Origin of the sequence: Pseudomonas sp. SIMBA_067 (assembly GCF_046534675.1) — a bacterium.
GTDB lineage: Bacteria > Pseudomonadota > Gammaproteobacteria > Pseudomonadales > Pseudomonadaceae > Aquipseudomonas > Aquipseudomonas putida.
In genome coordinates, this window is the sequence record NZ_JAWRYH010000001.1 from 798609 (window position 1) to 856279 (window position 57671).

52 protein-coding genes (1 of these 52 only partly in view) are annotated in these 57671 nt (G+C 59.1%); 15 read left to right on the plus strand and 37 right to left on the minus strand.

Annotated features, from left to right (window positions below; all coding sequences use genetic code 11):
- Positions 1 to 459, plus strand: the 3' end of a protein-coding gene (locus SB765_RS03690) for a BCCT family transporter (protein WP_410930950.1). It extends 1290 nt beyond the left edge of the window; 459 of the gene's 1749 nt are visible here — the last part of the coding sequence; its start codon lies off the left edge, out of view; the stop codon is at positions 457 to 459.
- A gap of 145 nt (positions 460 to 604) precedes the next feature.
- On the opposite strand, the gene SB765_RS03695 is transcribed toward SB765_RS03690, so the two are convergent.
- Positions 605 to 1084, minus strand: a complete 480-nt coding sequence (locus SB765_RS03695) for a VOC family protein (protein ID WP_410910288.1) — start codon at positions 1082 to 1084, stop codon at positions 605 to 607.
- A gap of 257 nt (positions 1085 to 1341) precedes the next feature.
- Between SB765_RS03695 and SB765_RS03700 the strand changes: the two genes are divergently transcribed.
- Positions 1342 to 1992, plus strand: coding sequence for a TIGR04211 family SH3 domain-containing protein (locus SB765_RS03700; RefSeq protein ID WP_341798596.1), 651 nt, complete (start codon positions 1342 to 1344; stop codon positions 1990 to 1992).
- Positions 1993 to 2052: 60 nt separating this feature from the next.
- Here the strand turns inward: SB765_RS03700 and SB765_RS03705 are convergent, their stop codons facing one another.
- Together SB765_RS03705 and SB765_RS03710 are read right to left on the minus strand one after the other, a co-directional pair.
- On the minus strand, positions 2053 to 2325 hold the full coding sequence (locus tag SB765_RS03705) for a hypothetical protein (protein ID WP_016499280.1): 273 nt from the start codon (positions 2323 to 2325) through the stop codon (positions 2053 to 2055).
- Positions 2326 to 2501: 176 nt separating this feature from the next.
- The gene (locus tag SB765_RS03710) at positions 2502 to 3383 is read right to left on the minus strand and encodes a LysR family transcriptional regulator (protein WP_410930951.1); all 882 of its coding nucleotides are present in this window, start codon (positions 3381 to 3383) and stop codon (positions 2502 to 2504) included.
- A 114-nt stretch (positions 3384 to 3497) separates the two neighbouring features.
- On the opposite strand from SB765_RS03710, the gene argC reads away from it, so the two are divergent.
- Positions 3498 to 4439 carry an N-acetyl-gamma-glutamyl-phosphate reductase gene (argC, locus tag SB765_RS03715; RefSeq protein ID WP_410910287.1) on the plus strand — a complete coding sequence of 314 codons (942 nt, stop codon included), beginning with the start codon at positions 3498 to 3500 and terminating at the stop codon, positions 4437 to 4439.
- A gap of 79 nt (positions 4440 to 4518) precedes the next feature.
- Positions 4519 to 5205, plus strand: a complete 687-nt coding sequence (locus tag SB765_RS03720; RefSeq protein ID WP_258652205.1) for a GNAT family N-acetyltransferase — start codon at positions 4519 to 4521, stop codon at positions 5203 to 5205.
- A gap of 111 nt (positions 5206 to 5316) precedes the next feature.
- Here SB765_RS03720 and SB765_RS03725 read toward each other — a convergent pair whose 3' ends face one another.
- The 5 genes from SB765_RS03725 to SB765_RS03745 all read right to left on the minus strand — a co-directional run bounded on the left by SB765_RS03725 (position 5317) and on the right by SB765_RS03745 (position 9806).
- The gene (locus SB765_RS03725) at positions 5317 to 6072 is read right to left on the minus strand and encodes an ABC transporter permease (RefSeq protein ID WP_341798592.1); all 756 of its coding nucleotides are present in this window, start codon (positions 6070 to 6072) and stop codon (positions 5317 to 5319) included.
- Positions 6072 to 7277, minus strand: a complete 1206-nt coding sequence (locus SB765_RS03730; protein WP_341798591.1) for an ABC transporter substrate-binding protein — start codon at positions 7275 to 7277, stop codon at positions 6072 to 6074. Before SB765_RS03730 ends, SB765_RS03725 begins: the two co-directional genes overlap by 1 nt.
- Positions 7264 to 8085, minus strand: coding sequence for an ABC transporter ATP-binding protein (locus tag SB765_RS03735; RefSeq protein WP_410930952.1), 822 nt, complete (start codon positions 8083 to 8085; stop codon positions 7264 to 7266). Before SB765_RS03735 ends, SB765_RS03730 begins: the two co-directional genes overlap by 14 nt.
- On the minus strand, positions 8082 to 9146 hold the full coding sequence (locus tag SB765_RS03740) for an acyl-CoA dehydrogenase family protein (protein WP_341798589.1): 1065 nt from the start codon (positions 9144 to 9146) through the stop codon (positions 8082 to 8084). The genes SB765_RS03735 and SB765_RS03740 overlap by 4 nt, the downstream gene beginning before the upstream one ends.
- A 99-nt stretch (positions 9147 to 9245) precedes the next feature.
- Positions 9246 to 9806, minus strand: a complete 561-nt coding sequence (locus SB765_RS03745) for a carboxymuconolactone decarboxylase family protein (RefSeq protein WP_341798588.1) — start codon at positions 9804 to 9806, stop codon at positions 9246 to 9248.
- A 103-nt stretch (positions 9807 to 9909) separates the two neighbouring features.
- On the opposite strand from SB765_RS03745, the gene SB765_RS03750 reads away from it, so the two are divergent.
- On the plus strand, positions 9910 to 10821 hold the full coding sequence (locus tag SB765_RS03750) for an AraC family transcriptional regulator (protein ID WP_341798587.1): 912 nt from the start codon (positions 9910 to 9912) through the stop codon (positions 10819 to 10821).
- A 28-nt stretch (positions 10822 to 10849) separates the two neighbouring features.
- Here the strand turns inward: SB765_RS03750 and SB765_RS03755 are convergent, their stop codons facing one another.
- Complete coding sequence (locus SB765_RS03755; RefSeq protein ID WP_341798586.1) at positions 10850 to 11389, minus strand: RrF2 family transcriptional regulator; 540 nt, start codon at positions 11387 to 11389, stop codon at positions 10850 to 10852.
- 153 nt (positions 11390 to 11542) lie between these two features.
- The gene (locus SB765_RS03760) at positions 11543 to 12295 is read right to left on the minus strand and encodes an SDR family oxidoreductase (RefSeq protein ID WP_341798585.1); all 753 of its coding nucleotides are present in this window, start codon (positions 12293 to 12295) and stop codon (positions 11543 to 11545) included.
- Positions 12296 to 12422: 127 nt separating this feature from the next.
- Here SB765_RS03760 and SB765_RS03765 point away from each other — a divergent pair, with 127 nt between their 5' ends.
- The gene (locus tag SB765_RS03765) at positions 12423 to 13331 is read left to right on the plus strand and encodes a LysR family transcriptional regulator (RefSeq protein ID WP_341798584.1); all 909 of its coding nucleotides are present in this window, start codon (positions 12423 to 12425) and stop codon (positions 13329 to 13331) included.
- Positions 13332 to 13366: 35 nt separating this feature from the next.
- On the opposite strand, the gene pyk is transcribed toward SB765_RS03765, so the two are convergent.
- From pyk to SB765_RS03785, 4 genes are all read right to left on the minus strand, one after another.
- Positions 13367 to 14803: a pyruvate kinase gene (pyk, locus tag SB765_RS03770; RefSeq protein ID WP_410930953.1), complete on the minus strand. Its 1437-nt coding sequence runs from the start codon at positions 14801 to 14803 to the stop codon at positions 13367 to 13369.
- A 142-nt stretch (positions 14804 to 14945) separates the two neighbouring features.
- A complete protein-coding gene (locus SB765_RS03775; RefSeq protein WP_341798582.1) occupies positions 14946 to 16289 on the minus strand; it encodes an MFS transporter in 1344 nt (447 codons plus the stop codon).
- A 58-nt stretch (positions 16290 to 16347) separates the two neighbouring features.
- Positions 16348 to 17739, minus strand: a complete 1392-nt coding sequence (locus SB765_RS03780; RefSeq protein ID WP_410930954.1) for a four-carbon acid sugar kinase family protein — start codon at positions 17737 to 17739, stop codon at positions 16348 to 16350.
- 3 nt (positions 17740 to 17742) lie between these two features.
- The gene (locus SB765_RS03785) at positions 17743 to 19020 is read right to left on the minus strand and encodes a ribulose-bisphosphate carboxylase large subunit family protein (RefSeq protein ID WP_410930955.1); all 1278 of its coding nucleotides are present in this window, start codon (positions 19018 to 19020) and stop codon (positions 17743 to 17745) included.
- Between the two features lie 179 nt (positions 19021 to 19199).
- On the opposite strand from SB765_RS03785, the gene SB765_RS03790 reads away from it, so the two are divergent.
- Entirely contained in the window at positions 19200 to 20078 is an 879-nt protein-coding gene (locus SB765_RS03790) for a LysR substrate-binding domain-containing protein (RefSeq protein WP_341798579.1), read from the plus strand.
- A 35-nt stretch (positions 20079 to 20113) separates the two neighbouring features.
- Here the strand turns inward: SB765_RS03790 and SB765_RS03795 are convergent, their stop codons facing one another.
- Together SB765_RS03795 and SB765_RS03800 are read right to left on the minus strand one after the other, a co-directional pair.
- A complete protein-coding gene (locus SB765_RS03795; RefSeq protein WP_341798578.1) occupies positions 20114 to 20881 on the minus strand; it encodes an SDR family NAD(P)-dependent oxidoreductase in 768 nt (255 codons plus the stop codon).
- Between the two features lie 370 nt (positions 20882 to 21251).
- A complete protein-coding gene (locus tag SB765_RS03800) occupies positions 21252 to 21809 on the minus strand; it encodes a nuclear transport factor 2 family protein (RefSeq protein ID WP_341798577.1) in 558 nt (185 codons plus the stop codon).
- A 225-nt stretch (positions 21810 to 22034) separates the two neighbouring features.
- On the opposite strand from SB765_RS03800, the gene SB765_RS03805 reads away from it, so the two are divergent.
- Together SB765_RS03805 and SB765_RS03810 are read left to right on the plus strand one after the other, a co-directional pair.
- Complete coding sequence (locus SB765_RS03805) at positions 22035 to 22967, plus strand: NADP-dependent oxidoreductase (RefSeq protein WP_341798576.1); 933 nt, start codon at positions 22035 to 22037, stop codon at positions 22965 to 22967.
- 147 nt (positions 22968 to 23114) lie between these two features.
- Positions 23115 to 23531, plus strand: coding sequence for an SDR family NAD(P)-dependent oxidoreductase (locus SB765_RS03810; protein WP_410910281.1), 417 nt, complete (start codon positions 23115 to 23117; stop codon positions 23529 to 23531).
- Between the two features lie 62 nt (positions 23532 to 23593).
- Here SB765_RS03810 and SB765_RS03815 read toward each other — a convergent pair whose 3' ends face one another.
- Entirely contained in the window at positions 23594 to 24733 is a 1140-nt protein-coding gene (locus SB765_RS03815; RefSeq protein ID WP_410930956.1) for a hypothetical protein, read from the minus strand.
- A 168-nt stretch (positions 24734 to 24901) separates the two neighbouring features.
- On the opposite strand from SB765_RS03815, the gene SB765_RS03820 reads away from it, so the two are divergent.
- Together SB765_RS03820 and SB765_RS03825 are read left to right on the plus strand one after the other, a co-directional pair.
- Positions 24902 to 25600: a TetR/AcrR family transcriptional regulator gene (locus tag SB765_RS03820; protein WP_410910280.1), complete on the plus strand. Its 699-nt coding sequence runs from the start codon at positions 24902 to 24904 to the stop codon at positions 25598 to 25600.
- A 473-nt stretch (positions 25601 to 26073) separates the two neighbouring features.
- On the plus strand, positions 26074 to 26973 hold the full coding sequence (locus tag SB765_RS03825) for an alpha/beta fold hydrolase (protein ID WP_410931057.1): 900 nt from the start codon (positions 26074 to 26076) through the stop codon (positions 26971 to 26973).
- 228 nt (positions 26974 to 27201) lie between these two features.
- On the opposite strand, the gene SB765_RS03830 is transcribed toward SB765_RS03825, so the two are convergent.
- Complete coding sequence (locus SB765_RS03830) at positions 27202 to 27771, minus strand: TetR/AcrR family transcriptional regulator (protein ID WP_410930957.1); 570 nt, start codon at positions 27769 to 27771, stop codon at positions 27202 to 27204.
- A gap of 274 nt (positions 27772 to 28045) precedes the next feature.
- Here SB765_RS03830 and SB765_RS03835 point away from each other — a divergent pair, with 274 nt between their 5' ends.
- Positions 28046 to 29068, plus strand: coding sequence for a hypothetical protein (locus SB765_RS03835; RefSeq protein ID WP_410910279.1), 1023 nt, complete (start codon positions 28046 to 28048; stop codon positions 29066 to 29068).
- A gap of 76 nt (positions 29069 to 29144) precedes the next feature.
- On the opposite strand, the gene SB765_RS03840 is transcribed toward SB765_RS03835, so the two are convergent.
- A complete protein-coding gene (locus SB765_RS03840; protein WP_341798570.1) occupies positions 29145 to 30203 on the minus strand; it encodes a hypothetical protein in 1059 nt (352 codons plus the stop codon).
- 244 nt (positions 30204 to 30447) lie between these two features.
- Here SB765_RS03840 and SB765_RS03845 point away from each other — a divergent pair, with 244 nt between their 5' ends.
- Both SB765_RS03845 and SB765_RS03850 read left to right on the plus strand, forming a co-directional pair.
- Entirely contained in the window at positions 30448 to 31374 is a 927-nt protein-coding gene (locus SB765_RS03845; RefSeq protein ID WP_410930958.1) for a FadR/GntR family transcriptional regulator, read from the plus strand.
- Between the two features lie 169 nt (positions 31375 to 31543).
- Positions 31544 to 32383, plus strand: a complete 840-nt coding sequence (locus SB765_RS03850; protein ID WP_341798568.1) for an oxidoreductase — start codon at positions 31544 to 31546, stop codon at positions 32381 to 32383.
- 264 nt (positions 32384 to 32647) lie between these two features.
- On the opposite strand, the gene car is transcribed toward SB765_RS03850, so the two are convergent.
- The 4 genes from car to SB765_RS03870 form a co-directional block, all read right to left on the minus strand.
- Positions 32648 to 36169 carry a carboxylic acid reductase gene (gene car / locus SB765_RS03855; protein ID WP_410930959.1) on the minus strand — a complete coding sequence of 1174 codons (3522 nt, stop codon included), beginning with the start codon at positions 36167 to 36169 and terminating at the stop codon, positions 32648 to 32650.
- 223 nt (positions 36170 to 36392) lie between these two features.
- Positions 36393 to 37763: a DUF1329 domain-containing protein gene (locus SB765_RS03860; protein ID WP_341798566.1), complete on the minus strand. Its 1371-nt coding sequence runs from the start codon at positions 37761 to 37763 to the stop codon at positions 36393 to 36395.
- Between the two features lie 653 nt (positions 37764 to 38416).
- Positions 38417 to 39823 carry an acyl-CoA reductase gene (locus SB765_RS03865; RefSeq protein WP_410910276.1) on the minus strand — a complete coding sequence of 469 codons (1407 nt, stop codon included), beginning with the start codon at positions 39821 to 39823 and terminating at the stop codon, positions 38417 to 38419.
- Positions 39820 to 41178 carry a hypothetical protein gene (locus SB765_RS03870; protein WP_410930960.1) on the minus strand — a complete coding sequence of 453 codons (1359 nt, stop codon included), beginning with the start codon at positions 41176 to 41178 and terminating at the stop codon, positions 39820 to 39822. Before SB765_RS03870 ends, SB765_RS03865 begins: the two co-directional genes overlap by 4 nt.
- Before the next feature lie 198 nt (positions 41179 to 41376).
- On the opposite strand from SB765_RS03870, the gene SB765_RS03875 reads away from it, so the two are divergent.
- Positions 41377 to 42195 carry a metalloregulator ArsR/SmtB family transcription factor gene (locus SB765_RS03875; RefSeq protein ID WP_410930961.1) on the plus strand — a complete coding sequence of 273 codons (819 nt, stop codon included), beginning with the start codon at positions 41377 to 41379 and terminating at the stop codon, positions 42193 to 42195.
- Positions 42196 to 42221: 26 nt separating this feature from the next.
- Here the strand turns inward: SB765_RS03875 and SB765_RS03880 are convergent, their stop codons facing one another.
- From SB765_RS03880 to SB765_RS03945, 14 genes are all read right to left on the minus strand, one after another.
- A complete protein-coding gene (locus SB765_RS03880) occupies positions 42222 to 43199 on the minus strand; it encodes an NAD(P)H-dependent flavin oxidoreductase (RefSeq protein ID WP_341798877.1) in 978 nt (325 codons plus the stop codon).
- An 85-nt stretch (positions 43200 to 43284) separates the two neighbouring features.
- Positions 43285 to 44259, minus strand: a complete 975-nt coding sequence (locus SB765_RS03885) for an NAD(P)H-dependent flavin oxidoreductase (RefSeq protein ID WP_410930962.1) — start codon at positions 44257 to 44259, stop codon at positions 43285 to 43287.
- 99 nt (positions 44260 to 44358) lie between these two features.
- Positions 44359 to 45855 (minus strand): aldehyde dehydrogenase family protein, encoded by a 1497-nt coding sequence (locus tag SB765_RS03890; RefSeq protein WP_410930963.1) that lies wholly within the window; start codon positions 45853 to 45855, stop codon positions 44359 to 44361.
- A gap of 80 nt (positions 45856 to 45935) precedes the next feature.
- On the minus strand, positions 45936 to 46763 hold the full coding sequence (locus SB765_RS03895) for an SDR family NAD(P)-dependent oxidoreductase (RefSeq protein ID WP_341798560.1): 828 nt from the start codon (positions 46761 to 46763) through the stop codon (positions 45936 to 45938).
- Positions 46764 to 46874: 111 nt separating this feature from the next.
- The gene (locus SB765_RS03900) at positions 46875 to 47882 is read right to left on the minus strand and encodes a phytanoyl-CoA dioxygenase family protein (protein ID WP_341798559.1); all 1008 of its coding nucleotides are present in this window, start codon (positions 47880 to 47882) and stop codon (positions 46875 to 46877) included.
- Positions 47883 to 48025: 143 nt separating this feature from the next.
- Entirely contained in the window at positions 48026 to 48775 is a 750-nt protein-coding gene (locus SB765_RS03905) for an SDR family NAD(P)-dependent oxidoreductase (protein ID WP_410910271.1), read from the minus strand.
- 41 nt (positions 48776 to 48816) lie between these two features.
- A complete protein-coding gene (gene cysN, locus SB765_RS03910; protein ID WP_341798557.1) occupies positions 48817 to 50721 on the minus strand; it encodes a sulfate adenylyltransferase subunit CysN in 1905 nt (634 codons plus the stop codon).
- Positions 50721 to 51623 carry a sulfate adenylyltransferase subunit CysD gene (gene cysD / locus SB765_RS03915; protein ID WP_341798556.1) on the minus strand — a complete coding sequence of 301 codons (903 nt, stop codon included), beginning with the start codon at positions 51621 to 51623 and terminating at the stop codon, positions 50721 to 50723. Before cysD ends, cysN begins: the two co-directional genes overlap by 1 nt.
- Positions 51616 to 52392, minus strand: a complete 777-nt coding sequence (locus SB765_RS03920; protein ID WP_341798555.1) for a 3'(2'),5'-bisphosphate nucleotidase CysQ — start codon at positions 52390 to 52392, stop codon at positions 51616 to 51618. The genes cysD and SB765_RS03920 overlap by 8 nt, the downstream gene beginning before the upstream one ends.
- A gap of 30 nt (positions 52393 to 52422) precedes the next feature.
- Positions 52423 to 53586, minus strand: coding sequence for a sulfotransferase family protein (locus SB765_RS03925; RefSeq protein WP_341798554.1), 1164 nt, complete (start codon positions 53584 to 53586; stop codon positions 52423 to 52425).
- Positions 53587 to 53646: 60 nt separating this feature from the next.
- Positions 53647 to 54435 (minus strand): SDR family NAD(P)-dependent oxidoreductase, encoded by a 789-nt coding sequence (locus SB765_RS03930; RefSeq protein WP_341798553.1) that lies wholly within the window; start codon positions 54433 to 54435, stop codon positions 53647 to 53649.
- A 12-nt stretch (positions 54436 to 54447) separates the two neighbouring features.
- Positions 54448 to 55632, minus strand: coding sequence for a DUF1214 domain-containing protein (locus SB765_RS03935; RefSeq protein WP_410930964.1), 1185 nt, complete (start codon positions 55630 to 55632; stop codon positions 54448 to 54450).
- Positions 55633 to 55699: 67 nt separating this feature from the next.
- Positions 55700 to 56764, minus strand: a complete 1065-nt coding sequence (locus tag SB765_RS03940) for a zinc-dependent alcohol dehydrogenase (protein ID WP_410930965.1) — start codon at positions 56762 to 56764, stop codon at positions 55700 to 55702.
- Between the two features lie 77 nt (positions 56765 to 56841).
- Positions 56842 to 57663 carry a metalloregulator ArsR/SmtB family transcription factor gene (locus tag SB765_RS03945; RefSeq protein WP_341798550.1) on the minus strand — a complete coding sequence of 274 codons (822 nt, stop codon included), beginning with the start codon at positions 57661 to 57663 and terminating at the stop codon, positions 56842 to 56844.
- Positions 57664 to 57671: the final 8 nt, after the last annotated feature.

Below are 57671 nucleotides of genomic sequence, written 5' to 3' on the forward strand. Positions count from 1 at the left end.
TCGGTTTCCTCGGTGCTGGTGATGATCCTGGTGGGCATCTTCTTCGTTTCCGGTGCCGATGCGGCGTCACTGGTGATGGGCACGCTGTCGGAACACGGCACCACCGCGCCATCGCGGCGCACGGTGATTTTCTGGGGCGCGCTGACCGGGACGGTGGCGGCGATCATGCTGGCGATCGGCGACCCGCGAGACCCGGGCCAGGCGCTGAACGGGCTGCAGAACCTGACCATCGTCGTGGCCCTGCCCTTTGTGGTGGTGATGGTGCTGCTGTGCCTGGCGCTGTACCGCGACCTGCGTAAGGACCCGATGATGCTGCGTCACCTGCGCGGCAACGAGCTGATCGAGAAGGCTGTGTTGTATGGGGCGGTGAAGCATGGTGAGGAGTTCTACATCGTGGTGCAGGAGAAGAAGGCTGCGGTGAAGGAGGCGGTAGCAGCGGGCGAAGTGTCCGAAACCTGACACGCCAACCCGGCCCGGTCCCTTGCAGGAGCGGGCGGGTAAAGCGCCTGGTTCGGGGGCGCCACTTGAGTGATGGAACAGCGCCTCCTCGATAAGCGATTTTCCAGGGCAAATCGATAACCACAGTCCATGAAACGCCTACGGTTCACCCCTTCAATGCCGCTGATATCCTGGCGACATCGATCTTGCCCATCTGCATCATGGCCTCAAACGCCCGCTTGGCCGCCGCGCGGTCGCTGTGGCCGATGGCCTCGATCAGGATACGGGGGGTGATCTGCCAGGAGATCCCCCACTTGTCCTTGCACCAGCCACAGACGCTGGCCTCGCCGCCATTCGCGATGATCGCATCCCACAAGCGGTCGGTTTCGGCCTGGTCTTCGGTACTGACCTGGAACGAAAACGCCTCACAGTGCTTGAACGTCGAGCCGCCATTGAGCCCCACACAGGGTATGCCCATGACAGTGAATTCGACGGTAATCACATCGCCCTCCTTACCCGATGGGTAGTCAGCTGGCGCCGGGTGCAGTGCGACCACCTTGCTGTCCGGGAAGACGCTGGCGTAGAAGTTGGCGGCTTCTTCGGCATCGTTGTCGTACCAGAGGCAGACGGTGTTTTTGGCAGTCATGGCCTTGCTCCATGAAGGGTATGGACCTTTGAGTCTAGCCCCGCCCTTGCGCATGAAAAGGCTGTCCGGTTGAATTCACAAGAGCATCGGCGGCGAAGCGCTCTGGGGCGAGTTCTGCAATATCCTGCAGACATTTCCGATATCAGGTAGTGAACCTGCTGACAAAAAAAGGGTCTTTGGCTGACGGTCAACTCAGCGACCGGTTCATCGGCCCAGTCATCGGGCCTACTTTTGTCCTGTTTCAGCGAAGACCCAACATGCCCGATTCCCGCCCAACCGCTTCCGTCCTCCCTGCCCTGCGCGGTGGCCTGATTGCCGCCTTGGTGGCCCTTGCCGCGCCGGTGCACGCCGAAGAGCCCGCCAGCGATGCACGCTGGGTCAGCGACAGCCTGAGTACCTATGTGCGCAGCGGCCCCACCGACGGCCACCGCATCGTCGGTACCCTGAAGTCGGGGCAACAGTTGACCCTGCTCGGCACTCAGGGCAATTACAGCCAGGTGCGTGGGCAGAATGGCGATGTGGTATGGATACTCAGCAACGACTTGCAAGCGGTGCCGGGCCAGAACGAGCGCCTGCCGCAACTCGACGCCCAGGTCGTGGAGCTGACCGGGCAGTTGAAGACCATCGACGACAGCTGGAAGAGCCGGGTACAGGGCATGCAGGAAACCCTCGACTCACGGAAAAAGCTCATCGACGAACTGGAGGCGCGCAACAAGGCGCTGAATGAACAGTTCGACCAGAGCCAGTCGGAGCTGCGCGATACCCAGGCGCGCCTGGGTGACGAGAACAAGCAGGTGATGATGCGCTACATGGTGTATGGCGGCAGCATTGCCGGTGCGGGCTTGCTGGCCGGGCTGATCTTGCCGGCGTTGACCCGTGGGCGGAAGAAGAACGATCGCTGGTTCTGACAGCGGGCCATCCTGCACCGGCCCCTTCGCGGGTAACGCCGCGAAGGGGCCGACCAAGGCTTACTTGCTACGCGCCTTGTTATAGATGGTCTTGGCTTGGTCCGCCGAGGACTGGCACTGGGTAAAATCACCCTTGCTCTGAGCATCCTTGGCATTTTGCAGGTGGACTTTGAAGTCATGGGCCATGCCGCCATGCATCGCCTGGCCGCTGGCCTTGTGGAAATCTTCAAGTTCCTTGATCTTGGCCTCACAGTTGCTCGCAGGGTCTGCGTGTACGGCAAAGCTGAGGACGGACGCAATCACCAACAAGGGTATGCATTTCGTGGATTTCATGGAGCGTTCTCCTGGAAAACCATAGGGTTCGTCGAGGTGTATCTTGCTCGACGCAGCAAACAGCATAGTTGGCCGAAACTTGAATCGCAGGGCTTCAGCCCAGCGGTAAACCGGTCTCGGCGAACAGGAAATCGATGAAAACCCGCACTCGCAGCGGCATGTACGACGCCTGCGCCCTACTGTCGCAAGCGCTCCAACGCTTGCAACACATACCCCGTTGCCCGTTCCACCTGGCCCTCCCGGCAGGCGATACCCAACTGCCGCCACAACCCTGGGCGCAGCGGCCGGCGCGCAATGCGCCGATCCAGTTCGGCGGCCTCGCCTTCCTCGGGCAGCAACGTCGCGCCGTACCCGGCCCCGACCAGGCTCTTGATCGCATCGTTGTAATTCAGCTCGATTCGCGGCTCGGGGTATAACCCTGCTGCCGCGAACCACTCGCCGGTAACCCGTGACAGCTGGGTACTGCTGTCGTTGAGAATCAACGCCCGCTGCGCCAGCCAGGCCGGTGTCACTTTCGCCGGCGGCTGCCAGTCGGCCGGTACGTAGGCCAGGATCGGGTCCCGCCGCCAGGGGGTAACGGTCAGCCCTTTGCCGGCCACCTGCGGCAAGGCCACCAGGCCGATATCCAGCGTCCCTTCACGCAATCGCCCCAGCGATGCCTGGGAAGTCAGCACTTGTACCTGCACGTCGATCCCCGGATGGTCCGCACGAAGGTGCTCCAGCGCCTGCGGCAGCAAGTGGGCGATAGCACCGGTGGATGCGCCCAGGCGTACCCGGCCGGTCAGCCCCTCGACTTGTCGGCGTACTTCGTCCAGCGCCAGGTCGGCGTCGGCCAGCAGGCGCCGGGCACGGGCCAGCAGCGTTTCGCCAATGGCCGTGGGGCGCACCTGGCCGCGGGTGCGGCTGAGCAACGGGGCGCCGATACGTGCCTCCAGTTCGGCCACATGCAGGCTGATGGTGGGCGGTGCCAGGTTGAGCTGGCGGGCGGCCTCGGCAAAAGAGCCCAGGTCGGCGATGACCACCAGGGTGCGGAGGCGGTCAAGGCTGATTTCGCGCATGGTCTTTACTGGCCTATATTCAGAATAAATGAACATCAGCATCATGATATTCAAATTTCCTTTAGTCCAGCCACAGGCGAGCATGGGCCATCCCAACCCGACCGGACCCTGACCATGCATACCCCTGTTGTCTTCATCGACGGCGACCAAGGCACCACCGGCCTGCAGATCCACGCCCGCCTGCAAGGCCGCAGCGACCTGCGCCTGCTCACCCTGCCCGAGGCCGAGCGCAAAGACCCGCAGCGCCGCCGCGAGGCCATCAACAGCGCCGACATCGCCCTGCTGTGCCTGCCCGACGACGCCGCTCGTGAGGCGGTGGCAGCGATCCACAACCCGCAGGTGCGGGTGATCGACGCCAGTTCGGCGCACCGCACAACCCCGGGCTGGGTCTACGGCCTGCCGGAACTCGACGAGCAGCAAGCCGAGCGCATCGCCCAAAGCAAGCGCGTCAGCAACCCGGGCTGCTACCCCACTGGCGCCATCGCCCTGCTACGCCCGCTGGTCAAGGCCGGGTTACTGCCAGCCGACTACCCGCTGGGCATCCATGCCATCTCCGGCTACTCCGGCGGTGGTCGCGCGGCGGTCGAGCGCCACGAACAACCCGGTGCCGGTAAGGCCCCGGTCTTGCAACTTTATGGGCTGGAGCTGGCGCACAAGCACGTACCCGAAATCCAGCAACACGCCGGGCTGTCGGCACGGCCGGTGTTCATGCCTGGCTACGGTGCCTACCGCCAGGGCATCGTGCTGAGTATCCCACTGCAATTGCGCCTGTTACCGGGCCAGGTCAGCGCCGAACAGCTACAGGCCTGCCTGCAGCAGCATTACCAGGGCGCCCGCCATGTGCAGGTGATGCCGCTGCATCAGCAAGGCGCAGCTGCAAACCTTGACCCCGAGGCATTGAACGACAGCAACGACCTGCGCCTGGCGCTGTATGCCAACCCCGAGCATGGCCAGGTCTTGCTGACCGCAGTGTTCGATAATCTGGGTAAAGGTGCCTCCGGCGCGGCGGTGCAAAACCTCGACCTGATGCTTGGTGCGCTACAGCAACAAGGCTGATACGGCAAAACCGGTTAAACTGTACAGCCCGCGCCAACCTGGCCCGGGCTGTATTTCCACCCGCCGGAGCCCGCCCCCGATGTTCATCCTGAGCCGCCTCGACAGCGTGCCGCCCGAATCTTTCCAGAACCAGATCCGCGAGCTGGTGATCCACCATGTCGGCGAACTGAGCAGTGTCGCCATTACCGCCGACAACCCGCTGTACCCGCTGTACCAGTACGGCGTCGGCATGGAGGTGCACCAGTACCTGCAAGCACTGGATGGCACTCGCGGCCTTGCCGTGGCGCTGACCCTTGCACTGGATGCAGAGGCGCCGGACCAATTGCTGGGCTTTGCCCTGTCGCTGCCGGCCGACGACGATGAGCAGGCGTGTTCACTGGCCTTTCTTGCCGTGCGCGCCAGTCATCGCCGCCAGGGCATCGCCCGCGCCCTGCTGGGCGACCTGCAGGCTCGCCATGCCTGCGTGGAGCTGAACGCCTTTGCCAGCCAGGTGCCGTGGTTTGAGGCGATGGGCATGCAGGTGGTGGCCGCCAATGGGCCGCAGGTGCTGATGAGCAGTACCGGCCAGGCCAGTGGTGCGCTGATCGGGCGCCTGGACATTGCGCCGATTTATCAAACCGCTGAAGTGATGCAGATTCACACCTACCTGCTTAACCAGCAGGGTGAAGATGCGATGATCGAAGCAGAGCAGATGCGCGATGAGCGGCTGGATGAGCTGGCCGCCCAAGCGCTGGAGTGTGTACGGCAGCGCAAGACCGTGCATTGATCCGATGGCCTGTTCGCGGGCTTGCCCGCTCCCACAGGAATACCGTTAGGCCCCAGGCCGGTGATGTACCTGTGGGAGCGGGCGAGCCCGCGAAGAAGCCCCATTGGCCCGTCAGCCATGCACCCAGCGCCGATGCAGCCCGCGCGCCAGCGCATCCAGCACAAACCCCAACACGCCAATCAGCAGCACCATCGCCATCAGTTCGGAATACGCCAGCCGGTCGCGGGTATCGAGGATGAAATACCCCAACCCCGCACTCACCCCGAGCATTTCGCACGGCACCAGCACGATCCACAAAATGCCGATGGCCAGGCGCACGCCGGTCAACACATGACCGATCACCCCCGGCACGATCACCTTGCACAAGGTTTCCCAGCGCGTGGCGCTCAAGCTGCGGCTCAGTTGCAGCCAGCGTGGGTCCAGCTGCCTGACGCCCGCCGCGGTGTTCAGCAAGATCGGCCATAGCGCGGCAAACGCCAGCAGGAAGTAGATCGGCTGGTCACCCACGCCCATCAACATCACCACCACCGGCATCCACGACAACGGCGAGATCATGCGCAAAAACTGGAACGCCGGGGTGGTTGCCGCCTCCAGGTGCCGGTAGCTGCCCACCAGCAAGCCCAGCGGCACGCCGATCAGCAGCGCCAGCAGCAACCCGACCAGGATGCGCTTGAGGCTGACCCAGATGTGCCCGTAAACCTCGCCCTGCCCCAACAGCTCGACCAGGCTGGCCAAGGTTGCCGCCGGTGAAAAGCGCGCCGACAGGCCGTCGGCCTGGCCGAACACGGCAACACCGGCCCACCACAACAGCAACAGCGCCAACAACCCGGCCAGCCCAAGGCTGGCGTGTACGACATGCGTGCGCATCAGACGGCGAACTCCTCGCTACGCTCGAAGTTGTCGGCAATACCGAACACCGACGGGCCACCAACCGCAGCGATGGCATGACGCACGAAGCGATCGTCGACCAGGTCGCGGGCGGTCTGCACCGGGTCCAGCCCGGCAAGGAAGGCGTTGTCGCCCTCGATCAAGGTGGTTTTCAGGCGCTTGACCAGTTCTTCGGTGTAACTGGGGAACGGGTATGGCTGGAAGTCGATGCGCTTTTCGTCCCACTGCTGATGGCGAATGGCGCCACTGGCAACGTAGCCGGCACGGTCCTCGGCGGCCGGCGCCAGCACCTTGGCCAGCACCGCGGGCTCGTGCGGGGTGTACTTGTTGGGGCCGGCCTTCGACAGCAACGCAGCTGCTTCGGCGCGGTGGTCGCGGGTCCAGTGCTGGGCCTTGACGATGGCGTTGACCACCTTCTGCGACCATTCGGGGCGGTTGTTCAAGTCATGCTCATGCATGAACACCACGCAGCACGCGTGGTTGCGCCACACATCGCCGGTAAAGCGCTGCACGCGGCCAACCTTGAGGTTCTCGGCCAGGGCGTTGAACGGCTCGGCGACGATGTAGCCGGCAATGCGCTTGCTGGCCAAGGCTGGCGGCATGTCGGATGGCGGCAGCACCAGCAGGTTGACTTCGTTGGCGGCCAACTGCGCATTGGCAGGCTTCGACACAGGCGTCAGGCCATTGTCGTTGAGCATCTGCTGCAACACCACGTTATGGATCGAATACCAGAACGGGATGGCCACGGTCTTGCCCCCGAGCTGTTTCATGTCGCTTATATCGGGCGCCACGGTCAGGCCTGAGCCGCCCACATGGTTCCAGGCCACGACCTTGGCTGGCACCTTGCTGCCGTAGCGCGCCCATACGGTCATCGGCGATAGCAGGTGGATGACGTTCACCTGCCCGGAGATGAACGCCTCGATCACCTGCGCCCAACTGCGCAGCAACACCGGGCGCTCGGCCTTGATGCCTTCGGCCTCGAACAGCCCGTTGTTATGCGCCACCAGCAATGGCGTGGCGTCGGTGATTGGCAGGTAGCCGATACGCACTGGCGCGTCCGGCTCGGAAGCGGCACGGGCTTGCAGGCTCGAGAGCAATGGCAGCGCACCAGCGGCCGTGAGCATGGCACCAAGCTTGAGAAAATCACGACGCGATGAAGAGGAACAGCAGTCATCCAAGCACATGGACAGCCTCCGAGGGCAACGGGGTTGAGGTAGGTTCGACTGTGCGGCTTGCCCGCCGAAGGGTTTTGAGGATTTCGATGCGCAAGGCGCCCAGTTCTTCGACCCGGTGGTCGCGCGGTTGCGGCAGGTCGATGTGCCACTGGCCGAGGATGTGCGCTGGATGGTTGCCCAGTAGCAGGACCCGGTTGGACAGCAGCAGGGCTTCGTCAATATCGTGGGTAATCAGTACTGCCGCGGTGTTGTGGGTGGCGATCAGTTGCAGCAGCAGTTGCTGCATGTCGGCGCGGGTCACTTCATCCAGCGCGCCGAACGGCTCGTCCAGCAGCAGCACCTCGGGCTGGCGGGCCAGGCAGCGGGCCAGTGCGGTGCGCTGGGCCATGCCACCGGACAATTGCGCCGGGTACTGGCCACGGGCGTGGGCCAGGCCCACGGCGGCAATCGCGTGGTCGATGCGCGCGCGCCGCTCGGCAGCGGCCAGTTTCGGCTGGCGGGCGAAGTCCAGACCAAAAGCGACGTTCTTCTCCAGGCTCAGCCAAGGCAGCAGGCTCGGGTCCTGAAAGGCCACCGCCAGGCGCGGGTGCGGCCCTTGCAACGGCTGGCCGTGCAGGCTCACGCTGCCGCCGCCGGGCTGTTGCAGACCGGCCAGCACCCGCAGCAGGCTGGATTTGCCGACGCCACTGGGGCCAAGAATGCTCACCACTTCGCCCGGTGCCAGCTGCAGGTCGAACTGCGCCAGCACCTGCTGCCAGCCACCCTCCCGCGGGTAGCCCAGGCTGATGTCGCGGGCTTCGAGCAACACGTCACTCATGCCGCGCCCGCCTGGCGTTGCAGTTCGGCGCGCAATTGCACCAGGCTGGGGGTGACGATCGGCACAAAGGCCGACTCGCGCCAGCGGCGGGCAAAGCCTTCGCCATACTCGCTGAGGTAGGCCTTGCCGCCGCTGGCCTGCAACTCAAGCTGTACTGCATCGGCGGCACATTCAGCCAAGGTAATGCGCAGCTTGAACAGGGCCGCCGGCTGTTGCTGAAAACGGTCATCGAGCAGGCCCTGCTTGAGCTCGCTGACGGTGTTTTCCAGCCGCTCGCTGAGCACCTGACGGGCTTCATCGAGGAACGAGGCCCGGCCGTGCAGGTGCGCCTGAACTTCTTGCAGCGCCCGTCGCGCCAGGCCGATGGCCATGCCGCATTGCAGCGCCAGGAATGCCGGACGTACCCGGGGCAGGAACTCGCGCGCATTCGCGTGCAGCAGCCAGTCACGGGCCAACGGCACCTGGTGGAAGGCCAGTGCCGCCGTGTTGCTCGACTGCAGGCCCATCAGTTGCAGGTCGTCGGAGCGCTCCAGGCCCTGGGCGTCGGACGGAATGGCCAGTACGAACGGCGCGCCGCCGGCTTCATCTTCGATGGCCGCCGCCACCACGAAGCCGCTTTTGCGCAGGTTGGTCACCCAGTGCAGGCGCCCTTCCAGGTGCCAGCCATCGGCTGCGGGCCGGCCACGCACCTGCAACGCTTCGATGCCGGAAAGGAACTTCATGGCGTTGGACAGCCCGGTGGCCCCGGCCAGTTCGCCCGTCAGCAAGCGCGGCAGCAGGCGCTCGCGCAGGGGCTGGTTGGGGCTGTGCAACAGATATTCGATAAAGGCACGCTGGCCCCAGCAGACGAAGGCTGCGGCCAACGAGCGGCTGGCGATGGCGGCAATCGCCTCGACCGCATCAGTCACCTGCCCGCCCGTGCCGCCCAGGGCCGGGTCGACACCAATGCGCAACAGCTGCGATTCGGCGATCTGCGCCAGTACCTGCTGCGGTTCGCACAGGCCCCGGTCAATGGCCTCGGCATTGGCATCCAGCCAGTGTCGAAATGCACAATCTTGCATGGTCTTGCTCCTTTTGGAACGCCGGGGCCGCCTGGCGGCCCATTCGCGGCACAAGGCCGCTCCTACAACGACCGCGTCAGGGCCGCTCTCACACGTGGGCTATGCAGAAGGCTGCCAGCGGTACTTGCCAAGCTCTTCGTTGAGCGGCGTCTGGGCGAAAACATTAGCAAAGTTGCACAGGGTTGCGAGACTTACCCCCAGAATCACTTCCAGCGCGTTGCCTTCACTGAAGCCAGCTTCACGGAACGCCATGTAGGTGGCTTCGCTGACGTTACCGCGAGTGTCGATCACTTCACGGGCGAAGGCGGCCAGGGTTTCGTAACGGGCATCGGGCAGTTCGCCGCGGGCGCGCAAGGCATCGACTACTTCCTGCGGCAGCTTGGCCTTGTTCAGCGCCACGGCGGTGTGGCCGGCTACACAGAAGTCGCAGCCATGCCGGGTGGCGGCAATCAGCTGCACCACTTCACGCTCGGCCAGGCTCAGCTCGGACTTGCCATTGAGTGCCGAAACGGTCACGTAGGTTTCCAGCGCCGCCGGGGCGTTGGCCAGCACGCCCAGCAGGTTGGGGATGAAGCCGGAATTCTTCTGGGCATTCTCGAGAAACGGCCGGGCCGCTTCCGGAGCACTCTGCAGCGTGTGTAAAGTAATGCGCGAGGACATGGAGTGGTCTCCTTTTGATGGGTGTCACTACAGTCTGTTGGTTATAAGAATTACCCTCCATATTCATCAGTCACCTTTCCTTGTTCCTGAGTCTTTGTATTAGATGATTTCGTCCAGCCACCTTGTCGATTGGTTATTAGAGGGCCTGGAGCTCGATGCCAGCCTGTTTCATGTCGGCCGCTACTGCGGTGGCTGGCACGCCAGCACCCAGGGCATGGGCCGCGCCAGCTTCCACCTGGTGGTCCAAGGGCATTGCTGGCTGCACATCGACGGCCAGCCGCAACCGGTGCGCCTAAAGAAGGGAGATGCAGTATTCCTGTTGCGCGACCTTGCCTATCGCTTGTCCAGCGTTCAGGACCCGGTCGACGCCTGTGCCCAACCGCGCCAGGCCATGCAGGCACTGGAGAACGAGGCCAGCGACGGCGTCGGGCTGGTTTGTGGCTTCTTCCATTTCCAGTCCGGCCTGTCTTCACTGATTGTCGAAGGCCTGGCCGACTGGATCCTGCTGCGCGCCGAAGACCCCGCCGGCAGTGCGGCGCGGGCGCTGTTCGAGCTGATTCTGGAAGAATGCCGGCGCACCGCCGGCCCGTCGCAGGCGTTGCTGGAGCGCCTGACGCACCTGTTGTTCTTGTACGTGCTGCGCCAGCAGGTCATAGCCGGGCAGTCACTGGGCGGGCTGGTCACCCTCGCCCGCCAGCCAGCGTTTGCCGGGCTGCTGGAACAGTTGATCGAGCAACCGGGTCAAGCCTGGACGCTGGAGAGCATGGCCGCCTGCACCGGCTTGTCGCGGTCGGCGTTTTTCAAGCGTTTCAATGAACTGGCTGGGCAATCGCCGGGGCAGGTGCTGCTGGCGTTGCGCATGCGCCATGCCAGCCAGTTGCTGCGGGCGGGCAATACCGTGGAGCAGGTGGGCGCGCAAGTGGGGTATCAATCGGTGGCAGCGTTTACCCGGGCGTTTGCCAAGGCGATGGGGGTGCAGCCGGGGGCGTATCGGCGCCAGCATGAGGGGCGCTGAACGCGTTACTCCTGTACAGGCAAGACGATCAGACCTGGTTGACCGGTATATCCCCGCCACCTTTACCCTCGCGCCGCTCCCCCATCCAGCTATTCACCTGTTGACCGAACTCGGCCGGGGCCTTGCGCCCGAACCGTCTCGCAAGATCGAGGATGGTCTGCTGCGCCAAGGCCTCTTCCATGCGCTTCTGCGCCCCTAGCATCACTGCATGAATCGCACAGGTGCCCTCAGTCGCCCAAGCGGGCGGCGAGCCTTCGAACAACGTGCAGCGTTCGCGAATCTCGCGGCAATCGAAAATCTTCTTCGGCCCGTCGATGGCGTTGACGATATCCAGCACGGTGATTTCAGCCGCCGGTCGCGCCAGGCGGAAGCCACCGCGCACGCCTTCGGTGGCGGCCACCAAGCCGGCACGCGCCAGCTTGGTGAAAACCTTGGCCAGGTACTCCTGCGGCACGCCCTGCAACTCGGCCAGGTCGCGCACGCTGGAATCACGGCTCTCACCGCCCTCGCCTACCAGAAACAGCAGGCAATGGATGCCGTATTCGACGCCAGCACTGTAAAGCGACATATCAATCTCCGACCCACCATGTCGCAAATGATACGCGGGGAGCGCCAGTACGGCAAAACACTTCCCCGCTTGACTGGCCGAGATGCGGGCTTTGAGTACCAAACTGACTCAGCTCAGCTGAAGTGGCATTCACGCAATTTTTAAGCTGGGTGCTTAGCCATTCAGCAGGCGGCCACCGTCAAGGACGATTTCAGAGCCGACCGTCCAGCGCGACTCGTCGGATGCCAGATACAGCACTGCTTTGGCCACTTCGTCGGCGCTACCGAAGCGCCCAAGCGGAATGGTTGCCGCGATCGCTTTGTTAAGCTGCTCGCGATAAGCCTCAGGAATACCGAGCTTATCGTAAAGAGGGGTCTCGACGGGGCCAGGGCTCACTGCGTTGACACGGATTCCACGGCCCAGCAATTCGGTCGAGAGCGTCTTCGACATGTTCAGCAATGCGGCTTTCGTTGCGGCATATACGGACGAGCGATCGGCGCCTGCATGCGCGCTTACGGAAGTGGTCAACACGACGGAAGCAGGATTTGCGAAGACCGGCAACAGCGCCTGCATCAGGAAGTACGGCCCTTTGACGTTGATGTCGAAAGAGCGGTCGAACATGTCTTCGGTCCATTCCTCAATGGGCACCCAGACGGATACGCCGGCATTGAGGAAGGCAACGTCGAGTTGGCCGTAGTGTTGCTTGATGACTTGTGCCAGCTCCCTTTGTGCTTCAACGCTGGCCGAGTCGGCCCGCAGCACCGGCACCTCCGGGCCCAATTCGGCTTGGGCCTTGGCAATCGAATCGGGGTTCACACCCGTTACGATAACGCGAGCCCCCTGCGCCAGGAACTGCTTTGCCGTTTCCAGCCCGATGCCGCTGGTCCCGCCAGTGATGAGAGTACGTTTACCTTGCAAGCGCGACATTTGAATTCTCCGGTGAATGACGACCACCGCGGTCGACATGGAGAAATATGCGCTCATGCCTAACAGTAGATAAGACAGCCTATTCGCATATAATTCATGCAAATCAAGCATGAATAGAGGGAACGAAGTGGACCGATTTCTGTTGATGACATGCTTCGCGCGTGCTGTAGAAACCGGCAGCTTTTCGGCGGCAGGGCGCGATCTGGGGCTGGGGCAGCCCAATGTCAGCCGCTATGTAGCGGCACTGGAGGATCATTTGCAAACGCGCTTGCTCCACCGATCTACGCGCAAGCTCTCCCTGACGCCGGAGGGTGAACGCTACTATGCCGACATCCGGCGCATCCTGGATGCGGTGGATGAATCCGAATCGTCCTTCAGGAACAAAGTCGACCCATCGGGGCTTTTGCGCGTAGCCTGTCCGACAGCGCTCGCACATGCGTTTGTCCTGCCGCACGTGCCGGCCTTTTTGGAGCGCTACCCTCAATTGATCCTGGATCTCCAACTCAACGATCGATACGTAGACCTAGTCAATGAAGGCACCGAACTCGCCATTCGCATAGGAAAGCTGGAAGACAGCAGTTTGCGCGCCCGGCCTCTTGGAGGGTACGACCGGGTCTTCGTCGCCAGTAAGGATTATTTGGCCAAACGCGGAGTTCCGCAGACCCCGGATGATCTACTCGACCACGATTGCATCATCTACACCTTACTGTCGTCCGGGGCGACCTGGCGATTCAGGGACGTGGACATTCCGGTTACCGGCAGACTCAGGGTCAACTCGCCGGACGCTGTGAGCGCGGCGGCCACGGCAGGCCTGGGTGTGGCGCATGGACCTGCGTGGCTGTTCGAGGGAGGGCTGAACAGCGGGCGATTACAGTTCATTCTCACCAACCATGTGGCCCCCCCTGTCCCCGTGCAGATGGTTTATGTCGCCAACAGACTGCTCCCCACGCGGGCTATCGTGTTCATGGATTTTATGGCTGAAGTGTTTTCACAGATTCCAGCCTTGAATGGCAGCACCCCTGTGCCGACGCGGTAAGGAAAGCGGCATAACCCGCCTCTGGCGCCTGAGCGTTACAGTTGAAGAATTTTCAGGCCATTGGTGCCACCCGTGACATCATAACGGTCCCCCTTCGTGAGAATAATCCAATCACCAGGCTGTACCAGGTCACGTTTCAGCAATTCGCCAATGGCGGCTTCGCTGACTGTTTCAGAGGGCAGCGAAGCAGGATCAAACGCTATTGGATAAACGCCACGGAACAGGGAGGCGCGAGCCTGGGTTGCACGATGAGGCGAAAGCGCATAGATCGGCACATGAGAACGCAGCCGAGACATTATCAACGGTGTGAAGCCACTCTCGGTGAGAGAAATGATTGCCTTGACACCTGGAAAGTGGTTCGCGGTGTAGAGCGCGGCCAGCGCAATACTTTCGTCACAACGCCGAAAGGAGGTATGCAATCGATGGCTGGACTTTACAGTGGTTGGATGCTTTTCAGCCCCCCTGCAAATACGAGCCATGGCAAGTACTGCCTCAACAGGGTAGGCCCCTGCAGCGCTTTCAGCGGACAGCATGACGGCATCAGTATTGTCGAGCACCGCATTGGCCACGTCAGACACTTCTGCGCGGGTAGGCATCGGACTGGAGATCATCGACTCCATCATCTGGGTCGCCACAATTACCGCTTTGTTGTTGCGCCGGGCGTGCAGAATGATCTTCTTTTGGATAGCGATAAGCTCCGCATCTCCAATCTCCACACCCAGATCTCCCCGAGCGACCATTACCGCATCGCTAGCTGCGATCAGCTTATCAAGGGTCTGATCATCGGCAACGGCCTCAGCTCGTTCGATTTTTGACACGAGCCAGGCTGTCCCCCCTGACTCATCACGCAGCTTGCGAGTGTACTCCATGTCCTTGGCGTCCCGCGGGAATGAAACGGCCAAGTAGTCAAGCTCCATTTGCGCAGCCAGCTTGATATCCGCTTTGTCTTTTTCGGTAAGGGCAGGCGCAGTGAGCCCTCCCCCCTTGCGGTTGATACCCTTGTGATCAGACAGCGGCCCGCCCACGGTGACGATACAATTCAAGGCATCGGGCGCAGTCGACTCAACACGCATAACCACCCGCCCATCATCCAGCAGGAGCTGGTCGCCCACGCCACAATCTTTCACCAGATCTGGGTAATCGATGCCTACGACTCGCTCATTGCCCGATGCAAGCGGATGGCTCGTGGAGAACGAGAAAGTATCGCCAACCTTCAGCTCGATCCGCTTGTCAGTGAATTTTGCAATCCGAATTTTTGGGCCCTGCAAATCACCCAACAAAGCCACATGCCTACCGTGTCTGGCAGCAATCTCACGGATCAAGCGAGCTCGGGCGATGTGTTCATCTGGCGTACCATGGGAAAAATTCAAACGCGCTACATCTAATCCGGCCAAGATCAGCGCTTCAATTACTTCCGGCGAATTACTGGCTGGGCCTAGCGTTGCAACGATCTTTGTTCTACGGATGGTCATACCGATACCTTTCAGGCACGAGGATGCCCTCATCGCACTGACTAAGTTCGAAAGTTTATGGCTGGCTGAGCATCCAGCCATTGCGCATGAGGTTGACGGGTGAGGCTGCGTGCGCCCCCAAGGAAGCACGAAACTGCCTCATTCACTCGTCGATGATGTCCACGTCTTTTGTCTCAGCAGACAGGTATACACAGAGTCCAGAAAACACCGCGAGGGCTATCGTGAGCGTCGAGATCGCATACGGCGTACCGTAATGGCTCAGGAGGAATGCCCCTACGATTGGAGCAGTACCACCGCCTATGATCCCACCGACGTTGGTAGACATTGCGAAACCGGTGAAGCGAGCGCTCGGGCCGAAGGCTTCGCCGGTAAACGACGGCACCGCGCCATATACCAAACCATATCCCGTCATGAACATGCATGATCCAGCGACCATTGGCCAGAACTCGCCAGTTGAAAAAAGGTGCCAGAAAGGAAACGCTGCGAGGGCGGTCACCAGAAAACCAATGAGCATCGTGGTACGGCGGCCAATACGATCTGCCAGCGAACCTGCAAAAGGTACGACCACCAAATGCGTACAGATTGCAACCATGGCCACTGACAGCACGAAAGCATTTGACAGGCCTAGTTCTCGCTGGCCATAGCTCAGTGCAAATACAGTGAACAGGTAGAACGTCGAGAAGTGGCAGATATTAGCGCCGGCCACTAACAGCAGTTGCTTAGGATAGCGAGTGAACAAGCGCAGCGCGGGCGATTGCGACTTGCCAGGCGTGGCTGCCCTCTTCTCAGCCGTCTTCTCGAACACAGGAGACTCGGGCACTTTGGAGCGGACAAACACCCCCACTACCAACAGCGCAAGGCTGGCGATGAAAGGAATGCGCCACCCCCACGCGGTGAAATCCTCTTTGGAAAGCAAGGCACTGACAACCAGAAGCATGCCAGCGGATGCAATGAAGCCAAAGACTGGGCCAATGTTATTGATCGCCGCATAGAAGCCCCTCCTTCTTCTTGGCGCATGCTCTAAGAGCATCAGCACAGCGCCACTGTACTCGCCCGCAAACGCAAAGCCTTGGATGAAGCGGAGCACGCAAAGCATGATAGGCGCCCAAATGCCAATGCTGGCGTAGGTGGGCAAAAGACCAATACCTACCGTGCTCAAACCCATGATGATGAGGGTGAGATACAGCAGTTTCTTGCGGCCAATCCTGTCCCCAAAATGCCCGAGTACAAGCGACCCTAAAGGCCGGGCGACGAATGAAATGGCGAAGGATGCAAGAGAGGCTAGCCGGGAAACGGTTTCGTCGCTCCCAGGAAAAAACAAAGGTCCAAAAATAAGGGCAGCGGCAGTGCCATACAGGTAGAGATCGTAGGTTTCCAATGCTGTTCCGAACAGGCTTCCGGCAACAACATTCTTCATGGTTTTTTTCTCGCCATCATCCATGTGATCGAGGTCACTTTCGACAGGGCTCGATATTGAGGTATGCATGGTTTCACCTTTTGTTATTGTAGATAGGCAAGTCTGTCTTGCTAAAAATCCTCAGAGCTTATTCAACACCCCTGAGTGCTTTGACGAAATAATCCCGGTCTCCCATCTGGCCACCTTTGAGTGCAATCTCAACGTCTTTCAGGTACGGCTCGCGCGCGTGCATTTGACACAAAGGCGCGCCAGGAGAAATATCAGATTTGATAACCAAAGCATCGGGTGCGAGTACTTTGGTTACTTGGCTCGATGTGTCACCACCCGAAACCACCAATCTTTTCAATGGGAATGCTCTAAGGATTTCAAGCGCAACGTGGCCTACTTCCATGGCTAGCTGCTTACCTCCCTGAACCCTCGCTTCATCCCGAGGCAAACCTTTTTGCAGCATGGCCTCGATCATCTGTTCAATCCGAGCGTCACCCGGGCCTTTGGCAGTGTGAATCAGCACCGACCGCCCCTCTTCGAGGTGCGATACTGCGGCAATGACCACATCTCGTATCGCGGCGCTTTTTCGGGACTCCGTAATCAATGCGGCAGCATCGACTTCAAGCTCCACAAAGCCGAAATCGATCGCCGTTTCGATCTGGGACTGACTCAACGGCGAAGCACTGCCTGAGATCACCAGCACCTGGTCGGCCGGTTCCAGAGGGACGGCCAGCGACGCTCGTGCCGGAAACACCCCAGCGGTACGCCAGTATTGTGTGAGGCCATACTCCACTCCGGATGAACCGACGATGAAAAGCGGAGCCGCCGCCGACGAGCGCTCGGTCAACACTTGGCCAGCGGTGGTCATATGTGACTCATGAGTGCCATCGAACAACACTGCATCGTGCTGCCGTGATATCTCGTCGACCAAGCGGCCGAGCGTTGCACCACTTTCGAGTTGGCGAATATCAAGCTTGCCAATCGACAAGTTTTTTTGCTTGCCGATATGGATACTCAAGTCCGCTTCATGCATCGGGGTGATCGGGTGGGCACGCATGATAGGGTGCCGGTCAATCCTGTGAACCTTGTGATCCGTCTTGGACAAGGCATAGAGATTGCCGAAAACGCAGTAGCGGCCCAGTGCAGGGTTGCCCGCGATGATCGGAACGCCTTTTACATCATAAATGCGGGATGCCAACTCAATTACGTGGCCGATGCTGCCCACGGCGTCGGCGCTGTCAAAAGTCGAGCACACCTTGTAGTGAATCAGCGCTGGCGACAGACGTTTGATGCTTTCGAAAATCTCGGGCAGCACCGCGTCCATTTCAGCATTGGACAAAGCACGGCTGTCACCGGCGATACCGATGGCGTCAAATCCACCCAGTTCTGCCAGGAGCTCCGGGGTTGGAGGCGCGAGGAACAGGGCACACTTGAGTCCAGCCGCCGTCAAAACCTCTAGAGCGTCCGTCGAACCAGTGAAGTCATCGCCGTAAAAGACCAACGGGAGTGTGGGAACGTGCTGGGAGCTCATGACTTATTGGCCTCCAAACTTCTGCAGGGCAGCTGACAGGGCTGCCCTACCCTCGGCATAACGCTCCAGAGGCACGTGCTGTACAGCCGCCTCCCAACCTTCACGCATGCTTTGAACGCCTGCTTCGATACCCATTGGATGACCGATGATGCCGCCGCCAGCGAGGTGCATCAGGTCAACGGATTGAAGCCTGTTGAAAAGCTCAGGCGCCTGGGCCGCCCATTGACCGGAGGAGAACACAGGCATCAGGGGACGCATGCCGGCAAATGGGGCAAGGCAGCTCTTCGCAGAAGCGATTACCGAATCGTCCGCCTCATAGAATTTGCCCTGAATACCGTTAACATGCAGATGGTCGATCCCGGCCAACCGCCAGATCTTCTGATACACCTCGAATGAGAACCCTAGTTGGGGGCAGCGGGTCAGAGCACCCCAGCCATTGCGATGGCCATGAATTGGCAACTGGGCATGCTTTCGGATGTGCTCAACCGCCGAGTGCCCAACCCAATTCAGGCAAAGCATCACGCATGTACCACCCGCCTCAAGCACTGCATCTTGGCGACGCATCATCTCGTCGATGCTGCCTGAGATGTTGATTGCATACATGGGCATGCGTCCGAGGCGATCTGCATGCTTGTGGAGGACAGGCATCACCGCACTTAGCCGGGCATCAAACGACGCGTAGGCAGGATCAATGAGCAGCTCATCATCCTTGATGAAATCGATACCTCCGGCGCAGAGCTCATCGACCACAGAGGCAGTCTGCTCTGGAGTAAGGCCGATACTCGGCTTGACGATGGTGCCTATGATCGGACGGTCATGAACACCGGCTAACGCCCTGGTGCCTTCGATTCCGAATTGCGGGCCGATGAAGCCAGATGCGAACCGCTCGGGAAGCTCCAGATCTAGCACCCTCAGCCCGCTGACCTCGCCAATCTCAAAGAGATTGCCTGCAATTGTGGTCAGCAACGCAGGGATGTTCGTTCCAATATTAGCCGTGGGGAACGCGATAGTGACCTCACCTCGGTGATACGTCCCAGAGGGGTTGTGGCGGGCCAGGTAATCACTGTGCAGAGAAGCACTTGAAACGGAGGGCAGCGGCTCGATAGCGACTACACGCGCACGAGAGCGTTCTTTAAGCTCCGCCGATTCGCCAGGAAGAGAGAGGAAGGTACCGCTGGATTGCTCCCCTGCGATTACCTCGCTGACCCGTTCAATCGGGTAGCTGCTCTCTACAAAAAATCGGGCAGTAAACTCCTCTCGCCCGGCCTTAAGATCGACCATGATGGGTGCCTCAAATCTATTTGTTATTTTGAATCTGCCCGGAATGTCGCATGGCAGTTTCAAATCAATATACATTGACCCTGCGTCAATCCAACCGATATGATTTCCGTCGAGCGTGAGAAAAACTCACATTAGAATTGTTGTCGAGTTCAAGACTCCGGTCCTACAGAGGTGCATAAATGACGTCGCCAGTCAGGCCTTCGCTCAACGCTCTACGAGCGTTTGAAATGATCGCGCGCAAAGGATCGTTCAGTGATGCAGCGGATGCCTTATGCGTGACTCATGGCGCTATTAGCCGTCATGTTCGAAGTCTGGAAGACGCGTTAGGTGTCATTTTGCTCACTCGAAATGCGCACGGCACCAAACTGACCCCAGAGGGATCACGCCTCGCCTCGGGCCTGGCCAGGGCTTTTGCCTTGATACAAGAAAGTATCGATGAGGTTCGCCCCCGCCCGCTTGAGCTGTCCTGCTCCGCCTCGATCATGATGCATTGGCTGCTGCCTCGACTGGCCAGGCTGCATAGCAGTTTTCCCACCATGGAACTGGGCTTGAAGACAGGTCACGGCCCTATTGATTTCGCGCATGAAGGCGTGAGCGTTGCGATACGGCTCGACAGCATCGAACCACCTCCAGGCATAGAACCGATACCATTGACCAATGAATGGATAGGCGCCATCTGTTCGCCTGGGTATCTGGCAGCATCCGGTGTCCTGGAGGTCAGCGACTTGAGTAAAGAGCGCTTACTGACCACGAAAACCCGACCGCACGCATGGAAAGCCTGGTACGCCTCCATTGATAGAGAGGCTGGAGAGCTGCTTGAAATGGAGTATTTCGAGCATTTCTATTTACTGATCCAGGCAGCAAAGCTTGGCTTGGGATTCGCCTGTGTACCACGCATGCTGGTGGAAGCAGAGCTTGAGAGTGGTGCCTTGGTGGCTCCATTTGGCTTTGCGCAAGGCGCAGCAAAATTGGTGCTGTGGGTTTCACCCAATGCAAGGCTGCGTCCCGATACTGCAGATTTGGAAACGTGGTTGAAAAAAGAGATGGCTCAAAGCTAAACAAGCGCCCGTATGGGCGCTTGTGATCTTGCCAATTACAGGTCGCCTGCGCCCCAGGCCAGGAATCCGCCGTCGACAGGCAGAACAATACCATTTACGTAAGCGGCGACGTCAGATGCGAGATAGCTGACCGCGCCGGCAATCTCTTGAGTCGTTCCGTATCGCTTGGCGGGGATAGCATTGCTATACGCCTGGCGGAAGCTGTCGCTGTGCAGTTCTTTGGTCATGGGCGTATCGACCGGGCCCGGTGCAATGGCATTGGCAGTGATGCCATACTCGCTAAGCTCCACGGCCATTTGCCGGGTCAGTGCAATGACTGCACCTTTAGAAGTACCGTAGGCGGTACGGCCCTTGCCCACTGCACGCAAGCCAGCGACCGACGCGATGTTGATAATCCTGCCAAAGCCATTTTTTCGCATGATTTGAGCAGCACGCTGGCAGCACATGAACGTGCCAGTGACGTTGATGTGCAGGGTCTTGTTGAAAACGTCGAGATCAAACTCCAGGAACGGCATGGTCTTGGCGATACCTGCGGAATTCACCAGTACATCGCACCTACCGAACTCGCTATCGATCCAGGAAAATGCATTCGTTACAGAATCCAGCGAGGCTACATCCACCTGGCAAGCGTCTGCCGTGTAGCCCTGCTCTCGGAGCTGTCGAGAGAATCGCTCCGCCGCATCAACGTTGATGTCGCAAATAACGATGTGATGCCCGTCTTTTGCCAGTGATACGGCAGCCTCAGCACCGATACCCATCGCACCGCCTGTTACTACGGCGATTTTCTTGCCTGTGTGGCTCATCGAAACCCTCTCTTGTTATGTTCGCCAAAGCGATATTGGATGGACAGAAGGCTAGAGCCGCACAAGGCATTGCGCAATGGATAAAAACTCGCGCTGAAATCACAAAACCTCACACTACGACGCTGGGTAATAAGGCGTTTGCTGAGCAGGATCGGCAGCAAGGCATCATGCGTTGCTCCCCAAGGCTGGTTTCAAATTATTCTCAACCAGCCTCTGACAACCGATCAGTCGTATAAGATATTTTCGCTGACACTGTGCAACGGCAATACAGCCTTAGCCAGTGCTTCGCCCAGCCCACTTGAAATACCTGTGATCAACCAGTTGCGCTTCAAACACATCGTAAACCCCTATTGTTGGACGACATGGGCCTTCAGAATGGCAATACTGTGCTGGAGCGCGTTACACAGAGCGGACGCTCGTAGGACGGATCGTTTTTATCCCGAGAAGCGACGCCCGTTGCAGCGTACGCATCAAGTGCTTCCTGAGGCATGGGAAATTCGCCCAGTGCGCCGTTCCATTCAATGACGCATTTACGCGCAGCGATTGCCCACCGGCCGTCGCGCTTCTCAAAACGGTCGATGTACCGACCGCCGCTCAGGGTCAGCCCTGGCCCGATCTGGTTCTTGCCCGAAAACAGCCAATAGGTCTCGGTATGCGCTGTATCACCGTCGAGCTCGCAACGGTGGTTGAGGACGTAGTGTTTGTGGGTGTGTTGGTATTTCGCGTGGTAAGCGAAAGCCCAATCAATGAAGGCCTCGACTGGCCCGACAAAGGCGCCGTGGTCATCCATGGCATCAGAATGGTACACGCCCCTCACCATGTCTCGGTCAAACCGGTCAACACCGCTGCAATACCGAACGATGCAGTCATGGATTTTCTGCCGGTCAATCAGTTCCTGCAGTTCGGGTGCAATGGCTGCGCTGTTCATGGCTCTTCCTTATTTTTGTTGATGAGAATTCGCTTCACCACTGAATCTGATCGTGCGAATATCAGAACAAGGGGCGTATAGTGGAACACGAAAACAATAGCATCCTCATGCCACCTGCGCCTCTGCTTTCTGCTGTCCAACACAACTGGGCGCGTACGCAGCGTGACGGGATGACAATTATCTACCGGGCGATCGTTGACCCCGGGCCTAATGAGGGGACATGGAATGAAAGCCATCCGCTTCCACCACTACGGTGGCCCTGACCTGCTGGTGCTGGATGACGTACCGGCCCCGAATCTTTGCGCAGGCGAAGTCCTGGTGCGGATTCAGGCCGCAGGCGTCAATCCAGCCGACTACAAGTTCCGCGCCGGCTGGTTCAAGGATTTCGTAAACCTCACCCTGCCCTTCATACCCGGAGCGGATTTCTCCGGAACGGTCGAGCGGGTTGGTCCAGGCGTCCAGGGCTTCAAGCCAGGCGATGAAGTATTCGGCATGCGGGACGTCCAGGTGGGCGGAAGCTATGCCCAGTACATCGCCGTGCGCAGTGATGCAATTGCCTTGAAGCCAAGACGGTTGAGCCACACCCAGGCAGCCGGCGTGCCGCTGGCCGCCCTGACGGCCTGGAGCGCCTTGTTCGACCACGCCGAGCTCAAACGGGGGCAGCGAGTGCTCATTCATGCAGCCTCGGGAGGCGTAGGCGTGTTTGCGGTTCAGCTGGCCAAACTTGCCGGCACTGAAGTCATAGCAACAACCTCTACAGACAACGTCGAGCTGGTACGTTCGCTGGGTGCTGACCAGGTCATCGATTACCGAATAGCTGACTTCGCCAGCACCGTGAAAGACATCGACATTGTGCTTGACACTTTGGGCGGCGAAACCCAAGTCAAATCGATGGAAGTCCTGCGCACCGATGGCTTGATCGTGACCCTGCAACCGCCTGGGATCGAGGCCATGCTCGCAAAACAGCTGAAGGTACGCACGGCGCTGGTCGAGGTCGCGGCAAATGGCAAACGCATCGCTAAGCTTGCCTCGCTTCTGGACGACGGTGTGCTCACGCCCATCATTGACCAGGTCCTTCCCCTGGCCCAAGCAGGTCAGGCGCATGTACGCAGCGAGTCCGGCCGGGCAAGAGGCAAGATCGTGCTGACGGTAGACTGACTGATCGGCAAACCCATTTCCGTCCGCGATCACCCAGGGGAACAACACGATGTTGAGATTCGATGGGCAAGTCGCGCTCATTACCGGGCGCGGCGCGGCATAGGCCGACAGCATGCCATTTCACTCGCTGAACGCGGGGCTTTGGTCGTGGTTAATAACTATGGTGTGGATGGGCGCGGCGAGCACGGTGGTAATACTGGCCCTGCCGATTCGGTGGTGGCAGAAATTCGCGCCACCGGCGGCCAAACCATGGCGGCCTGCTGCGATATCGGTGACCGTGCCCAAGCTGAACAGATGGTGGATGCGGTTATCGCGCAATGGGGCAGGATTGACATGCTGATCCATAACGCGAGCACTTATGCCGACCTTGGGGCGCCTCATTCACTCTGGAGACGATGTCGCCGGAGAGCTTGCTCGAGGCCTTGCCGCGTATTCTCGATGAATCGGGTTACGCAGTGCCGAAGAGCTCCGATCAATCGGGCGCGAGGCTGTCGGCCGGTATCGCCGCGGTCAACCCCGAATTTGCCGAAGCATTGGCTGCGGCGAAACGCGATCGCGCTGTAAGTCGATAAATAGCCCGACAGGCGATCGACTCACCGAGCCAATCGCCTTTTGAGTGTTCTCGATCAGACAGGCTTCTTGGCAGCAGCCCCTGCGATGGTCTCAGTGGCTGTCAGGACCGTGCGGCAGAAGGAGTTTACCGTCAGGTGCTGGTGCAACTGAATCGTTCGGCCGTCCGGCAATTCGACTGTGCCGCTCATGGTCGACAACAGGTAGCAGTACATGCGTGTGCCATGCGCTGTCGGCCAGTGGCTGTATGCTCGACCATGAGCGGCGATATCAACGGCAACCTTGCAACCCTCACGCTCCATGTCCAGCCTCCATTTGACCGGCAGGTTCATACCAGTCCGCGGGTCTTCCCATTTCTCTGTTACTTCGAAGCGAATCGACCCTGCATCGCCCTGCGATGAAATATTGACCTGTTCGTGCTCGCCGTATTTGACAAAACCGAGCTGCATCGTGTCATTGACCTGGAAGAAATTAACCTTCACGTCGCCATCGATGGTGTAAAGCCACCACATCCAATTGGGCGCCGGAAGGTTCTTGACCGGGTCGTTCATCTGACCCGTCAGAATGTGCTCGCGCACGCCATATGCGTTTGTAAGCTCCAGCGTCTGTTCAGGTAGCGTGATCGAGCCATTGACACTCACGAAGGTATCGTAGCCAGCACGATCCGCTTGAGCGGCGTTGTTGAACGGCCCCCAGTTCCAGAGCGGCGTGCCGTTTTGCTCATAGGCAAGGTCAAACTGGGCCCCCCCGGCCTCCCCTTTCAGTGCCCAGTAAGGGGGGGCCGCCTCGAAGCGCAGCCCTTTGAAGTCCCACGTGACCTTCTCATCGGTACGGGTCACCTTCAGCTGGTCCATCGATAAGCGCTCTGTGGGTGTCCAGCCCACGCGCAGGAAGTTGTTGTCACTCATCGTGCCTCGTTGAGCCCGGGGCACTACGATGAGCTGAATCTCCCGCTCGGCGCTCAGGCCTTTGCCCCAGATGCCTTCGCCATTGCCCGACAGCGCATAACCCGCGGCCCACAGAAGCACGTCGTAATCGCCAGCCTGGCCGACCACACCTAACGCCGTCTCTTCCCAGAAGTCGGTCTCGGTAGAGGGTTTGGACAGTGATTCGAAATGGGTTCCCTCATCGTCAAGGGTAATCGCCGCATGGGAATGCTTGATGGACGTGTACTTGGAATTGTAATCATCGCTCATTGATCAGTCCTTTTCGATTATCGTGCTTCGGGGTGTCGTCGGTCATAGGCGACAAGCAGAGGTAGCAGACTGAGAATCTACAGGCTCATAATCGTAAAGTATACTCACGGGTTCCGTTTCTTCTAGAAGGACTTGCTGATCATTGGCGCAATTTGAAGGGATACAGGATTGAAACGAGCAGCTACAGAAGAGGCACAGCAGGCGCCTGCCCTGCTTGAAGGCCGTTCCAGCAAAGGGGGGCGACCCAGCCGCGAGGTTGCCGCGCAGCTACGCAATCATCTACTAGAGGTGGCACTGCGCGCCTACTGCCAGCACGGGCTTGATGGCGTGACGCTTAGCGAGATTGCCCAGGAGGCACAGGTATCCAAACGCACGCTCTATACACGCTTCAAGGACCGTGAAACGCTGTTGGTGGACGCGATAGAGCATGGTATCGAGCGGTTGATCACCCCGATCTCGACTGCGATACCCGACGGAACGCTTCGAGATCAGCTGCTTTTTCTAGGCGGCGAGATGATGCAGATTTCGCTGCGCCCTGAGGTGATCGGCCTGGAACGGCTCATAGCCTTGGTGCAATACCGGATACCCGATGTCTACCAGCGCGTATCCGGTACCATTCAGAAAGGGCGACTGTCGTTGATCGAGTCTCTACTAAGCTCGGCTGCCGATAGAGGTGAGATCGAGGAAGAGTCGATTCACATCGCCGCCTCGATCGTCTTCGACATTCTCGTCACTCAGCCTAGGCGGGAGTTACTGGCGAACCCGATTGCCAAGGGTGATGCGACGATGATGAAAGCCTACCTGCAAAAGGCCATAGATCTGATGCTGTACGGCATTTATCTTCGACCCCAGCAAGATTCGGCGTAGGCCCATAGCGGCGTTCGTGACCGGTCGTAACCGGTCACAAATACCACATCAGCCACCCTCCGCATACGGCGGGCGTTGCCACCCTCAGTCATCAGCGTCCTGGCGCGTTGACACGCAAACTCGCTGTATTTACATTAACGAACAGTGTTCATGATGACGCATGGCGACGGGGTCGACCCTCATACAAATCACGAAACCAAGGCCGCAACCACAGGCCCATTGGGCAGCTGAGGATGTGGGGTTCTTGCGACGATGCTGGGCTACTACCTCAATCTCGTCTAAACCGCTGAACGGCCTGCCTACGCTGGACCGTCAGTGGCGATCCGGATCGGAGGCAGCGACGGAGCACTGCTCGTGCTCGGGCGGCAGAAGGACATATTGATTCGCGCCGGCGTCACGTTAACCCGCCGAGGTCGAACGGCGAAGAAGATATCGTGGCCATCACGGCAACAGACCCAGGAGACAGCGTGCACATGCATCAAAAACCAGGCGCACCTCAATACGTTGCCCCACCCGAGTGGCTTTTGCGCGCTGTCTCAGCCCCGAGCATATCCCACTTTGTCCAACACCCGGATGTACGCCTGCACTATCGCAGCTGGAACGCCAGCGACGCCAACAAGCCCGTACTGCTTTTCGCCCACGGTTATCGGGCTAACAGCCACTGGTGGGACTTCATCGCTCCCTATTTCATCGATCATTACCGGGTTTTCGCGATGGACTTTTCGGGCATGGGTGAAAGCGGCCCGCGAGCGCAGTACTCCCCAGAAGCCTTCACTGAAGATCTGACCGTCATCCTGGAGACCGACCTTGGCCCGGCTACAGTTATTGCCCACAGTTACGGCGGCCTGCGCACACTGCGTGCATGCGCCGATCGTCCGGATCTGATCCGGCATGCGATTATCCTCGACAGCCGGGTGCGCTTTCTGGACGTGGACAGCGGTCAGACTATCTCGACCCCTTCGCCAAGAAGCGGGAGCACCCAGCTGCACCCCAGCTACGAGGCCATTCGCCAACGCTACCGCGTGCTCCCGGAACAACCGCTCCCCCTCTACGATCTGTTCGAGCACGTTGCCTTTCACTCCATTGAAGAGGTTGAGGGAGGCTGGCGCTGGCGCGCCGATTCCGCGCTGCCCTACACCCTTGTCGAGTGCGACGGCAGTGCGTTACTCGGACGCATCGACGTGCCGGTGGACTACGTGTACGGCGAAGGAAGCAGCGTTGTAGAGCCTTGGCGCGCCGAGAGAATCGCCTCGCTTCTGCGTTATTCTCGGGGCGCGATCTGTATTCCCCAGGGCCACCACCATCTAATGCTCGATCAACCGCTTACGCTGGTCGCGGTATTACGCGCCCTGCTGATCAATCGGCCAACGTGACTGGCAGCCAAAAGTGCGCTTGCTACCTGCCATTCGTACACAGCGGTGAGTGAATTTTCCAGCATGAGCTAGAGCGTGTGCCGTTGGTGGTCCTGACGAATATCGATCTGAAGGGACGTTAGTAAACCCTGTAAATCCTGAGCAGCCTTTTAAATCGCCCAGGAAAAGGTGTCGTGCCTTCTACCTTCATTTCAAAGGCGCGCTCTACCCGTGCAAATGCCAACTTCATCATGTCGTCGAAATTCGAGCCCCAGCGGTGATGAAGTCAACCACTCGGTCAACGTCTGGAACCTGTTGCTTCCCGTCCCTTAGCCGCTCTCGAATGGGGGCGAGCACCAGCAACGAATAAAACGCCTGTGCGGAAATTGCCGACTCCTTGGCCCCCGCCTCTGAGAGCAAGGTCTGAACGATGGAGGTAGCTCGCTCATATCCGGCCCTGTGCAGCGAATCAAGCAGTTCGGGGAAGCGCTGGGCGGTCGTCGCCATGCTCCGATCCAAGGATAAGGTGTCCGGATTAACAGCCTGCTCTACGAAGACATGACCCAACATTTGTAACCGTGCACGCAAACTCAAGCTAGGGTTGCTTGCAAATCGCTCCAGCACCGCCTCTACCGCGGCGAAGCTACGAGCGGTATGGTCGGCTACCACCGCCGCAAACAGCAGCTCTTTCTTGGGGTAGCGTAGATAAAGCGTCCGCTTGGACACGCGAGCCTCCATCGCAATGGCGTCCATGGTTGTCAGATCGTATCCGCTGGCGACGAAAAGCCGACAAGCAATATCGAGCAGATGCTGCTCCATGCGCGGAGCATCCGCTCGCGATGGGCGGCCTCTGCGCGGCTTGTGAAGCTGCTCGGATGCTGTTGCTGCGTGGCCAGAAATAGGCTCGTTAGTCTGCTTCATGTACAAGTAACCCTTGATAAAGATACAGCCTCGTACCATTATGGTCCGAGCCGCGGCCCGCTTGCTCGCTTCGAACGGCCTTGGTGAATCCTGCGATTAGTCTCTGCGGTGCACCTGTCAATCACTGATCCCGACACCACTGCAGGGTTTCACATAAGGGAGAATACTGCACATGTCCACTCTGCAATGGCCTCAACGAGGTAACTTCGGGTACAAGGCACTTGTCGGGCCTCATTTATATGAGCCCGAACGATTGATTGAAACCCGGGGTTATTTTGGTCTTGGTTGGGAAGGCGCGCTGCACTATGGGACGCTGCGAGACAACGAAGGTCATCTGTATTCCCTCACCCGGCGCTTCTGCGATACGAGCAAGGGAGGGCGTGACACTCTGATCATCCAGTCAACGCGCAATGCTGAGGGATGCTTGCATTTCGATACCCCGCTATTCCGAGGCGCCGCCTCAGGCAAGAATGTCGTCAGCGGCGTTGAGAACGGTATCGCATTTCGTCGTAGCCCAGCCGACGCTGATGGCGCCGCCTATGAGATCGTCTACGGCTCGGACACCCTGCAGTGGCGCGAGCAGGGTGTAATGGAACTTGACGGTATACTCTGTGGCCCGGGCCTGCATTGGTATTTGCCGCAGACTGACTCCGGCATCTATTACGCTTCTGCCATGTTCCAGGTCAGCGGTAAGCTGGCAGGTCGGGATGTTCGAGGCTTCGTCTGCGCCGACACGGTGTTCATGCGCGAAGACGCGATGTTGTATGGCAAAGGCGATCCAATGGCCGGCGACCATACACACGTCACTTGGTACACGTGGGGAACGCGCTATAAGGATGGCTCATTTGAAGGAGGCCACTTTAGCGCCGGACATGACCGATGGGGTTTCGCACTGATAACCACGGACCAACAGGTAGTCACCACCTGCACCGATGTCGAAGCCATCGTAAAGTCTGGCCCCGATCGAAACTTCCCAGAGGCCATTTATCTGCGCGCCGCGGACTCGCTATGGGAATTCATCCCTGATCCGAAAGGGCGCATGCCTGATTTTCTTGGGAAATCTCAGCCATCCACCCCGCAGAACGAAGGCCGCTGGCGCCGAGTAGGCGACACCAGGGAACCAGAGACTTACTGGGCTTGGGGCGAAACCAGTCCGCTTACCGGCACAGAGCGCAAACTCCGATTCAGACTCTGAAACACCTGAAAGGTCAGGGCGAATTCTTCGCCTTGACCTTCTACATCAGCTGAGAGTGGGTCCCGGGTCCAAGACATTAGTATTTCTTGAAGTCGACACCAATTCGCTCGCCAAGATCAATGAAGCGGTTGACCGGTTGATGGCCGTTTTCTGGCGCTGCCTCTCCCCAGGCAAACCAAACATCCGGCTCGCGAGTATCCCCGACTCGACGCCAGCGACCATCTACCTGCGGATTCTTCAGTGTGCCCAACCCCACCAAGCGGCCCTTGGGGTCAGGAATGAATTCCCATTCTTCACCAAACGCGCTGTAGCGGATGCCTTCTTGCCAATAACCATTGGCGCCGAAATCCACTTTGCCGGTGACATCGTAGGTGAAGCGAACTTCACCTCGTTCGTTGGTGAGAATGGCGAATCCAAACTGATCATTACCCAGCGTGAAGTGGCCGGCATCAATACTGCCGTCTTTGTAACGGGTGGCCCACGTGTACCAGACCAACTCGAGCTTTTCCTGCACCAAGGCGTCCTTGGTCTTGTAGATCTCGCCGCCCTCATACATGTAGATGGGATCAAATCCGATCATCCCGCGCACTTTTTTACCCAGGATGGTCCCTTCCATTTCAAAAATATTGGCTACGTAGTACATGCCTGCGTCGGCGCCGGGGAGGTACCAGTGCATGCCCGGCTTGACGAGCGTCCCGCGTATGTCCATGACCCCCTCTTCTTGCCAGCTGCAGTCTTCTGGACTCCAGGTAACGTGAAATGGGTTGCCAGCCATATCAGGATCACTTCGCCAGTGAACATGATCGGTCTCGAGCGTCCGGCGGCAGTTGTCGTTGGGTACAGAGTCGCGGCCAGCAGGATGCATGTGCATACCATCTTCATGACCTGCTGTGGTCAGCAGATAAAAACGTCGGCGCGAGTCTTTTGCGTCTCCAGGCAGGCCAGCAGGGATGCGGCGCATGGCGGTATAAATTTCACCGTCCTCGTCGCGGAACGTCCCCCACAGATAAAGGGCTTCCGGTGGCATACCGAAATAGGCGCGATTGGACATCATGTCCTCAAGGGTGGGCTCAAAGGCGCTCACGAGAGGCTGCCAGCCAAATCCGCCGCGACGAGGGCGAGTTAGGTTCACCATATAGATTTTCCTTTTTGTTTGTGAGGTCTCGATTCCGGGCCTCTGGGGCTTGTGGCAAGATTAAAGGCACCTATTTTTTGACGCAAAGCCTTTTAAACCGTGGCTAAATGCGCCGAGGTTAATTTCAATGCAATGGCTTGCACGCTTGGGGCCTTGCCATTGATGTATAACGGTTTTTGAGTAGGCAGACTCATGAATGCATACTAAAAATATTTATCGTTACATGTAACGTGAGGGTATTCACTTGCCAAAATCAACTGCAGAGCGTGTTGCTAGCTTTCGTGCGCGAAAGAAATCTGAAGGATTTACCACTGTGTCCTTGCTGATACCCACGCAAGACGCCGAAATGTTTGCGGAGCTCGCAGCTCAGCGACGCAAGCAGCGAAGCGAGCAGCCTGAGAGCGAATTCTCATCGCGTCAGTGGCTGGCAGCTGTGGCACTGCATGCCCGAGCACAGAGCGCGGACGGGGAACAAGCAGCTAAGGGGCTAAGGCAAGGGTTGAGCCAGGCTGAAGCACTTGTTGGCGAAATCATGAAGCGTATCTATCAACTCGGATGGCCCGTAGGACTGCCCTTGGGGTCACAGTCGGACTTGATGCAAGAATACAAGGTCAGTCGCGCTGTTTTACGACAGGCAATACGTTTACTTGAGCATGATTCCATAGCAACGGTCCAACGAGGCGCAGGCGGCGGCCTGGTGGTAGCTAGGCCCGACCTGCAGGCCACCACACGTGCTATCAAAGTTTATTTGGAGTACGCGAAAATTGGCCCAGGTGAGATTTTGGCTACGCGGCAGACCCTGGAGGCCGCCACGGTAAATCTAGTGGTTGCACGTTTGAATCACGAAGGGGAGCTGCGCCTGAGGGAGCAAATTGCAGCTGAGGAGGCGTTGGATGGTCGAGCGGGCGCTGATGAGCTTTTGCAGTTTCATTTCTTACTCGGTGAATTGTGTGGCGATGCGGCCTTGCGCCTGTTCACCTCCGTGGTCTTGCAATTAGCGGATGCGCATTCGACTTTCCATTTTCGCTCTTTGCATGACCGAAATGCGGTGGTTAAACGGGTTAAACGTCTGCATGCACGAATCGCTGAGGCACTTATCGCACGCGACAAAGAACAGGCATTGGCCTTAATGGATCACTATATCGGCGGTATCAAAGCTTGGTTGACCTGAGCCGGTGCGAGTGATGACGCTGATTTCATACGTCTGGTTGTTCGCGATTTTGCTAAGGCTCAAGCTCCGCAGCTCTGAATTTTTCAGATGGGTATTGTGAATGGTGTTCACAAATGCGTATGTTAGAGAATCAAGCCCGCAATATCCATAAAAGAGAAGGAGCTTTAGCATGTCTTCGATTCGAAAGTGGTTGATTACTGGCGTATCAAGTGGTCTTGGAGAGGCGTTGGCCAAGGCCGTACTGGCGCGTGGCGATGTGGTCATTGGTACGCTGCGACAGCCTGGGCAAATGCAGGCATTCGAAGCCCTCGCTCCTGGGCGCGCCCATGCGCTGGAATTGGACCTGCGCGATTATGCACGGGTGGTGGAGCGCATCACCGAGATAGCGCAGCAGCATGGAGGGGTCGACGTTCTCGTGAACAACGCCGGCTACGGTCTTGCCGGTGCTCTGGAGGAAGTCAGCGAGCGCGAAGCGCGTGAGCAGATGGAGACGAATTTTTTTGGCGCCCTGGCGGCAACTCAAGCGGTGCTGCCATCGATGCGGTCAAAACGCTGGGGGCATGTAGTTAACATCACCTCCATGGCCGGTTTCATGGGAATTCCCGGCATGCCAATTTATAGCGCTTCCAAGTTCGCCCTTGAAGGGCTCGGGGCCGCCCTCGCCGCCGAAGCAGGGCCGCTAGGGATTCGCGTTACCAATGTCGAGCCAGGCGCCCTACGCACCCGATGGGCTTCTGGCGACGCCATCGTACGCTCGGAGCGGGTGATCGACGATTACCAGCGTACGGCCGGTGCAGTGCGCGGCGGGCTGGCGAAACTGGATGGTCGTCAAGACGGTGACCCTGCCAAGGCGGCACTGGCGATTCTGGCCGCAGTCGACGCAGAACACCCGCCCTTGCATCTGCCGGTTCATCCCAGCGCTTTCAGTACCTACAAATCGATCCTGCAGGCTACTAGCGACCAGCTGGATACCTGGCGCGAAGTGAGCGAAAACATCCTATACGACTGATTGCCCAGGGTCCTTGTAATCAAGCGCCTCTACCACGGCCATCACCGTGCCGTGGTGGAGCGTTATTGGTGCAAAGCGCCGCAGCCTTGACTCAGTGGTACATGCCGAATTGACCCCGCACTCTCCTGAGCCGCGCCAAGCTTGCTTGAAGCTGCGCCGCGATAATTCAATGGATGTCGGCGCGTTCCGGGAACGCGCCGCCTCCGCTTTCAATCAATGGTCTTTAGCTCTGCGCCCGTACTGTAGGGCACCTGTCGAAGTTGCCTATACCAGCCCCAAGTGTTTGAGATCCGCAAGATATTTGCCAATGAACGCAGCTGAAAGATGAGGAATATCTCCACCCGGGCCGACGCCGAACTTGTGCACGTCTCGCTGGAACTGCGTCGCTGATACCCAAGCGCCAGCCGTGCGCGGCATCGGCTTGCGCAACTGGTGTAACAGCGGCAGGAAAGACTGTTGCCGCTGCTTCTCCGGCAGGCCACGCAGCACAGTCTCGAAGCGCGTGAACCAGTCATCGTAATTATCAATACGCTGAATCGGATACCCAGCGCTTGTTGCCCAGTCGACAAACGTGTCCATCGAAATGCCGTCTTCGTGAGGATTGATCACGTGATAAGTTTGGTAGCCATCGCCTGCCTCGGCGCCCAGCACAGTGATAGCCTTGGCGGTGAAGTCCACCGGCAGGCCGTCGTAATGAGGCTCATCTGTACCCTGCGCGTAGAACGAACGTGGCGCTAAGCCGGTGCGAACTACACTGGACAACCAACGGGTGAACATGTCGGAGGCATTGAGCTGCCCGTGATAAACGCTGTGCGCCAGGATCATGTCCGATCTGAACACCACCACCGGTAAGCCAAAGCGCTCGTGGGCGTCGCGCAGCAGTACTTCGCCGGCCCACTTGCTGTTTGCGTAGCCGTCGGCATATCTCTCAGTCTCGAGGGGGCGCACTGGGCTGGCCTCGCGGACGTCGGCTTCCTCATCAATGACACCGCCGGGGATCGCTGCGGCCGCTACGGTGGAGACATAGTGAATCGGCTTCACGCGCTTGCTCAATGCCAGCCTTATCAGTTCGGCGGTGCCCGCAACGTTGGGGCCGAATAGTTGCGCATACGGCAGCACATGATTGACAAAGGCAGCAGGATGGACGATGACGTCCACTGTCTCTGCTAGCGACTGCCAATCACTGGCGCTCAGACCCAAATCCGGCTCGCCCAGATCGCCAGGGAGTACGTATAGGTATTTGTCGGCGAGGGTCTCAAAGTGCTGCTTGAGCTGCGCGTCGCCGCTCTCAAACGCTTCAGCAATGCGTTGGCGCGCTGAGTCGGCATCTCGCCCACGGGCGATGCAAATGACCTGGCCGCCAACCGCCGCCATGCGCTCCAGCCACTCCAGGCAGAGAAAATGCCCCAGATAGCCGTTCGCGCCGGTGACCAGCACCGTACGCGGCTCCCTGGACGGTGGCGTTGCATGGGACGCTTCTTTCAGTGTCCTGGCATCGAAGAAGTTATCAAGAACCAGGTCGCTGGCGCGAATCTCGGTGGCACCGCGACCGTGAACAGAAGCGAAGGTCGGGTGTTGGAACGTCTCGTCCAGGGCACGTTCTATGTACTGCGCCACCTGCCGCAGGTTGCCCGTCGGATGGTTGATCACGCTGGCAGGTACTTCGACTTCGTAGATGTCTTCCAGCAATACAGAGCAGGAGAGCGCAGACAAAGAGTCACCACCTAGCTCTGTAAAGCTCGCTTGGGTTTGCGGGTCGAGCACTTCCATGCCCAGCGTCGCCTGCACGGCACGCACAATCGTCTCAAAGATCGGTGCACTGCGGCCCTCACGGCGCAGCGCTTGAAGTTTGTCAGCCTGACGGGTCGCAATGTCATCATAGAGCTGCTCCAGACGGGCGGCGTAGCGCTCCTTGAACTTGGGGCGCTGGTATTTGCCGATGCCAGTCAGCAGGCCGTTTTCAACGCTGAACGGTGTATGTTCTAACAGGAAGTCCCTCGGCACCTCGTAGGCGTTGAGCTGCTCGTCGCGAGCAACCTTCTTGACCGCTTCGCGCAGCGCAGCCTTGAGCGCAGCTTCGTCGTTGATGCCCATATCCCGAGCCGTCTGCTCGTTCGCCACTAAAACGCCTAGCAGGAACGAGCGCTCGCTGGTGCCATAGAGATACACCTGGCGAATCAGTGGGTGACCGTTGGTGAACACTGCCTCCAACCTCGCGATGGCGACGAACTCGCCCTGGGACAGCTTGATGACGTTGTTGCGGCGGTCGAGGTACACGAGCTCATCCACCGCCGTTTCTGCCATGATATCGCCAGTTTTGTAGTAACCGTCTTCGTCGAAGACTGAGTTGGTCACTTCAGGCCGCTGATAATACCCCAGCATCATGGAGTGAGTCTTGATCAGTAACTCGCCACGGGGATGTGGCTTGTCGGTGGTGAAATAGCCAAGTTCCGGGACGTCGATGAGTTTGTAGTCGATGATCGGTGGTCGCAGTAAACGGTTATTACGCGAAACGCCGGAAACTTCGGTAGCCCCATAGAACTCGTCCATCCGAAAGCCCAGACAGTTTTCCATGAAGAGGCGTAATTCGGGGGCTAGCGGTGCGGAACCGAAACTGCCGCTGAGCAGGCGTCCGCCGAGCAGGACATTTCGAATTTCACCCATCAGTTGGTCTCGCAGGGTCTCGGTCTCATTGCACCCGGCACTGCGGCGCTCCAGCTGAGTCTGATAGTGTTGATAGACCATCTCGCAGATCCGCGGCACGATGGCCATGACAGTTGGCCGCACACGCTGGATGTCATTGAACAACTCAGAAAGGTCGCTCTTCGCAGTGAAATAGCAGGTACCACCACTGCCTAGTGTACTGAATACGCCACTTCGGCCAAATGAGTGGTTCATCGGCATGTAGTGCATATAAATGAGAGGAATAGGAGCATTCAGACGCCAGTTAGGTATCAGCATCGATTCCGGATACATGGCGCCTTTGGGCAGGCCAGTACTTCCTGAGGTGTAGTACAGCGTGGATAAGCGGTTGCCTGTTGCTTGTTCTGCGAATAGCTGTGGCACGGGGAGTTTCGTGCCCATGTCGCAGGCGTCCTCCAGTGTCAGCACCAGATCCTTCAGGCCGGCCGCCGATAGCTCGGCCTGGGCGGCGGCCAATGCTTCGCGGTGGTCATCTATCTGCTCATCGTAGTCCAATAGCAGCACGCCTAACGGGCGATGGCCCTGCAGTACCAGCTGCACTGTATTGTGCAGGCATTCCAGGCTGGTGGCGAACCAGCGCGGCTGCACTTCCTTGACGATCTCAGTCAGTTGACTCAAAGGGGCATTGGTCTGTAAGGGGACGACCACGACGCCGTTATGAATGGCCGCCAGGTCGACGGTGACGAACTCGCTCCCGGCAAACGCGATAATGCAGAGGAAATCATTAGCCCCCAGCTGTCGGGCTTCATCCTGCTGCCAGAGACTGGCCAAGGCCTTGGCACGCCTCCAGAGTTCAGCGTACGAGAGGGTTGTGAAGTCTTGCAGCAGACGCTGGCTGACTCGCCCGTTAACCGGGTCGGTGACACGCTCGATACAGCGTTGAGCCAATGCAGGGCGGTCTGAATAGCCCTCCATGCACAGTGCGACCGTTTGCGCCAATCCTAAGGCAGGGTTGAGCTTGGCTTCGTTGACTGGCGTAAGGGGCATGGCCTCGCGCAACTGAGCATCGCCTGTTACCAGTGCCTTGATGTGTTCCGAGAGATTGAGCGGCGCTGATTGTAATTGCGGGTTGGTGGTCTGCATTTCTTTTCCTATGGGTAGGTCGCCCCATTGGCACCTGAGCATGGCCTAAGTGGACTCGCAGTGCGCGAAAGGCATTATCGTTCCTTTATATGAACGCTGTTCAAATATAGTATATGAGCGTCTTCTGAACGGTCGTTCCTCGCCACACAGAGTCTGGCGTCGTCGATTCGCGGCCCATGCTGCCGAACGCCAGCAGCACTTGAGCCTGCTGCTGGCGTATTCATCAGCGCTGGGATTGACGAGCCAGTGACTCTGGGGTGAAGAATTGAACAGGTTGCATATTGGCCTGAGGAAATATCCCGTTGCGTGCGCCGCCGCTGATGCTGCTGTGGTAGTAGACACCGGTAGCGAAATCAAACAACCAGGTCGACGATGCATGCGGAATCTGCTTGTCATACATCTGGTAGGAAGGCATGTAGATGCCCTTGGCGAGTTTGCCGGACGCATCCCAAGCATCCGACATACCAGCAGAGCGAATGTCCTCATCGTAGTAATAGCGGCGCTTGGGCTGAACATGACGCATGCCGGGCTTAAGTGTCGCCTCGACCACATGCACACGATGCAACTCCCAGCGCACGGCTTCCGGATTGGGGTGATTAGGCTTCAGGAGGTCATCAGGCGTGGATGCCGACCAATCGTAGTTGTTGTACGGGATGATCATCTCTTTCTTGCCCACGTACTTGAAATCGTAACGGTCTTGCTTGCCCGAGAATCCGTAGATTTCGTCGTAAAGCATGGCTCCGCCGGAGGTGGAAACCGGGAAGTCGTACTCGGCGTCCGGTGAGCGCCGTACCCGCCGTTGGCCTGGGGAGTAATTCCAAGTAGGGTTTGGTGTTGCGACTGGATTGAGATAGAACCGCTGCAGATTGCCTTCGCCCACGTTACGAGAGGGGGCAGTGTATATGTTCAGCTGGGTCAGGTAGGTGCCGATGGACGCGAACTTCTCTATGTCCAGCGCCTTGTTGTAGTACTGAGAGTCCGCACGGTTGTTGATGCCCCCGGTCAGCACGCGATTGCCTCTGGCATCGACGTACCAACCTTCACCCTTGGTGATGTTGGAGACGCCCTTGAAGTGCAACAAGGCGTTCCAGACGACCTCGTTGCCCGTCTTGGGAATTGGGAACGGTACGCCGCCGAAGCAGCCTTCAACTGCTAAGCCATTCTCGATTGTCTTGCAGCGGGTAGCATTCGCGACGCTGTTTTGGTTCACCCAGTCCGGGTAGTTCGCGGACCGGTGGGTGGGATAAACCGGGACCGTGTAGGTTTCCGGAAAGCGCTTGAGCAGGGCCTTGGTGCTTTCGGAAAGCTTGTCCGCATACTGGTCGACGTTCTTTCCCGTAATGACGTATATCGGCTTCTCATCGGCGAACGGGTTAGCCCAATGCCCGGTATCCGGCTTGAATCCAGCCGGCTTCGTTGAAGTGGAAAGCCCTCCGGTGTAGGCGGGAATTGTCCCGTCCTTGTTACCTGCGACTTCAGCACCCCAGGGAGTCAGTGAGTTACCCAACTCAGCGGCCTCCTGGGGTGATACGGCGGCATGAGCGGCACTGGCTGAAAGAATGGCGATAGCCAGTGTTGGAGTCATTATTTTCATGCGGGAACTCCCGATAGGAACGCAGTTTGGTAATTCGTCGGCTCGGATTGTTCTGCTGTCGGTGGACCTGACCCGTTGCAGGCGGTCGAGCGGGAGTAGGAGAACCAGGCATCTCTCTTTTTCATCTGAATTGCTCTCTGAATTTTTGTTCTTGTTTTCATTCGAGGTGCAGTAGGGATTTTCCTTTTTGTTTTTGAGGCCTCGGTTTCAGGCCGTGAAAACATACAGCAAGGTTAAAGGCACCTATTTTTCGACGCAAAGGCTTTTGTGCTGTCGCTGAATTCGCCAAGCCCTCTGCAGGACAAATAGGCCGCTTAACAGTGAGCATTATCGTTGTTGTGTAAGGGTTTTTAAGGGGTTAACCACTTTTTTGGTGCTGAGCATTTTTTTTGCGTTACATGTAACTAATAGGTGAGAGCCTTTGCCAAAACGACTGCAGAACGCGTTGCCAACTTTAGGGCGAGTTGCGTCTGCGAGCTGATTTGGGCGCTCGACACAGTCAGCTCTAGGCCTCGCGCCACCTGGCGCAGCTTCAAACCTGCGGGTTGCTAAGATCGTCGGCAGGTTTCCTGTTGCTATGTACCCTCACTGAGTTGAGCCGTGTGTGAGGGAGTGACGCCGCGCAGCGGCGTCATGGCTGCGCATGCAGCTGCTCAGCCCTCGTCGTTCACCCAGCGAACGAAGCGCTGCAGAGGATTGAAGCCGTCATGAGGCAAGCCGGCCTCTATGCCGGCCGAGCCGCCGATATTCACCACCCGCTGCGCCCCCGCCCCTGCCAACCGGTCGCGCAGCAGTGCTTTGCGTTGCGCTGGATAGACACCCACCGTCTGGGTGGCGATGTTCACATGGCGTATCGCATCCTGCAGGTCCTGGACCTGCACGACATTGACGATCTTGCCATCAGGGTGGAAGTCAACGGGATCTTGTGAACGGATAACCACGCCTTCCCCACCGTAGCCACCCCACACCCGGTAGGCGGGCTCGAGCATTCGCAAACCGTCGATCTCGTCACGCAGCTCTGCCGGTACTCGCGGTCCGATTGCCGAAGCCATAGGTCGGTCGACATTCATGCGCTGTTGCAACAGCGCGCAATAGCGGTCGACTTGCTCGGTCGTGCCCTCGACAAACTGAAAGCGGCTGGAGGCGCAAGCCTGCTGGTTCATGAGGGTGACATCGAAGGCTGCCTTGTCGGCGACAGCCGCCAGTGTCTCTGGTGAGTCGAACACCTCACGACCAATCATCGAGATCGAGGTTTTGGGATCGAACGACACAAGCTCAAAACCAGGACCTATGTACTTGCTGACACTGCGGATGGCGCTATCCCCGCCCCAAGCGACCACCTTGTCGAAGAACTGCGGCCTGAACAGCGCACGCTCGACCTGCTCATCGCCTCCTCGCCAATACACTGCAGAGAACGAGCGCGTCAGCGGATGCCCAGGTGCCACGCTCGCCATGGCTCGCAAAATAGCTGGCGCTGTGAACAGGTCGTTGGAAGGCAACTTGAGCAGGTGGACGCCTTTGGTCAGGGCTCCCCGTACAACCGTCAATGCAGAAACGCCCGGGGCGTTTCCTGCAACGATATGAATCAACCTGGGTGGAAATGCGCGAATGCGGCTCTGCCGTCCACTGGGGGAATCCTTGATCTCGCGCCAGCCGTCGAGCACATCGGAGCCGCCCAGTTCAGTGCGAATCTGGAATTCCAGGCCCGCCCGATTGAACGGCGCTGAAATATTCTCATAGGAAAACTCCATGATATGCCGCGGCAACGGCCCCGTTTTGAGGGAGTTCTCCAAGGCTTGGGCTACCAGCCCCTCAGGGTCTGCCTTGAGCCACTGGCCGGTCTGCTCCAATACATCAATGATCTCGCTGACTGGCGTCTCGAAGGCCGGGCCAGGCTTATCCCGCTTCCAAACCAGCTGATCGAGGTCAATTCGAGGGGTAGCGAACCGCGCGTGGGCAGGCCCATGCTCCGACTCGGCGCCTAGTACCACATCGCCCTTGATGATGTGGCAAACAGCAACCGCTTCGGCTGCGGGTTGTGCAACTGAGGAAGTGGTCATTCTGCAAGCGCTCCGCGAATGTAGGCATCGAGCGTTCCCGCGCACCCGATATGATCGTCCTGGCCAATCTGGCTAAAACGCGTGATGTTGTCGAGCAAGGTGGGGCCGTGGCGCCCGCAAGGGCAATGGTCAGAGAAGTCGACGGTCACTTTGTCGCCGGTGATCACGCCCCCCCAGCGTCCTTCGAACAGCAGGTCAAGGAATGCAAAGCGGCCTTCGACCCTACCGTTTTCGTCGGCATCTGCTGGCGTCAGCAAGCGCTCCCCCGGCTCATCGGTAATCAACCAGATCAAGCCCGGGGCGCGATGGTAGCGCCCGGCTTCACAGCGGGGCATCAGCTGGGCCATTTCAGTCATGCCATAGGCCGCAGGGCGGATGACGTTGCCGTAGAAGCGTTCCACTTGCTCTTTGTAGTCTTCAGGCAGTGCGACGCCTTTGATACCGCCGCCCGCCTGAATAATGGCCCCAGGGTGGAACTCACCGTCGCCGATACCGCGCTCCCGTGCGCACTGGATAATCATCATGTGCTGGGCCCAAAGGCCACTGACCATGATCGGCTCATGGCGGTGGTCGAGGATTTTTTCGGCAAGCAGGCGCATGGCCGCAGCGCCCTCTTGCGCTTTCACCCGTGCTGACGCTTCAAAAGCCTGGATTTCTTCAGGCAGCGCGGTGCCCTCGGCGATGGCTTTGCGCATTGCAGCAGCACGGCTCACTTCACTGATCAGTAACGGCTCTTCAGTCAAAGCAAACATTGCACCCGGCCGACCCCAATTAACGCGGCCGATCTGCGCCGATTCGATAGCGCTGTTGTATCCCTTGATCGGGCCAAGCCAGAACAAGGCACGATTGGGCTCCGCCTTCGCAAATGGCCAGCCGGTGGCATGCTTGTAATGCAGCGCCTTGTTTTCCTGGTCGCCGGCGGTGTGATTGAGAAATGAGCATTTGCCACTCGAGCCGCTGGTGGCCAATGGGCGGTGGCCGGCTTCATACAGGCGCTCGAGCCATTCATCGACATCGCGCACGCCGTCCACGTTTACATTGCTGACGTCAGCAACCGATAGCGTTTGCAGCCACTGCAGCATGCGGTCCCACCGATTGTTATCGATGAAGGACTGCGGGTAGGACTTGTAAACCGTGTGCGAGAAAAGGAGCGGCACCAGTTGTTCGAGGCTGTCGATGTGGGTGATCCCGGCTTCCTCTGCGCGGTGGCGCAGGAGCGGTATCTGCTCGATGCGCTCTCGGAACAGCTCCTGGGCAGCCTGGATCTGCATGTCATGCACGTTGGCAGGCGGCTGATCGAACGCGCTGTCGGGGTCGAGTATGTGCGACAACAATTGCTTACGTACGGGAGTCATTGCTTACCTCACAGTGTTGTTCTTTTATGTGAACGGCGTTTTGTTTTCCCGTGGAAATTAATATACCGGTTTATTCTCGGCGTCAACTGCACGAAATGCAGCGCTCTAGGGGGTTTTACCTGCAAAACAAATAGCGTTGGCCAGGATCCAAGCGTGCTGTTAGTGTGTGCAAACCACACCCTCGAGGCTTATGCGTAAGTGATTACTAACCAATCTGAGCATCTACAGGCTGTATTTATTGCTCTGGCTGATCCCACCAGGCGCGCATTGCTGGAAATCCTGGCGAAGGCCCCAAGCCATGTGGGCGCATTGGCACAGCAGGTGCCAGTGTCACGTTCAGCGGTCTCGCAGCACCTCAAGGTGCTCAAGGACGCAGGATTGGTGCAACAAGCCAAACGGGGCCAGCAGCGCATTTATGCGGTGATGGATGAATCGCAGGGGGTGCTCAAGGCATTGAGCAATTATGCGCTGTCGCTCGTTGCCCCTGCGCCAGGCGAAACGGACGCGAAGCGTACTCCGCTGGTCATTCAGGAACGAGGCGGGGCACGGACATTGGATTGGGCAGCCGTCAACGACGAGGTCGACGCTCAAACCGTCTCATTGGCTGGACGGTTTTATGTGGCGGGTCACCGTATGGAGCGCCTGCTCGCCCGCACCGCGGCCGCTTACCAGCTGAATGTGGGCGAAGCGATGATCTTGGGCACTTTGAAAAGGCTCGGGAATGACCGTACCTGCACGCCGACCGAATTAGGTCGGCATTCGCTGATATCCGTGACGGGGATCGCGAAGCGCCTGAACCGTCTTGAACAGGCAGGCTTGATTGAGCGTACGAGTGACGAAGAGGATCGTCGCTCGGTACAGGTGCGCTTGACAGCGGCGGGCGCCCGGACCTTCGAGGCGATCAGCCATGAGCAGTTCACTCAGAGCTACGTCGGGTTCAATGCGCTTTCACCGACGCAGCGCGAGGGCCTGGACGATGTATTGGAGAGTTTGCTGGGTACCCTTCCCGACACCTGACAGCAGGCTACGGGAAGGCCAGACTTCTACCGCGCTGCGTAGCGCAACAGCCGCTCATTGATGATCGCACGGGCATCAGCAATGATGGTTTGCACAAGCGTGTCGCAGCTCGGGATGTCGCGAATCAGGCCTACCCCCATCCCGGCAGCGTAGGCGCCATCATCCGCGTCGCCACGCTCCACCGCACTCACCCAGCGCTGGCTGCTCGCCAAGGTCATCAGTTGGTCGTGGTCCGCCCCTGCCCGCTCCAGCTCCAGAATCTGATCGGTCAGCGCATTTTTGAGCACGCGAGTGGAGTCGCCGATGCTGCGGCAGATCAGCGTGGTATCACGCTCCGTCGCCGCCAGATACCGGGCTTTGACTGCTTCGGGCATAGGTGACTCGCGGGCCATCAAAAACCGTGTTCCCATTGCAATCCCTTCTGCACCCAACGCCAACGCTGCCACCAAACCACGGCCGTCGGCGAATCCGCCATTGGCTACCACAGGGATCGTGAGTTGGTCGACCGCTGCGGGGATCAGCACCATATTGGGCACTTGGTCCTCGCCCGGATGACCAGCCGCTTCAAAGCCGGTCAAGCTGACTGCGTCTGCACCGAGCTGCTGTGCTTTCAGGGCAAAACGCACGGCTGTGCATTTATGAAGTACCTTGATGCCGGCTTCCTTGAAAGCGGCAATAAAGTACGCGGGATTGCCACCCGCCGTTTCCACGCATGTCACCCCAGCGTCCAGAATCACTTTGGCGCTGTCCTCAGGCTTGACGCTGAGTTTGGACAGGATCGTAAGGTTGACGCCGAATGGTTTGTCCGTGAGGCTGCGAACCTTCTCGATTTCCTCACGCAAAGCACCAGGTGAAGGGAAGCTGTGCGCGGAAAGAAAGCCAAGCCCGCCGGCGTTCGCTACCGCTGCTACAAGCTCTGCGCGCGAAACGAAGCGCATGCCACCTTGAATCAACGGGTAATCAATACCGAAGAGTTCTGTAATTCTGGTCTTGAACATGGCAATTCCAAGAGATCAGTTCTGAAGTGCAGTGACCCTGAACCGCTTGGCTCGAATGCGCTCAGCACGGTCACTGCCTACGGGTTCCCGCTCACGCCGAAGCAAAGAGGGTTGCTTGAGCCAGCTGCTTGCGGCATTCGCTGATCATGCGCTCGAGCAAGTCTTTGCAGGTGGGAATGTCATTCATCAAACCGATCGCCTGGCTCGCCCAGACCAATCCATCGTTGACGTTACCCGACTCCAGTGTCGCGCGTCCACGCGCGCCCATCACCAAGGGTCGGACATCCTCGAACGTGCAGCCACCCGGCCGACGCTCGATCGCTACCACCTGTTCGGAAATCTCGTTACGGAAGACCCGGCCACTGTTTTTCAACGTGCGGAAAATAACCACCGTGTCACGCTCGCTGCCCTGAACAACCGATTCCTTGATGTTGGAATGGATCGGCGCCTCTTGGGTAAGCATGAACCGGGTACCCATGTTGACCCCCTGGGCGCCCAGTACAAGCGCAGCCGCCAGGCCGTAGCCGTCGGCAATGCCGCCAGATGCAATCACGGGAATAGTCAGGGCTTTGACCGCGGCCGGTATCAGGACCAAGCCACCCACATCATCCTCACCAGGATGCCCAGCGCATTCAAAGCTATCGATGCTGATGATATCGACGCCATTGCGCTGTGCACTCAGGGCATGACGTACCGATGTGCATTTGTGCAGAATTTTGATTCCAGCCGCTTTCAGACGATCAAAAAACTCTTTAGGACAATTACCTGCGGTTTCGACGATCTTCACTCCGCTTTCGATAATGGCCTGCAGGTAGTCAGCGTAGGGTGGTGGGTTGGCTGAAGGGAGTACCGTCAGATTGACCCCAAACGGCTGGTCTGTGAGGCCTCGGCACCGGTCGATCTCGGCGCGCAATGCGTCAGGTGTCGGCTGAGTAAGGGCGGTCAAGATGCCAAGCCCGCCGGCATTGGAAACAGCAGAGGCAAGTACAGCGCGCCCCACCCACATCATGCCCCCTTGTACGATCGGGTAGCGGATGCCAAGCAGCTCGGTAACTGCGGTCTTCATAACGCCCTCTCTCCTGTTGCGGTGGATCACGAATTGTTCTTATATTTGAACGCCATTCAAAATAGCACGCAACCATGGAGTGAACAATGCTCGCGCTCTTCAGCTTGTTGAAATGCTGACACCCACACCTTTGGTACGGATGAACTCATCCAGGCCAGCTTTGCCGCCTTCGCGACCAAATCCGGAATTCCCCAGCCCGCCAAAAGGTGAGCCTGGGTGGAGGGCCGGAGTTGCACGGTTGACATACACAGTCCCCGCATGCAACCGATCAACCAGACGCTGGGCAGTATTGAGGTTGGTGGTCTGGATGTAGGCGGCCAAGCCGTACTCAGTCGCATTGGCCAAGGCTACAGCTTCCTGCTCATCACGAAATTTGAAGGCACATAGCACAGGGCCGAACACTTCCTTTTGAGCAATGGATGCATACGGGTCGGCATCTGCAATCAACGTCGGCGGGATGAAGTTACCCGGCGGACCTGCAGTCACCGCATGATCGAAAAACCGGCCGGCGCCGCTTGCACGCGCGGTGTCGATCATGTCCTGTACCCGCTCCCAGGCAGTGGCATTGATCAAAGGCCCCACGATCACGCTTTGGTCAAGCGGGTCACCGTAAGGTATATGGTCAATGGTGGTTTGAAGCGCATCGATAAAGCGCTCGTAGATCTCCTCATGGATGATCAAGCGGGTAGGCAAAGCGCAGCCTTGGCCACTGTTGGACAACCCAAACGTAGCGCAGTAAGCGGCAGTAGCCGCGACATCCACATCGGGGAACACAACATTCGCCGATTTGCCTCCTAACTCGAACACCAAGGGTTTCAGGGTGTCCGCGGCCGACCGCATGATTGCGCGCGCCGCACCAGGCCCCCCAGTGAATGAGATTTTGTCGACGCCAGGATGACTCACGAGTGCTGCGCCTGCCGCTACTCCTCCTGGCAATACGTTGATGACCCCAGGCGGCACACCTGCTTCAAACGCCAGCTCCGCGAAAAGCTGGGCGCTGAACGGGGTGAACTCAGCCGGTTTGATGACAACGCAATTACCGGCCGCAAGCGCAGGCGGGACCTTCATTGCCAACGACAGTAAAGGCGCATTCCAGGTGATGATATGCCCCACGACACCATAGGGCTCAGGCACTGTGTACTCGAAGTGGCCTCCTCCCGCTGGGCTCCCGGTCACCAAGCCTTCTATCTTGTCGGCCCAGCCGGCGTAGTAGCGCACCCAGTTGATGACACGAGGGGCAATGCCCTCGACCATGGTGCTGATTGGAATGCCGTTTTCGACCACTGCCATCTGTGAAAACCGGTCGATGTTCTGGTCGATCAGGCCTGCGAAACGATCGAGAATCAGCCGGCGATGCGCCGGCTTCGTGAGGCGCCACGCCGGGTATGCGGCGCGGGCAGCAGCCACTGCCATATCCACTTCGTCCCGGCCAGCCAGGGGGATCTCCATCTGAAACTGGCCAGTGGCGGCGTTGCAGTGGCTGAAAGTCCCACCACTCCCTCGCGCGATGGTCCGCTCACCGATCAGTAGATTGACATCAGGCAGTGTCGCGGCAATCGCTGCGTGCGCCGCAGCGTTTGGAGCGATGAATTTCATCGTTGGAATTCCTTTCGCAGTGCCGTTTGTAAATGGCTGTTGATGGCCTACGCGACAGTCTCCTCTACCCCCTGTCAGCGCTATTGCGCGGCGCCAGCCTCGATCAACGCATGGGCAGACAGTGGGCCGATTTCGGTCACCCCGCCGTCTACCGGGAGGTGCACGCCGGTGATGAAGCGCGCCTCATCACTGGCCAGGAAGCGCACGGCCAACGCAACATCCCACCCATCACCCTCGATACCGAGTGGGCCGACATTGCGCCGCTTGACGCGCATCTGTTCGGGTAGAAGCGACATCGCCAGGGGGGTGAGTACATGGCCAGGCGCAACGGTATTGGCCCGAATGCCTTGACGGCCATACAACACCGTCAGCTCGCGTGCCAATGCTGCCATGGCGGCTTTCGAAGGGCCGTAGGCAATACTGCCGTGGGCGCGTATGCCCGCTATCGACGAAATGTTGATGATCGAGCCCCCACCGTTCTGGGTCATCGCAGGCACCGAGTAACGGCTCATCAGCATCGCGCTGGTCAAGTTGATGTTGAGCACACGCGTCCATGCTTCTTCATCGTCCGCCTCCAGAGCGACCGGCGTAGCCACACCAACATTGTTCACCAGCACGTCAAGGCGGCCATAACGGCGCATGGTTTCCTCGACGATTCGGGCACAGTCATCACGCAGGGTGACATTTGCGCTGATAACGAAGGCTTCTGCGCCCATGCTCTCTATCTGATTGAGCGTGTCTTGCGCTCGCTGGGCATCCAGGTCCACAAGGCACACTTTGGCCCCTTCACCGGCGAGGACGACGGCAATTGCCCGACCAATACCAATGCCGTCGCCTTCGGCGCCAGCGCCGGTGACGATTGCGACCTTTCCAGCCATCGTTGCGTTGTAGTTTTTGGGTTGAGGCATGATTCAGCGCTCCAGATACAAGCAGGTATTCAGCCGGCAGCCGAACGCCCCGCCGCAGCGCCCTTCAACAAAGAGCTGTGCGGCGGGGTAGCTAGCCTGCCAGGTAGAGGGTCAGTGGATCGACCGCACCAGTGTCGCGACCAGTCCATCGTCGCTGTTGACTAGCACTGTCTCGCCGATCTGGAATGTTTTCGGGATGTCATCACCCTCGCGCTTCTTCCCGTCGGTCCCGCGCACATAGGTCTGCGGGACGATCGCAAAGCTTTTTTCCTGCTGAGTGCGCTGGTCACGCAGGGTAACCTGGTCGGGCGTAATGCCGAGTACCTTTCCAATCGATGGCACCTTGCCCGAGGCTTCGGTGACGCGGATATCCATGGACATCCGGAAGCGGTCTTTCGACAGATTGGTCAAACCACTGTGGGGGAGATTCAAATCGAAGATCACAATGTCGCCCGGCTCGAAATCAGCCCGTTTCCAGCCTTCAATGGGAATAAGGTTGGCCGGAATAGGGAATGAGGGAGGGTTGGTTACGTCATGCAAGATGGGGCCGCGGTGCGCGCCCTCAACCCAGGCGCAGCCACCGACTTCATCGTCAACAGTATCGATGGGTACCCAGCAGATTTTCATTTCCAGGCCGCGACTGTAAAAGCCGTCCTGATGTGGGTAGATGAACCGGTTCTGGCCTGGATCCTCTACCGGTGGATTGGCTCGGTATTCTGCGATGGGCAGCCAGAACGGATCGTCGCCGAGCAGTTCTTTCATGGTCGCGACGATCTTGGGGTTTTCGGTCAACATACGATGCATGTCGTTGTGGTTGAACTCACCGACGCGCGCGAGCTCGGCGGGGGACACGCTCTTGCCTTCAAAGCTGGCGCCGTTATAACGATTTTCGGTAACGCCAGGATCGATCAGGCCATGGCGCTGCAGATAATCAATCCAGCGCGCACGCATTTCGCCGATAACACCCTTGTCCAGGACCCCTTTGAAGTACCAATAACCATCGCGTTCCCATGCCTGATCGAGCGCTTTCCGGTCGCCGAGCAGGTGATTCGCAGTTTTCAATTGGCCCATTTGCCTGGGCGGGTTCAACGGTACGGTTTGTGCGTTGTTATTGTTCATACACCGTCTTTCCTTCTGACTTGGGTTCAGTCAACGAGGTTGATGATGTCCCATGCTGACCCGGATTTCCGGCCGGCATTAGGGTCGCATTCAACATAATTAGGGGGTGAATTCGACAAGCGTCGTTTAGTTGTATCCATTGATTACGCTCCTGCTGTGCGCCCATCATCGATCACCTGCATGGCACCGGTTATTCCTGCAGCCTCGTCGCTTGCCAGAAACAGCGCCAGGCTTGCTACCTCGTGCGGTTCGATCATGCGGGCGCTGGTTCTGGCTAACAGGCTGGCCATGCTTTCATCGGAAAGCCCCTCAAAAATCGACGTGCGCGTCATGCCCGGACAAATTGCGTTAACGCGAATGCGATGGGCTCGATACTCCAAGGCCGCCGCCCGCGTCATCATCAGCAACGCACCCTTTGATGCCAGATAGGCGATGGAGTTGGAGGTGGCTGAAAATGCACCGACAGAAGCGGTATTGATGATCGAGCCTCCCCCTGAGGCCATCATCAACACCAAGGCGCTTTTCATCATCAAGAACGCACCGCGCTGGTTCACATCGATGACGCGATCCCAATCCTTGAGTGTCACTTCATGCGTTGGCACCCGCTGCGCGGGCCCGATACCGGCGTTATTGGCCAGCACATCGAGCCGGCCATAGCGCGCATGAACATGCGTAAATAATGCCTCGACCGCCGCTGGGTCACTGACATCGCAGGGCCAAGACTCGAAACTGCCCGTGGCGTTATCAGCCGTACCCGAAGGCAGAGGTTCGACGGTATCAAGGTCCACGGCTATCACCCGCGCGCCCTCCTGCACGAACCGTTGCGCCATTGCCCGACCAATACCCGCGCCTGCCCCTGTGACCACCGCTACCTTTCCCGCAATTCGAGCCATGGAAATAGCCTCCGTTTGAAATTGCCCAAGCCGGCCAATACCTACCTGGCCACCACGCCGCGCTCACGCAGGCATGCAACGATCTGCTGCGCAGCGTCCAAAGCGCTTTGGCGTGTCGTGTCGATGTACACGTCCGGCGAGAGCGGCACTTCGTAGGGGGAGTCGATGCCGGTGAAGTTTTTCAAGGTTCCTTGGCGCGCTTTCTTGTACAGACCTTTGGGATCGCGCTGTTCCACGACTGCCAGCGGGGTATCAATGAAGACTTCGACAAACTCACCCTCCTCCACCAGGCTGCGGGCCAGTTCGCGCTCGGCCCTGAACGGTGAGATGAATGCACTGATTACCACCAGCCCTGCATCAACCATCAGATGGGAAACCTCGGCGATACGACGGATATTCTCGACCCTGTCAGCGGCCGTGAAGCCGAGGTCTTTGTTGAGCCCATGGCGTACATTGTCACCATCAAGCAGGTAGGTACGTACGCCAAGCGCATGAAGCTGCTGCTCGACCAGGTTGGCAATGGTGGATTTGCCCGTACCCGAAAGCCCTGTCAACCAGAGCACGACAGGCTTATGCCCAGCGAGCCGGCTACGGGCAGCTTTGTTCACCTCCACGGCTTGCCAGTGCACGTTTTGCGCTCTGCGCAGGGCAAACTGCAGCATCCCCGCCCCGACTGTGAGGTTGGTGATGCGGTCGATGACGATGAAGCTGCCCATGTCGCGATTCTGGGTATACGAATCAAACGGCTGAGGTCGGTCCAGCGCCATGTTGCAGACCGCAATATCGTTCAGTTGCAGTGTCTTGCCCGGCAGGTGCTGCAACGTGTTCACGTCGACAAGGTGCTTCGGCGTCGAGAACGTTGCGCTGACGGTGCTTGCCCCCATCTTCAGCAGATAAGGGCGGCCGGGCAGCATCTCGTTGGCGTCCATCCACACTAGCGTGACCTGGAACTGGTCCGAAACCTCCGCCGGGTCGCCTGCTGCCACCAGCACGTCGCCGCGGCTGACATCGATTTCGTCTGCCAAGGTGACGGTAATGGACTGATGCCGCTGTGCGAGATCAAGATCTCCGTCGAAGGTGACGATGCGTTTGACCGTACTGCAATTGCCCGATGGCAACACCCGCACATTGTCACCTGGCCTGAGCGAGCCCCCTAGCACGCGTCCGGAAAAACCCCGGAAATCGAGATTGGGCCGATTGACCCATTGCACCGGCATGCGCAGAGGGGCGTCGTTACTGACATTGCCAATATCGACGCTCTCCAGATATTGCATCAAGCTAGGCCCTGCATACCAAGGGGTATTAGGGCTAGGTTCGGTCATGTTGTCGCCCTTGAGGGCTGAAAGCGGGATACTCTGGATGCAACTGAATTCCAGTTGCTGAGCGAACGTGCGGTAGGCCTGATCAATACGTTCGAACACTTCCTGTGCGTAATCGACCATGTCGAGCTTGTTCACCGCCAGCACCACGTGCTTGATGCCGATCAGAGACACCAGGTAGCTGTGGCGAAACGTCTGGGTCAGCAGGCCTTTGCGCGCATCGACCAGGATGATCGCAACATCGGCGGTAGAAGCGCCCGTCACCATGTTGCGGGTGTACTGCTCATGCCCAGGGGTATCGGCGACGATGAACTTGCGCTTGTCGGTGGAAAAGAACCGATAGGCGACATCGATGGTAATGCCCTGCTCGCGCTCGGCGCTCAGCCCATCGACCAGCAGGGCAAAGTCCAGTTGGTCGCCCTGGGTGCCAGACTTGCGCGAATCGGCCTCCAGGGTGGTCATCTGGTCTTCCAGCAGGGCTTTCGCTTCATACAGCAGACGGCCGATCAGCGTGCTCTTGCCATCATCGACGCTCCCGCACGTGATGAACCGTAAGAGCGTCTTTTGCTCATGGAGGTTGAGGTACTGCTCAATGTCTTGCTCGATGAGTGCAGTGTTAGCGTTCATTAGAAGTACCCCTCGACTTTTTTCTTTTCCATGGAGCCTGCGCTGTCGTGATCGATCACGCGCCCTTGGCGTTCAGTGGTGGTGGACAGCAGCATTTCCTGGATGATGGCCGGCAGCGTGTCTGCCTGGGATTCCACTGCCCCGGTCAATGGGTAGCAACCCAGTGTGCGGAACCGCACACTGCGCATTTGCACGCGTTCGCCATCTCGCAGCGGCATGCGCTCGTCATCGACCATGATCAGCGTGCCGTCGCGCTCCACCACCGGCCGCTCAGCGGCGAGATAGAGCGGCACAATGGGAATACTCTCGCGGTAGATGTACTGCCAGATATCCAGCTCGGTCCAATTGGAAAGCGGGAATACGCGGATGCTCTCACCTGGGTGTTTGCGCGCGTTGTACAACCGCCACAACTCCGGGCGCTGGGCCTTGGGGTCCCAACGTTGCTGGGCTGATCGGAATGAGAACACCCGCTCCTTGGCACGGGACTTTTCCTCATCCCTGCGTGCGCCGCCGAATGCCAGGTCAAATTTGTGCAGGGCCAGCGCCTGCTTCAGCCCTTCGGTTTTCCACATGTCGGTGTGCAGCGCCGAGCCGTGGGTGAACGGGTTGATATTCTGTGCTTCGGCCTCGGGGTTGCGATGAACCAGCAACTGCATGCCCGACGCTTTCGCCATTTCCTCGCGCATCTGATACATCGCCTGGAATTTCCAGGTCGTGTCTACATGCAACAACGGAAACGGCGGACGCGACGGAAAGAACGCTTTGCGTGCCAAATGCAGCATCACTGCGCTGTCCTTGCCGATCGAGTACAGCATTACCGGGTTTTCTGACTCCGATACCGCCTCGCGCAGGATATCGATGCTGTCTGCCTCAAGGCGTTGCAGATGGGTCAAATCAGTCATGTTGGAGCTCCTCGTGCCGCTGGCACTCGGCAATGGTCGAAAGGAGAGCGGCTGCAACCTCTGGCCGGCAGATCAGAAGATCAGGCATGAACACTTCACGTTGGTTGTAGCTGCAGGGGCTACCGTCAATGCGCGAAGCATGCAGGCCCGCCGCCAGCGCTACGCCCACGGGGGCGCAAGAATCCCACTCGTATTGGCCACCAGCGTGCAGGTAGGCGTGGGCCTCACCCCGCACCACCGCCATCGCCTTCGCGCCTGCCGACCCCATGGGCACCAATTGCGCATTCAGCCGCAGTGCTACCTGCTCGGCGACCCGCGGCGCTCGGGTGCGGCTGACCAGGATTTTCATGCGCCCCGCTGGCGCTGGCGGTAGAACGATTGGGGCAGCTGCACTGAACACGCTGCCCAGCGCTGGCAGGCTCACAGCGCAAGCCGCGTCGACTTTGCCGTCCTTGACCAAACCGACGTGCACCGCCCAATCCGGTCGGCCTTCCGCATATTCGCGGGTGCCATCGAGCGGGTCGACAATCCACACCCTTTGCTTGTGGAGGCGAGCATCGTCGGACGCCTCTTCCTCTGAAAGCAGGCCGTCATCAGGGCGATGCCTGCGCAGCAAGTCAGTCAGCAAGGTATTCGCCAGGCGATCACCATGTACGCCAAGGTAGGTACTGGATAACAGGCCATGCTCTTTCAGCCTGAGCAGATGTTCGCCGGCAGCGGTTGCCAGGCGTGATGCCAGCTCGGCATCGTCTATTGTCAGATCGGGCATTGGGATACCTCTTGTAGTACAGGAAGTAGCTCAGGCCAGGGCCTGGCGCTGGATATAGGGGGCGAACCGTTGATTGACCCGGTCTGGGTCCAGGCCATAGGTTTCAGCGCTATAGCGGTGCTCACCGTGTCGGGCTTCCGGCGCGGCGCTTATCCGCTCAAGCATCCGCGCGCGCGCTTGATCGCTTAAGGTCAGGCCAAAGTGCTGGTAGATGGTCTGGATCACGGCCATCGGCTGGCGCTGGATGTCCTGTTGCAGGATGTCCAGGAACTGGCCGGGCGCCCTGGCCCTTGCGCGGTGTGCGTCCTCGACTGCCGCGCCCCAGTAGCTGGCTTCTCGTTCCCCGATGGCCCGCGTATCGACACCCTCCTCCAGAATGCTGCGAGCCTCACGAAGTACACTGCACAGCGAAGGCAGGGCGCTGGCCGGGGCGCGATGGGTCTGGATCACACAAGCATCGGGAAACACGTCCAGCAGGTTGCCGACCTGGGCCACGTGCCCAGGGTTCTTCAACAGCCAGGTCTTCTCCGGGCTGTTGGCGCCGATCAACTGAATGACCTTGCGCAGGCGCCGATAACTGCTCGCCTCGCTCTGCTCCAGCCACCAACGGTCGTAATCGGGTACACGGAGGGAGGAGCCGAAGAAGTTGCTGCAAAAATTCTGCTTCAGCACTTCCAGGCACTCGTCCACGTCATCGGCCCGCATGTCGTGGGCAGCACGCATGTGTGGCGCCGCTGCAAAAAACTGTTCAAGGCCTGCCACGCAAGCCTGGTACCAAGGGTTCGCGGCCCAGGTGTGGCGTTCCGGGCGCGGCATCGGGAACGCAGTGAGCCAGCGCTCCATCCCCTGGAATTGCGGGTCCATCGACAACAACTTGTGCAGTGCCGTGGTGCCCGTGCGTGGGATGCCGATCACAATCAGCGGGCGCGTTACGCGATGCTGCAAGCATCCTGGATGTGTTTTCCAGCCCTCCTCGCTGAGCAAGCGCGAAACCAGAATCCCGACCAGCAGATTCCAGGCAAACTCGCGGCCGCCTGGCTTGAAGACCGGGCCATTGTCATCCAGAGCAGCCAGCAGCCGCTGCAAGCCCGGCAGGTATTCAGCAGGGTCACCAAAGTCGGTCAAACCCGTTGCGGCGCTGGCGGCGGCGTGCAACTGCCCCTCCGCGCCCTTGAAGTTGGCGGATATCGTCACGATGGTTATCTCGTTAGCTAGTGATAGAAAGTGGCGGACGCCACATTGCAGTCGCTGCAGCTACCCGGGCCTGGCAGAAGCGATGGCTGCCTGGATTTCGGCAAAGGTAGGATTGCGGCGCAGCGTCAGGCCGCCATTCACCTGCAAGGTCTGGCCAGTCATGAAGCACCCCTCGCTGACCAGGAACAATGCGGCTTGGGCGACATCGTCCACGGTGCCCAAGCGGCCCAGCGGGTACGCCCGCTCGAAGGCCTGGCGCACGCCGGGCACTTCGGTGAAGCCTTGGGTCATTCCGCTCTCGGTCAGGCCGGGGGCGATGCTGTTGATACGGATACCGCGTACGCCGTACTCATCGGCGACCGCCCGGACCACATGCTCGCCGGCGGCCTTGCAGGCGCCATACAGCGCCTGGTCCTGGAAGCCGATACGGGCGATGGCCGACGACAGCATGACCACCGCCCCCCCGTCGGACATCGCTCTCAGCATGCTTTGCAAAAACTGGAACGAGCCTTTGAAAACGGTGCGATAAACCTGGTCCAGGTCTTCCTCGCGGGTTTCGGCAAACGGCTTGCTCAAACCGATGCCCGCAGCATTGACGGCAATGTCCAGCCGACCGTAGCGTTGCAATGTGACCTCTGCCAGGCGCTCGAGGTCAGCCTGACAGGTCACGTCGCAAGGCAGGCAACTGCCGCCTATGTCCCATGCCAGTTGCTCAAGTGGTGCGATGCGTCTGGCCGCGACCACAACCTTGGCGCCATGCGCCGCGAACAATCGGGCGATAGCGCTGCCCATGCCCGGATCAGTGGAGGCACCCAGCACGACCGCCACCTTGCCATTGAGTTGTTCCATGCTGGCCGCCTCCTACCAACGCCGGCGTAATTGCGCCCCGATGCGCCGCACGCGCAGGGCCTCGCCGCGCTCCACCGGGGTGACGCGCAACGTATCCAATGGCAGGTGCTCATCCAGGTCGGCGAGTTTGACTTTCTTCAGGATGGGCGTGGGATGAGAGCTGCTACGGTACCACCGTCCTATCAACATGCCCTTGAGATTGCCGCCGGTATCCAGCCAGTTCGCAACGCCTGGGTCTTCCACGGACAGCACTGCGCGGAACTTCCCGTCGCCATTCACATGAGCTTGATGACCGTTGAGGCTGCTCTGGCGATGAACGAGTTCGACCTGATTCCACAACGCATCGACGACCTGAACGTTCCAATACACCAAGCGTTCCGGCAGTTCGGTTTCCAGAATCAGCGCCTCGTCAGACTGTAAGTCGTAGGTGCATTCGTAATAGGCTTGTGGCCAGTCATCTCCATTACCCAGCTCTGCAAACGTGACCAGCTTCATCTCGTGCGGCGGCCGGTTGCTGCGGCTGTTGGCGATGATCCCTTGGCACAGTTGTGACAGACGCTTCACGTAACCGCCAAACAGATCCCGCAATTGCTGATCAATCGTAGCCACGCTCATACGTGGTTTTAGCGGCTGCTCCCCCAGGCGCTCGATGCACACCTTGACGTCGCGCTCATTCCCCCAATCGTAGGAAAACTGGCGCAACAGCAAGAAGCGTGATTCTGGGTGAAGGTATAACCAGTCGCCCTGGTAGCCTTCTGGCCGCTCGCTGCTGAAGATGACCTCGAAACTGCCGTCCTCGGCGATGTCCAGCTGGTTAAGGTCGTAGTTGTTGAAGCCCGGACCTGGTGGGTTGCCCATACCGATCATGTGCTTGCCTGTCGCGAAGCCCGCCACCGGCACATTTCCTCTGTTACCTGACACGCGGTAGACCCCCTCGCCGCTGACGGCGCTGAAGTGATAGACCGCGTCGGGGTTGGGCTGGGCAAGAAACACCGAGTTCTCGAAAGGTGCCCAGTCGGGGTAATCGGGGTCCGCCTGAAAATACAGAAAATAACCTTGCGACAGGTTCATGGCGAATTGGCGATACAGCTCGGCACGCAGTTGCTCGTCAAGCGGGTCCCAAAGCTGTAGTTCGACTTCGCTGGCGGCTTTGAGCAGGTCGACGTAGCTCGCCCACGGTTGCAGGGAAGCATTCATTCAGTCACCTCCGGTGAAACGCATCTGGATAGATGGATGAAAGAGCGGGAGCAGGTCCGCCGACGATTCACGCCCAGGGATGAATCATGACTTTGCATTGTCCGCTGGGCGTGCGCAGCGCTTCGAATACGGACGGCACCTCGTCCAACGAAACGTGCTGGGTGATCATTGCCCGCGGCTCCAGCGCCCCACGCGCAAGCACCTGTGCCACATACTGGAAATCACCCACGGTGTATGTGTTGGAAAAACGCAACGTGATTTCTTTCCATACCGCTGTCGCTGGCACAAAGCTGTCTGCTGTGGTACAGAAGCCCAGCACCACCACGGTTCCAGCGCGGCTCACGGCTTGGATGGCTTGGCTGATGCAGCCTGGTTGGCCCGCGCACTCGAGCACGATGTCTGGCGCTGCACCGAAGGCCTCGGTGGCCGCGGCAGCAAGCGTCTGCCCCTGGCCTTGGGCGATGAATGCATCAGCGCCCATTTGCAGGGCCAGCGCCTGACGGCGGGTGGAATTGGCGGCGACCACGACTCGGCCAGCGCCCAATTTGCGCGCAAAAAATGCGGCTGCCAGGCCAATAGGCCCAGCCCCCAGGACCAGTACCGTGGCGCCAGGCGTTATGCCCGCCATGGCTGCACCATGCAGGCCCACTGCCATAGGCTCCAGCAGGGCACCGTCGTCGTAGGTTAATGAGTCTGGAAGCTTGATCGAGGTGCGCTCGCTGACTGCGACATATTCGCTAAAGCCACTACCCAGCCCGCGGAACGCTGCGCAATGGCTTGGGCTGCCGCGCTGGCAGGCCAGGCAATGGCCGCAACCGGTGAATGGCAAGGCACTGATCCTGTCGCCGATCTGCAGCCCCTGAACCTCGGCCCCCACCGCCACCACCTCGCCTGCATATTCATGCCCAGGGACCGTACCGGCTGGGTAGTCAAAGCCGGGCGAATGCCCCTCGGTCATATGAAGGTCGGTGCCGCAGATACCGCAGCTGTGAACTTTCATGACCACTTCATCAGGGCCAGGTGCGGGATCGGGACGCGTCTCGATCACCAAGGGCTCTCCGGCTGCGTGAAACACCGCTGATCTCATTATTATTCTCCGTAGGTGAGTACGTTTGGCATTGCTACCGCCCATCTTTTAGATGACAGGTCTCAACCGCCTGACCTAATAGTTCACCAGGAAACATTTATCGTCAACAGTTTTTTTGAACGCTATTCAGAATTGCCTGACGCAGCGCGCCGCGCCAACTCACCCTCCATCAACCCGTGAAAGTGTTGCAGCAGGTGCGCCAGCTGGGTCAGACCGTTGGCAGGCAGGCGCTTGGCGGCGGCATGGTCGGCGCCGTATTCGTGGTGGTCGAGAATGGTCTTCAGCATGCCCTGAGCCTTGGGGGTCAACGCAACATGACTGATACGACGGTCCTGCTGGGAAGCGGACCGGCAAATCAGCCCAAGACGTTCAAGGTTGTTCATCAGTTTGGTGACCGCGCCCTTGGTCAGCCCCAGCCGCATCTGCAATTGAGAAGGCGTTAGGCTATGGCCAGGAGTCAGATTGATCGCATCCAGCAGCAGCAGCTCACTGCCTTGCAGGCCATGACGCTCAGCGGTTTCCTTCAGCGCCCGTTCGACATGGCGCCCCATCAACAGCAAGCGTTGGGTCACTGCGTAGACATTCGGATCCTGGCCCGGCCACTCCCGCGCCCAACGCAGCGCGGCCAAGGCGATTGCATCAGCTTCAAGCGTGTGCGGTAGGCCGCGCTCGGCGCTGGCAGGTGCTGCTGCCAGCCCCCCGAGGTAGCTCATCAAGTCGTCCAATGCTCCGGGCCTTGCCGCATACAACGTGCGCCGTCCGTCACGCTGCTGAGACACCAACCCAGCCTCTAGCAGCACCTTCAGGTGCTGCGATACAGCCGGCTGGCTCAGGCGTGATTCCTCGGCCAGCGCGGCGGTATGGGCAGGCACCCGCACCAGGCTTTCATAGAGGGCTCGCCGGCTGGGATCAGCAAGCGCTCGTAACGTTTCATCATAAGCCATTACTTATG

Coding starts and splice junctions, on each gene's coding strand:
- SB765_RS03695 (WP_410910288.1), bottom strand. CDS start 1,084: ATGACTGCCAAAAACACCGTCTGCCTCTGGTACGACAACGATGCCGAA.
- SB765_RS03700 (WP_341798596.1), top strand. CDS start 1,342: ATGCCCGATTCCCGCCCAACCGCTTCCGTCCTCCCTGCCCTGCGCGGT.
- SB765_RS03705 (WP_016499280.1), bottom strand. CDS start 2,325: ATGAAATCCACGAAATGCATACCCTTGTTGGTGATTGCGTCCGTCCTC.
- SB765_RS03710 (WP_410930951.1), bottom strand. CDS start 3,383: ATGCGCGAAATCAGCCTTGACCGCCTCCGCACCCTGGTGGTCATCGCC.
- argC (WP_410910287.1), top strand. CDS start 3,498: ATGCATACCCCTGTTGTCTTCATCGACGGCGACCAAGGCACCACCGGC.
- SB765_RS03720 (WP_258652205.1), top strand. CDS start 4,519: ATGTTCATCCTGAGCCGCCTCGACAGCGTGCCGCCCGAATCTTTCCAG.
- SB765_RS03725 (WP_341798592.1), bottom strand. CDS start 6,072: ATGCGCACGCATGTCGTACACGCCAGCCTTGGGCTGGCCGGGTTGTTG.
- SB765_RS03730 (WP_341798591.1), bottom strand. CDS start 7,277: ATGTGCTTGGATGACTGCTGTTCCTCTTCATCGCGTCGTGATTTTCTC.
- SB765_RS03735 (WP_410930952.1), bottom strand. CDS start 8,085: ATGAGTGACGTGTTGCTCGAAGCCCGCGACATCAGCCTGGGCTACCCG.
- SB765_RS03740 (WP_341798589.1), bottom strand. CDS start 9,146: ATGCAAGATTGTGCATTTCGACACTGGCTGGATGCCAATGCCGAGGCC.
- SB765_RS03745 (WP_341798588.1), bottom strand. CDS start 9,806: ATGTCCTCGCGCATTACTTTACACACGCTGCAGAGTGCTCCGGAAGCG.
- SB765_RS03750 (WP_341798587.1), top strand. CDS start 9,910: ATGATTTCGTCCAGCCACCTTGTCGATTGGTTATTAGAGGGCCTGGAG.
- SB765_RS03755 (WP_341798586.1), bottom strand. CDS start 11,389: ATGTCGCTTTACAGTGCTGGCGTCGAATACGGCATCCATTGCCTGCTG.
- SB765_RS03760 (WP_341798585.1), bottom strand. CDS start 12,295: ATGTCGCGCTTGCAAGGTAAACGTACTCTCATCACTGGCGGGACCAGC.
- pyk (WP_410930953.1), bottom strand. CDS start 14,803: ATGACCATCCGTAGAACAAAGATCGTTGCAACGCTAGGCCCAGCCAGT.
- SB765_RS03775 (WP_341798582.1), bottom strand. CDS start 16,289: ATGCATACCTCAATATCGAGCCCTGTCGAAAGTGACCTCGATCACATG.
- SB765_RS03780 (WP_410930954.1), bottom strand. CDS start 17,739: ATGAGCTCCCAGCACGTTCCCACACTCCCGTTGGTCTTTTACGGCGAT.
- SB765_RS03785 (WP_410930955.1), bottom strand. CDS start 19,020: ATGGTCGATCTTAAGGCCGGGCGAGAGGAGTTTACTGCCCGATTTTTT.
- SB765_RS03790 (WP_341798579.1), top strand. CDS start 19,200: ATGACGTCGCCAGTCAGGCCTTCGCTCAACGCTCTACGAGCGTTTGAA.
- SB765_RS03795 (WP_341798578.1), bottom strand. CDS start 20,881: ATGAGCCACACAGGCAAGAAAATCGCCGTAGTAACAGGCGGTGCGATG.
- SB765_RS03800 (WP_341798577.1), bottom strand. CDS start 21,809: ATGAACAGCGCAGCCATTGCACCCGAACTGCAGGAACTGATTGACCGG.
- SB765_RS03805 (WP_341798576.1), top strand. CDS start 22,035: ATGAAAGCCATCCGCTTCCACCACTACGGTGGCCCTGACCTGCTGGTG.
- SB765_RS03815 (WP_410930956.1), bottom strand. CDS start 24,733: ATGAGCGATGATTACAATTCCAAGTACACGTCCATCAAGCATTCCCAT.
- SB765_RS03825 (WP_410931057.1), top strand. CDS start 26,074: ATGCATCAAAAACCAGGCGCACCTCAATACGTTGCCCCACCCGAGTGG.
- SB765_RS03830 (WP_410930957.1), bottom strand. CDS start 27,771: ATGGAGCAGCATCTGCTCGATATTGCTTGTCGGCTTTTCGTCGCCAGC.
- SB765_RS03835 (WP_410910279.1), top strand. CDS start 28,046: ATGTCCACTCTGCAATGGCCTCAACGAGGTAACTTCGGGTACAAGGCA.
- SB765_RS03840 (WP_341798570.1), bottom strand. CDS start 30,203: ATGGTGAACCTAACTCGCCCTCGTCGCGGCGGATTTGGCTGGCAGCCT.
- SB765_RS03850 (WP_341798568.1), top strand. CDS start 31,544: ATGTCTTCGATTCGAAAGTGGTTGATTACTGGCGTATCAAGTGGTCTT.
- car (WP_410930959.1), bottom strand. CDS start 36,169: ATGCAGACCACCAACCCGCAATTACAATCAGCGCCGCTCAATCTCTCG.
- SB765_RS03860 (WP_341798566.1), bottom strand. CDS start 37,763: ATGAAAATAATGACTCCAACACTGGCTATCGCCATTCTTTCAGCCAGT.
- SB765_RS03865 (WP_410910276.1), bottom strand. CDS start 39,823: ATGACCACTTCCTCAGTTGCACAACCCGCAGCCGAAGCGGTTGCTGTT.
- SB765_RS03870 (WP_410930960.1), bottom strand. CDS start 41,178: ATGACTCCCGTACGTAAGCAATTGTTGTCGCACATACTCGACCCCGAC.
- SB765_RS03885 (WP_410930962.1), bottom strand. CDS start 44,259: ATGAAGACCGCAGTTACCGAGCTGCTTGGCATCCGCTACCCGATCGTA.
- SB765_RS03890 (WP_410930963.1), bottom strand. CDS start 45,855: ATGAAATTCATCGCTCCAAACGCTGCGGCGCACGCAGCGATTGCCGCG.
- SB765_RS03895 (WP_341798560.1), bottom strand. CDS start 46,763: ATGCCTCAACCCAAAAACTACAACGCAACGATGGCTGGAAAGGTCGCA.
- SB765_RS03900 (WP_341798559.1), bottom strand. CDS start 47,882: ATGAACAATAACAACGCACAAACCGTACCGTTGAACCCGCCCAGGCAA.
- SB765_RS03905 (WP_410910271.1), bottom strand. CDS start 48,775: ATGGCTCGAATTGCGGGAAAGGTAGCGGTGGTCACAGGGGCAGGCGCG.
- cysN (WP_341798557.1), bottom strand. CDS start 50,721: ATGAACGCTAACACTGCACTCATCGAGCAAGACATTGAGCAGTACCTC.
- cysD (WP_341798556.1), bottom strand. CDS start 51,623: ATGACTGATTTGACCCATCTGCAACGCCTTGAGGCAGACAGCATCGAT.
- SB765_RS03920 (WP_341798555.1), bottom strand. CDS start 52,392: ATGCCCGATCTGACAATAGACGATGCCGAGCTGGCATCACGCCTGGCA.
- SB765_RS03930 (WP_341798553.1), bottom strand. CDS start 54,435: ATGGAACAACTCAATGGCAAGGTGGCGGTCGTGCTGGGTGCCTCCACT.
- SB765_RS03935 (WP_410930964.1), bottom strand. CDS start 55,632: ATGAATGCTTCCCTGCAACCGTGGGCGAGCTACGTCGACCTGCTCAAA.
- SB765_RS03940 (WP_410930965.1), bottom strand. CDS start 56,764: ATGGGCGGTAGCAATGCCAAACGTACTCACCTACGGAGAATAATAATG.
- SB765_RS03945 (WP_341798550.1), bottom strand. CDS start 57,663: ATGGCTTATGATGAAACGTTACGAGCGCTTGCTGATCCCAGCCGGCGA.